We start from the raw sequence: 57,671 nt of genomic DNA, 5'->3' as shown, positions 1-57,671 counted from the left end.
AAAGAGCCCGACCGGTAAATAGAAGAAGTTGCTAATGCCCGAGCAAAAGGAAAAAGAGGCCGACCGGTAAATAGATTCAGATTCTAATGCCAATTGCAAGGTTGCCGTCTACTAAAGGATAAAGATTTTTGTACGCTTAGGTGAGACTAGATATTTAAGCGCCGCAAAATTAATCCTGACCAAGGAGCTGCTCTTTTCTTAGAAGAGAAAAGAAAAATGAGCTTGTTCACCAAGCTCATTTCAACTTATCTTGCTAATTCATATTGCTTAATTTTATCTTCATAAGTTAAGGTAACCCCAATTTCGTCCCATCCGTTCAGTAGCATTTGTTTAGGGTATGGAGCAATTTCGAAAGTAACCTCAAATCCATTGTTATCGTATACTCTTTGCTCCTCAAGATTGACAGTTAGGTTGTAACCCTCAGATTCTGCATTCTTTATAATGGTCTGTACTTGTGATTCACTCGCTTGAATAGCAAGAATACCATTTTTTACACAGTTATTCTTAAAAATATCCGCGTAGCTTGGTGCGATAATGACCTTGAAGCCAAAATCCTGAACCGCCCATGGTGCATGCTCACGAGAGGAGCCACATCCAAAGTTTTCACCAGCGACCAAAATGGAAGCGCCATGGTACTTTGGCAAATTCAAAGGGAAATCAGGTTTTAAGTTTCCCGCATCATCAAAGCGCCAGTGATAAAAGAGGAATTGCCCGAAACCGCTGCGTTCAATTCGCTTCAAAAATTGCTTCGGAATAATTTGATCGGTATCGATGTTGGGCCTGTTTAACGGACAAACAAGTCCTTGGTGAATGCGTAGTGGTTCCATCTGTTACATAACCTCCTGAGCAGTGAATTGACGAACATCAACAAAGTGACCTGCAACCGCAGCCGCAGCGGCCATCTCAGGACTGACAAGATGTGTACGTGCGCCATTTCCTTGTCTTCCTTCAAAGTTCCGGTTAGAAGTGGAGGCACAGCGTTCGCCAGCAGGGACAATATCATCATTCATGGCTAAACACATACTGCAGCCCGCCTCACGCCATTCAAAGCCCGATTCCTTAAAGATGACATCTAAGCCTTCTTTTTCCGCCGCAAGTTTTACACTAAACGAGCCTGGAACAACAATCGCCGTAACGGAAGGATTGACCTTTTTGCCACGAATCACTTCTGCCGCTTTCCGCAGGTCGCTTAACCGTGAATTGGTACAAGAACCAATGAACACATGATCAATTTTTACATTTGAAATTGGTTCACCAGCTATAAGTCCCATGTATTCAAGCGCGCGGTTAATTTCGTCCTTTTCGCTAGCTCTTTCAACATCATCCGGACTTGGGACATTGGCTGTGACAGGAATACACATACCAGGATTGGTTCCCCATGTAACCTGAGGTTCGACTTCTGCAGCCTCAATTTCAACCACTGCATCATAAGTAGCACCTTCGTCAGTAGCTAATAATTTCCAAGCTGCAACTGCTTCTTCAAAAGCTTCCCCTTGTGGTACGTGACGGCGGCCTCGTAAATATTCAAAGGTTGTTTCATCAGGAGTGATCAAGCCTGCTCTTGCACCAGCTTCGATCGACATGTTACAAACGGTCATCCGTTCTTCCATGGACAAGGCACGAATCGCTTCCCCAGTATATTCCATTACATAACCTGTTCCAAATTGGACGCCAAATTTGCCAATGATCGCTAGAATGAGGTCCTTGGCTGTTACGCCAACTCCAAGTTTTCCGTTTACTTTTACATTAAGAGTTTTTGGCGGAGCCTGCCAAAGCGTTTGGGTGGCAAGAACATGTTCTACTTCACTTGTACCAATACCAAAGGCTAAGGCCCCGAATGCACCATGGGTTGAGGTGTGACTATCCCCGCAGACAATAGTTTTTCCAGGTTGGGTGAGGCCAAGCTCAGGACCAATAACATGGACGATTCCATTGTCTGGATGATGAATGTCAGCCAATGTAATACCGAACTCCTGACAGTTTTCCTGTAAGGTATCAATTTGCTTTTTAGAAATGGGGTCATTAATAACAAGACGCTGCCGGGTAGGAACATTATGATCCATTGTTGCGTAAGTAAGATCCGGACGGCGGACTTTGCGTCCGTTCATTCGTAAGCCTTCAAATGCTTGAGGAGAGGTTACTTCATGTACGAGGTGTAAATCGATATAAAGTAAATCGGGCTTGCCTTCCTCTTGATGGACAACATGTTGTTCCCAGATTTTTTGGATGATATTTTTTGGTGTTTGCATAGCTTTCTTCCTCACGTTAATAGATTTAGATGTTTGCTTTTGAAAAATTTGCAAGGAATCCGCCAAGCTTTCTTTTTAAGGATGCTCTCTTAAACTTGCCTGTTGACTTCCGTTCCAGGCGCGAGCGGTTCGTGGGTGTTTCCGGCGAGCCTCCTCGGAGAAACGCGCCTGCGGGGTCTCCCCTGAACCATACTCCCACAGGAGTATTCGCGCCTTCCACTCCAATCAACAGAGTGTATAAATCAACACTGTTCTTTAACACAGCCTTTAAGAAAAAATGGCGGATTCAATCGTCTCTATTAAAAATAACAGCTGGCGATACACTTGGATGCATTTTGTGATTTAATGTAATCCACGATTAAATTAGTCATTTCTACAGTTCCAACAAGGCGTCCATCTGACACCTGAAGATCACCGGTATGGAAGCCGGCATCAAGCACAGACTGAACCGCGTCTTCAATTACCTTCGCTTCATCATCTAATTGGAAGGAATAACGTAACATGAGCGCAGCGGATAAAATCATCGCAACTGGATTAGCTACCCCTTTTCCTGCGATGTCAGGAGCAGAGCCATGAACTGGTTCATAAAGACCAACTCCATCTTCGCGTAGGCTGGCAGATGGAAGCATTCCAAGCGAACCTGTTAGTACGGATGCCTCGTCGCTTAAGATATCACCAAAAAGATTCTCAGTAACGATTACGTCAAAGTGAGTGGGATTCGTGATCAATTTCATTGCTGCTGCATCTACTAACACATGTTCAACAGCCACATCTGGATATTGAGCTTTTTTCTCTTCCACTACTTCGCGCCATAGTTTACTGGACTCAAGCACATTGGCTTTGTCAACAGAGGTTAAGTGCCCGCGTCGCTGCTGAGCCGCTTGGAAACCTTTATCTACAATTCTTTCGATCTCTTTACGTGTGTAAGCTAGTGTGTCTACCACAGCATTTCCATTATCACGTCGTTCACTTGGTGTTCCAAAGTAAAGGCCGCCCGTTAATTCACGTACAATAAGGAGGTCACTGCCAGATACTACTTCTTCCTTCAAAGGTGATGCATGGAGAAGATTTTTGAATCCTTTGATTGGCCTTAAGTTTGCATATAAATCAAGTGCCTTACGGATTCCAAGTAAGCCGCGTTCTGGACGTAAATGGGAAGGGTTCTGATCCCATTTTGGCCCACCGACTGCTCCAAGTAATACTGCATCTGCCTGCTTACAGGCATCAACCGTTGAGTCTGGAAGGGGAGTGCCGTATTGATCAATGGCTGCTCCTCCGATTTCATGGGTCTCAAAGCTGAATGAATGATTATATTCTTCCGCTACGGCGCTTAATACTTCTCTTGCTGAATGAATGACTTCCTTACCGATTCCATCACCAGGAAGTAAGACAATATGTTTTTTCATTAGAGCAACCTCCTCATTTTTTTTAAAATAAGGGCGTTTGCTTACGCCCATACTTTTAAGAAATAGCTGTTTCTGTTACTAATGCTTTTTGGTTATAAAATACGCGGTTTACTGCGTTTAGGAATGATTTGGCTGATGCTTCTAGTACGTCTTGCGCTGATCCGCGGCCGCTGACTTTGACTCCGTTTACGGTCATTTTTACGTGAACTTCAGCTAGGGCATCTCGGCCTTGGCCAACGGAACTTAATCGAAAATCTGTGAGATGAATTTCTTCTTTAATGAGTGCTTCTAATGTGTTCATTAGAGCCTCAACACTTCCTGATCCTGTACGCGCAGTTTCTACACGGATTCCTTCTGGAGTAGTTAATGCTACCGTCGCAGTTGGGAGATTGGCTGAACCGTATTGTACTTGGAAAGCAACAAGTTCGTATTTTTTCACATCGACTGATGTCGTTTGGATATCGGTTAAAATCGTAAACAAATCTTCGTCCGTTACTTCTTTTTTTCGGTCTGTTAATTGTTTAAAAGCAATGAAGGCCTTACCTAGTTTTTCAGGAGATAGGGTGTAGCCCATTTGCTCAATTTTGTCCTTAAATGCATGTCTGCCGGAGTGTTTCCCGAGGACTAAATCATTGGATTTAACCCCAACTAATTCAGGTGTAATAATTTCATAGGTTAAGGTATTTTTTAACACGCCGTCCTGATGAATACCTGACTCATGGGCAAAAGCATTTTTTCCAACAACCGCTTTGTTAGGAGGGACTAACATACCTGTAAAACGGCTGACAAGATCACTTGTACGTTTGATTTCTTTTAATACTAGATTTGTAGTGTAAGGATACTTATCTTTACGAATATTTAAGGCTACAGCAATTTCCTCTAAAGAGGCGTTACCGGCACGTTCACCAATTCCGTTGATTGTTCCCTCTACTTGTGTCACTCCATTTTCAATGGCAGCAAGGCTATTTGCGACTGCCATACCCAGGTCATCGTGGCAGTGGCAAGAAAGGGATACTTTATGAATATTAGGTACATGTTCTCGAATGTAGCGGAACATGCGGCCATATTCTTCCGGTGTTGTATAGCCTACCGTATCAGGTAGATTGATGACGGTTGCCCCAGCATCAATTACTTTTGTAATAATCTGAACCAGAAAGTCAAGGTCAGAGCGGGAAGCATCCTCTGCAGACCATTCCACCTGCGGGAATCTTTGGCGAGCATAAGCGACCATGTCCACTGCCGTTTGTGTGACTTGTTCGGGTGTTTTCATTAGCTTATATTTCATATGGATAGGGGAGGTAGCAAGAAACACATGCAATCTAGGCTCAGCCGCATCTTTTAAGGCATCCCACGCAATGTCAATGTCTGATTTTGTCGCGCGTGCCAAGCCTGTAACGGATGCATTTTTAATCGTTTGGGCAATCGCTCGTACTGCTTCAAAATCTCCTTGTGAGGAAGCCGGGAAGCCGGCCTCCATAATATCTACACCAAATCGTTCTAGCTGTCTTGCAATCTCTAACTTCTCGAGCTGGTTTAAATTCACACCAGGTGACTGCTCACCATCGCGTAAGGTTGTATCAAAGATGTTAACGTGAACCATTTACCACCACTTCCTTCTTCGCATTTACTGGCTTTTTAATGAATGGCATTAATGCACGAAGTTCTCGGCCAACAACCTCGATTTGGTGATTGTTCTCAGCGCGATTGATTGCGTTGAATTGTGGGCGATTTGCTTGGTTTTCAAGGATCCAGCCTTTTGCAAACACGCCAGTTTGGATATCTTTTAAAACTTCCTTCATTCTTGCTTTTGTATCCTCATTTACAACGCGTGGTCCAGATACGAAATCTCCCCATTGAGCTGTATCTGAAATAGAATAGCGCATGTTTTCTAAGCCACCCTCATATAAAAGGTCCACGATTAACTTCAATTCGTGTAAGCACTCAAAATAGGCAACCTCAGGCTGATAACCTGCTTCTACAAGTGTTTCGAAGCCTGCTTTGATAAGAGCCGTTGTACCTCCACATAGGACCGCTTGTTCTCCGAATAGATCTGTTTCTGTTTCCTCTTGGAATGTAGTTTCTAACACACCTGCACGAGCAGATCCAATTCCTTTTGCATATGCAAGAGCTACTTCACGCGCTTGACCAGTATAGTCTTGATAAACAGCGTAAAGGGCAGGAACGCCAGCGCCTTCAGTGTATGTGCGTCTTACTAAATGTCCAGGTCCTTTAGGTGCAACGAGGAAGACATCTACATCAGCTGGAGGGACAATTTGGCTAAAGTGAACATTAAAGCCGTGAGCAAAAACAAGAGCATTACCTGCTTCAAGATTTGGTTTAATACTTTCTTCATACACTTTAGGTTGCATTTCGTCTGGAAGAAGAACCATGACCACATCGGCAACAGCAGTTGCTTCTGCTACAGAACGAACATCAAGTCCATCTTCAACTGCCTTATCCCATGATTTGCCGCCTCTAAGACCAACCACTACATCAAATCCACTTTCTTTTAAGTTCAAAGCATGTGCATGACCTTGTGAACCATATCCGATTACCGCAACTTTTTTTCCTTGTAAAACTGCCTCTTGAATATCTCCGTTATAAAGTACCTTTACCATAATGAATCATCCTTTCAGGAATAGTTTTTATTTTAATAGTGAGTACGTAGCTAATTCATTTACTTGCGGTTGATGTCCTCTTTGAAGGGCCGTCAGTCCTGTTCTGGCAATTTCTTTAATACCGTAAGGGCGGAGCAGCTCAATCAGAGCATCGATTTTATCAGGGCGTCCTGTGATTTGGATGGCTAAGCTATCCTTGCTGACATCAATAATTAAGGCACGAAACGGATCAATGATTCCGTTGATTTCGCTTCGGAGCTGGCTGCTGCTGGCTACCTTGATTAGAGCGAGCTCTCTTGCAACAATGGCTTTGTCCGTAATATCGGATACTTTTAATACATCAATTTGCTTGTTTAATTGTTTTGTTACTTGTTCAAGGCGTTGGTCGTCTTCCACTTCGACTACTAACGTCATCTTAGAGATGCCTTCGGTTTCCGTCGGCCCAACAGAGATGCTTGAAATATTGAATTGCCGTCTTTGTAAGAGGCCTGTGACCCGGTTTAGGACGCCGCTTCGGTCTTGGACAGTGGCTGTTATGATCCGTTTCATGGTTTCACCCCAATCATTTCATGGATTCCTTTGCCTGGTGCAATCATTGGAAACACTTTTTCCTGTTGAAGAACGCGGCAATCAACAAGAACTGGGCCATTGTGTGCAAAAACTTCTGGTAAGACTGTAATGAGCTCTTCCTGTGTGTTCACTTTAACACCGCGAATCGAGTAACTTTCAGCCAGCTTGACGAAATCAGGCTGAGTATGAAGGATAGATTCAGAAATACGGTTTCCATGCAGTAGTTCCTGCCATTGGCGAACCATTCCGAGTGCCCCGTTATTAACGATGATGATTTTTACAGGAAGGTTTCTTTCATAAATGACCGATAATTCCTGAAGGGTCATTTGGAAACCTCCGTCTCCTACAATAGCAACAACTGTACTTTCTGGTGAGGCAATTTGTGCTCCGATGGCGGCAGGAAAGCCAAAGCCCATCGTGCCAAGTCCACCTGATGTGATCCAACGGTGTGGCTGCTTAAAAGTGTAATACTGAGCGGCCCACATTTGATGCTGACCTACGTCAGTTGCAACAATGGCATTTCCATTCGTTACTTTATGAACAGCCTCAATTACCCACTGTGGACATATTCCGTTTGAATCATGCTTATACCAAAGCGGATATTCCTGTTTGTACTGTTGGAGTGTTGCTAGCCAGGCTTGGTGCTCCGGCTGTTCCACCTCATGCTGCGCTAATTCCAATAATGCCTCACGTGTATCAGAAACAATTGGAATTTGTGTTGGTATGTTTTTTCCAATTTCGGCAGGGTCAATGTCGATATGGGCTACCTTTGCATTTGGTGCAAAGTGTTTCAAGTTCCCAGTTAAGCGATCATCGAACCGTGCGCCAAAATTGATAAGTAAATCACAATCGTATAAAGCCATATTTGCTGCATATGTTCCATGCATCCCGCCCATTCCTAAGGAGAGAGGGCTGTCAGCAGGGAAGGCACCTAATCCAAGTAGTGTAGTGACTACTGGAAGATCGTATTTTTCAGCAAAAGCAGTCAGTTCAACTGAAGCTTTGCCGTGAAGAACTCCAGCTCCGGCGAGGACAACCGGCTTTTTTGCTTTAGAAATAGAATCTGCCAGTTTCTTAATTTGTAATGGATTAGGTTTGGTTGTTGGCTGATAGCCTGGTAGATTGATAAAAGCTTCTTTTGGTTCTTCTGTTAATTCTCCTGCCGAAATATCTTTTGGAATGTCGACTAAGACTGGGCCAGGCCGGCCGGTAGAAGCAATATGGAAAGCTTCCTTCACAATTCTTGGTAAATCGGAAATAGATTGCACTTGATAATTATGTTTGGTAATTGGTGTTGTAATAGCCATCACGTCTGCTTCCTGGAAGGCGTCTGTGCCGATGACACTCCGTGCAACCTGCCCTGTAAATACTACGAGCGGAAGGGAATCCATCATGGCATCGGTAATTCCAGTTACCAGGTTCGTGGCACCTGGCCCTGAAGTGGCAATGACTACTCCAGGTTTTCCAGTAATCCGAGCATATCCTTCAGCAGCATGGATCATACCTTGCTCGTGGCGGAAAAGGATATGATTGATGGTTCCTTTTGCCCGATAGATGGCATCATAGATCGGAAGGACGGCACCTCCTGGATACCCAAATAATGTATCAACACCTTCTTGTTTCAATAAGTCGATCAGAAGGTCGGCACCTGTTTTGGGTTCAGTACTGGTTTGGAATTCCAGCTTTTTTGCTTCTACTTTCACGTCGTAATCCCTCCTTGCGGATAATTGAATATTAGAAAAACTCAGCGTATGGCTGTGGTCTTGTAAAATAAAGTAGGTTGAGTTTCTCAACTCTTTGGAAGATTTGTAGATATATTGCAAAAATGTGTAGATAAAGTTAGAAAATGTGTAGATATCCATTAAAATCGTGTAGATAAGTTCTAAATTTGTGTAGATATCTATCAAAAATGTGTAGATAAAGATTAAATGTCCTCAAAAATAGTAAAAAAGGCCCTATCCTCCCCGAATAAACTGCAGTGAAGTAGATCATTAGCAGAATAATCGGGGAGAAAAGGCCTTTCTTTTTCTCGGTACCACCCGGTTCTACAGCATTCTTACGAATACTGCCTTATGAAGCGACAACAAATTGAATAACGCTTCTTTTGATAACAGGTGTTAAGAAACAACACCTGATTGAGCCTACTAAGCAAGGACCGTTCAGCACAATACTCAGGGATGATGTCGGAATAAGGTGCATTACTGGGCTTCCAGCAACCCCAGCTCTCTGAAAATGCAAATTCTTATTCCTTTATTCCCGTCATCGATTTCGTTTATTTTGTTGTCAAGGATGGAACGAAAGTTAGTACCTTTACTTCTCAGTGGAAGGGGAGGGGTACTAGTAGATCCCATTATCAAGCGGTCGTACCCACTTTTCTTTATATTTTCATTACCCCTCCAGTATTGGCAGATGTAACAAGCTTTGCATATTTTGCTAGATAACCAGTTTTAATTTTTGGCTCTGGTTTTACCCATGCAGCAAGTCTAGTTGCTAACACTTCATCATCAACGACAAGCTCAATTGAACGTGCTTCGAGGTCAATTAGAATTTTGTCCCCATTTTCAACGAGGCCAATTGGTCCGCCTTCAGCTGCTTCAGGTGAGATATGACCGATGGAAATTCCGCGGCTAGCACCTGAGAAACGGCCATCTGTGATTAGAGCTACTTCTTTCCCTAAGCCTCGGCCCATAATAGCGGAGGTAGGGGCTAGCATTTCTGGCATTCCTGGACCGCCTTTTGGACCTTCGTAGCGGATGACCACTACATGGCCGGCTTTAACCGTTCCGTTATGAATGCTTTCTAATGCTTCATCCTGAGAATCAAAGACGATTGCTTCTCCAAGGAATGTTTGAATCGAAGGATCGACAGCACCAACCTTGATGACACCGCCATCTGGTGCAATGTTTCCATAAAGGATGGACAGGCCTCCAACAGGACTATATGGATTATCTTTTGTGCGGATGACTTCTTGATTGGTAATTGTGGCATCCTTCACATTTTCTCTAAGAGTTTTTCCTGTAATTGTTAGGCAGTTGTCATGCAATGCACCATCTACTTTATATAGTTCATTGATAATGGCACTTACCCCGCCGGCACGATGAACATCGTCCATTGAAAAATCAGATGCTGGCATAATCTTAGAAAGGTAAGGGACTCTTTCCGCAATTTTATTAATTTCGCGGAGATCGTAATCGATACCCGCTTCATGGGCAATAGCAAGAGTGTGTAACACAGTATTAGTAGATCCGCCCATTGCCATATCAAGTGCAAAGGCATTATCAATGGCTTCTCTCGTAATAATGTCTCGTGGACGAATATCCTTTTTCACCAAGTCAATCAAATGTCTGGCAGCCTGGCGAATCAGTTCATGTCTCTCATCAGAAGTAGCAACAATCGTTCCATTTCCAGGTACCGTCATTCCTAACACTTCCATGAGGCAGTTCATGGAGTTTGCTGTAAACATTCCAGAGCAAGAACCACAAGTTGGGCAGGCTTGAGTTTCAATTTCAAGGAGCTGCTGCTGACTAATGGTGCCGTTATGGTAAGCACCCACACCCTCAAATACAGAAGTGAGGGAAAGGTTTTTTCCTGTGGAAGGAGAGACGCCTGCTTCCATTGGACCACCTGAAATAAATACTGATGGTACATTGGTTCTTGCGGCAGCCATCAGCATTCCTGGTGTGATCTTGTCACAGTTTGGTATGTAAAACACACCATCGAACCAATGGGCATTAATAACAGTTTCGGCACTATCGGCAATAATTTCACGGCTAGGGAGGGAATAGCGCATACCAATATGGCCCATCGCTATTCCATCATCAACGCCAATTGTATTAAATTCAAAAGGAATTCCACCAGCTTCGCGGATTGCCTCTTTTACAATCTCACCGAAATGATTAAGGTGTTTATGTCCGGGAATAATTTCAATAAACGAGTTACAAACCCCGATAAATGGTTTTTCTAAATCACTCGTTTTTACCCCAGTTGCATATAGAAGGCTGCGGTGGGGGGCACGGTCAATTCCCTTTTTAATCATATCGCTTCGCATGTATCTATCTCCTAACTGACAATGGCATGGTTTGCACCTTCTGGATAACAAGCCACTCCGTCTGTTGTGACAATTCGTCTAAATTCTTTTAATAGTTCGTTCGTAACTTCACCAGGTTTTCCATTTTTGATCACCCGGCGATCAACTTCAATAACAGCAATGACTTCAACGGCTGTTCCCGTTAAGAACACTTCATCAGCAACATACACATCATGTCTGGTAAATGGTGATTCCCTAACCTCGTACCCTTTCGCTCTTGCAACATCGATGATGGCGTTGCGGGTAATTCCTTCTAATGCTCCTAAATAGACTGGAGGGGTGTAAATGACACCATTCTTTACAATGAAGATATTGTCAGCAGAACCTTCAGTTACATAACCTTGGTCATTCAGCATGAGGGCTTCTTGAACCCCTACCTGATTGGCTTCTAATTTAACAAGGATATTATTTAAGTAGTTAAGCGATTTAATTTGTGGACTTAGTACATCTGGGCGATTCCTTCTGCTAGCTACGGAAGCTATTTTAATCCCGTTTTCATAAAACTCCTGTGGATACATGGTAAGTTCCTCAGCGATAATGATTACATTTGGATTGGAGCAGGATGAAGGGTCCAGGCCTAAATTTCCTCTACCACGTGAAACAACGACACGAATATAGGCGCTGTCCAGTTGGTTTTTTCTAATTGTCTCAACAACTAATTGCGTCATTTCCTCCTGTGTATAAGGAATATCCAGCATAATGGATTGAGCTGATTCGTACAGTCTTTTAAGGTGAGCGTCTAGTCTAAAGACGTTTCCGCTGTATACGCGAATGCCTTCAAATACGCCATCCCCATATAAAAAACCGTGATCATATACTGAAATAACAGCATCCTCTTTCTTGACGAATTCGCCGCCAAGGAAAATCCATTGACTTCCCAACCTAACCACTCCTCTTTAGTAATAAACCGCTTTAAATAGCTAAATTTTTAGTTTAAAAGAATTGCCTTGCTGCATCTAAGAAAAGGTGATGTGCAAAGGCTGTAATATCTTATAGATGATTATTTTCGATAATCATACAACCAATCGATAACATGGTCAACATAAAAATCTGACAATTCAAAACAATCAAAATAATTGGTAGCGTTTTCATTATTGCTGTAATAGGAAAGAGAAGAAGAAAAAAATTTTAGAAATTTTTTTAAATGAGTGGCAATTAGAGAGAATCGGAGGAAATTTAGAAGAGGGAGGCAGGAGGTATACGATGAAATCGTAATAGGAATACCCGAAAGAAGAGAGGGATCTCTTAATCTATTTTAGCAAGGTATTCATACACCTCCTGCAAATTAGTAAATCCCTTTATATGCGCCAGTTGTAAAAAATGGCTCCAAATTTGTGCGGTCATCATCGCATCTCCAAGTGCATGGTGCCTATTTTTTATATCAATTCCACATTGAGTACATACATCTTCAAGTGGCCAAGATTTGATTGAGGGGTTAGAGAGTCGAATTAAGAAGGAGGTATCGATAATTCGATGATTAAATTTTGTTCGTAATAGATCCCAAGTCATTTTTTGCATAAAGGATTGTTCGTGTTTTGCATGGTGTGCGATTAAACTATCACTTTTAATGAATTGCATAAACTTGATCAATACCTCGGAGGCAGATGGTGCTGCCTTAAGCTCTGATTCTTGGATATTAGTAAGTGCAGCAATCTCTTCCGAAAGTGGAAGATTTGATTTGATTAATGAGTAGAAGGTCTCTGCCTCTCTAATTTGGCTACCGACCATCTTTACAGCTCCAATGGAAATCACTTGGTCACCCTTATCCGGATGAAATCCAGTCGTTTCTAAGTCAAAAACAACAACCTTTAATTCGTGCAGGGGAGATTCTAAGGCGTTATTTTGTTTCATTTCTCTTTGAACCTGTCTAAGAAAGGCGATTTGCTGTGGTGTAGATTGGCCTTGGATACCTGCGTAAATATTCGGACTAATTTTTCCAGATATTTGTTTGAAAAATTGGATCATCTCATTCATCCCCATACGTATCGTCCTTTTCTAGTAGCTTTCTAACGTTGTGATAGAGGGCGGATCCGCTTTTAATGATATCCTTTACCTCTCTGGTTTGATCTTTTGTTAAATGTCTAATTGGCAGATAGTGCCCTGAATCGTAATCCGTTGAATGACAATACCGGAGTCGGTAGTTCAGAAGCTGTGTAAATTGCTGGATATAAATATCTCTTTCTTTAGCTGACATCCATGTAAGGGAGAGTTTTTTTAAACGTGATAGGGTAGAGGTCTCCAACACATGCTCTTTAATAGCGGCTAGGCGAATTGCATTAATAAAGGGTAAAAAGCCAAGTTCTTTTATGTTTAGTGATCCTGTATGTGGACCGTGTGTCTCTACTAACAGTTGGCCTAACACGTTTATTCCCTTTTTAAGATGCAGTGTATTATTGAGTAATTTGCTATAAAGGTGTTGGTTATTAACCGTTTGATAGATTTGTTGTTTCAAAATTTTCACATACTCTGCCACACCGTAAACCGATCTGGCATCAAGAAAGATTAGCAGATACCTAATGGACTCCCAAGAGGCTTCCGTTGTCCATTTTGTTAATTGCTCCTGCCATTCAGATAATGATTTACACCAAAGAGGATTGCCTGCCATAATTCCTCCATCACAATAAGGATATCCAGCTTGATATAAACCCTTAGAAATTTCCTTTCCTAAAGCTAAAAAATAGGACTTCGCCACATCAGATGTATCCGTATAAATCAATCCATGGTCCTGGTCGCTCCAAATCGATTGCTCATTCCGACCGGCACTTCCCATGACAAAAAATGAAAAAGGAGTGGGTGAAGGGCCATAGCGAAGCGAAATGTGCTGGATCGCTGTCTCTAGTACTTTAGTTAAAATTTGATGGTGAAATTCATTTAACAACAAATGGTCTTGAGCAACTTGTTGTATATGAGATTGTCGAAACTTGCCAATTGCTTCATAAATGCCAGACTCCATCCTTAACACCTCCTCATAAAAAAATGTAAAAGGCAGAGGCTGACCCGCTTGATGTGGATCAGTCCCGCCAATTGTAGCAAGTTATTGTGCTTTAAGTTTTTGATCATTTGATAGTAACTCAGGATATCCATAGCTGCCATGTTCGCTCATATCGAGTCCGATGATTTCTTCCTCTTCGGTTACACGCAGTCCATTCATAAACTTTTTCATAAGTGCTAATAAAACAAACGATATAAGGAAGGCAAATGCCGCGCAAGTGAATACACCTAGTGCTTGAACGCCTAACTGGTGGAAGCCTCCTCCGTAAAATAAACCTGGCTTTCCAACCGTTGCTAATTCTTTTGTTGCGAAAAATCCAGTGGATAAGGTGCCCCAAACCCCTGCTGTTCCATGAACAGATAAAGCAGCAATTGGATCATCAATTCCCTTGCTTTCGAAGAAACGAATACTATAGAATACGAGAATACCGGAAATAAAACCGATCAGAACAGCTGCCCATGTATCAACAAATGCACAGGAAGCAGTTATAGCCACCAAACCTGCCAAAGCCCCGTTTAACATCATCGGTACATCCGCTTTTCCTAAGACCATCCAGGAAATAATCATAGCAGCTACTGTTCCAGCCGCCGCAGCTAGATTGGTATTAATGGCAACGAACCCGAAAAATCCTTTGTCGACGGATAGGGTACTACCTGCGTTAAAACCGAACCAACCTACCCATAAAAGTAATACGCTTAATGCAGTGAACACTTGATTATGACCCGAAAGGTTATTGGCAGAACCGTCTTTATTAAACTTCCCAATACGTGGTTTTAAAAGAATAGTAGCAGCAAGAGCTGCCATAGCACCGGTTAAATGAACAACAGTCGAACCAGCAAAATCCTGTTTTCCATGTTCAGCTAACCAACCGCCGCCCCAGATCCAATGAGCGATAGGAGGATAGACAATGACCGAGAAAAGGACAGAGAATACGAGGTAGGCACTCAACTTCGCACGTTCCGCAAATCCTCCGAAAGCGATCGTTAGTGAAATTCCTGCAAAAGCTAATTGAAATAAAAAGAATACAGCACCAGAGAGTGATAAACCTTTGATATCATAGCCCGAATATAAGAAGTCGGAAAAGCCGATGATAGGATTTCCTTTACCGAAAATCAATCCATAACCTACTGCCCAGAACACAATGGAGCTTATTCCAAAGGTAAGGATCGTTTTTCCAGCGATATGTCCTGCGTTCTTCATTCTAGTTGAGCCGGTCTCGAGAAGGATGAACCCCCCGATCATTAAAATAACGAGCACAGCACTAACCATTACCCATAAACTGTTCATTAAAAATAAAGTATCCATTTTTTCTCCCCCTTTAGAATGATGTTAATTTTTATAACATTTAGTGTAGTTGTATTTTTACATGAAAAAGGGGAGGATTCTATAAGTTTGTAAGAAAACCTAACATGGTTTTTGGAAAAGGGGAGATATTCAGTATAAAAAAACCCCGATTCTAGCAAAGAATCGGGATTAAATGGTAAATTTAATTTTTTCGAATCCCAAATTGAGCATTCAGTTGCCCTTGGATCATCTTTCGACGAATGGCATCCTGGTTGACTTTCTTTTGTTCGCGGAGCATTTCTTTTCTGATTTCGTGTGTTTGAATCCCATCTTCGATTTTATTGGCAATCTCCATCAGTAATTCCACGTCGGAAAAAGAAAATTTTCTACTGCCGCCTGCTGATCTTTCTGGAAAAATAAGTTTCCGCTCTTCGTAATATCTTATTTGTCTCTCTGAAAGACCGGTTAGATCTCTAACAATACCGATTGTGATTACCTTCTTATCTTTATAAGATAAATCTTTTCCCATTTTAGACTCTCACCACACCCTGTTCGTGTTATAGTCAGTAAATTCATAATATACACTACATTATATGTTAGATTTTCTCACATCCGACTGGATATTGGTACTATATTATATAAATATTTTTGAGAAGGTTCTTGTGCAGGAGATACGCTGCTTATTTAGAGGGGGATGTCTTTTTATATAGGTTAGCGAGCTCTCTAATCGTAAGGGAATGTAACTCGCTTTCGGATGATCCGCTATGTTCAGATTCCATTAATTTTTTTATATAGAATTGTTTTAATCGCTCAAGACCTTTACGTAAATGGGTGGCCATTTTCCTCCCCCTTTTTGGTTGGCTTTGTTAAACTTGTCTGTTGATTTCCGCTCCAATCAACAGGGAATAAAAATCAACAATCTTCTTTAACACAGCCTTTGAATTTAGTAATTTTGTAGTTTTCGTAAAAGGTCATTGGCTTGTGAGCCCATTACCTTCATTAGTTCTTCGTACAACTCATCTCGTAGCCGATCTAACTGTAGGATTTTTTTGGCTAACTGAATTTCTTGTCTTTGGTTCATAGGAATCTTCCTCTCCGTGTTTATATTCAAAAACTTATCTGAATTTGTATTCTTTGTCAGTAACTGTGTAAGAAAAGGTAACAGCTTATTTCCTGATGGTAAAAAAACAATGAGAGAAATGCTTATAACTATGTAAGATTTATTAAAAGTAGGAGTGACTAGTGCCCGTGTAGACGTAAAAAGAAGGTGAACGGTAAGTAGTTGCGGTGACTAGTGCCCGTGGAGGCGTAAAAAGCTGGTGAACGGTAAGTAGTGACAGTGACTAGTGCCCATGTAGACATAAAAGGAAGGTGAAACGGTAAGTAGTGGAGATGACTAGTGCCCGTGAAGGCGTAAAAGAAAGGGAAACGGTAACTAGTCGCGAGGATTAGTGCCCGTGAAGGAAGAAAAAAGGAAAGAACGGTAACTAGAGGGCAGCAAGTACACAATAAATAAAAGAACCAGGAAACTGACCTGGTTCTTGTAAGGACTATTAATACTCCCCGTCAAACGGTGTGAATGGGATGTTAAATCTTCTTTCAAGAACGCGAACACGTTGATTCACTCGTTGAAGGCGGCGTTGCAGTTGATTAACATCACGTTGAAGTTGATTGATCTCTCTTTCTTGACGCTCATTTTGTCGCTCTAATTGATTCACTCGGCGTTCTAACTGTTGTGGCTGTCTGTTAGGATCATACTGATCATATTGGTCATGAGTGACATATGGATACATTTGCTCAGCTGGAACATAGGTGTGATATTCAATCGGCATTTGTTGCGGGACTCCGTAATAATTATAAGGGTTCATTGGGCATCTCTCCTATCGGGATATTACCCTATAAATTATGCCAAGGTTTTTGGAGTGTAACGGCGAATGCCTATTTTTAAAATAGTACAAAGTGATACGTTAGTCTATTAACGTATTACTATAGTAAGAAAATTTTGCAATTGAATAAATAATTAATAAAAGTTATAATCAATTATATTCAAAATATTATTATTATTTGGTAAAATTACTTTTAAAATAAAAAAGTGGAGGTCTACAAATGAAGAAATTAAAGTTAGCTTCAACGGTTTTCATGGTGGCATTACTCTTGCTTCTATCAGCCTGTGGGACAAGTAAAACAGGCGGCGATGGAGGAAAAACATTAAGAGTCGTTACCGACGCTGCATACGCACCATTTGAATACCAGGATAAAGGAGAAGTAGTAGGGTTCGATATTGATTTCATTAACGCGGTAGCTAAAGAAGCAGGTCTTAAAATTAAGGTTGAACATGTAGGCTGGGATCCATTATTTGTGGAACTGGACAAGAAAACTGCTGACCTAGGTATCTCTGCTATTACGATTAATGATGAACGTAAGCAATCATATGACTTTACTGTGCCATATTTCTTATCTACTAATAAAATCCTCGTCCCTCAAGGCAGCGATATCAAGAGTGCTGAAGATTTAAAGAATGGTAAAACAGTTGCTGTTCAAAATGCAACAACAGGTCAAGAAGCTGTCGAAGGTCTTCTTGGTAAAAACAATGAGAAAATTAAAAAATTCGAAAACAACAATCTAGCAATCCTTGAATTAAAGAGCGGCGGAGCAGATGCAGTTGTTGCGGATAATACCGTTGTTGAACAATATGTGAAAAATAATCCAAAAGATAATTTCGTAGTTATTGAAGATTCAGGTGCATTTGCAAAAGAATTCTACGGACTTATGATGCCAAAAGGTAGCAAGTTGAAAGCAGACCTTGATAAAGCCATTAAAGAAGTAATTGATAACGGAACATACGCAAAGATTTACAAGAAGTGGTTTAAGGTAGAACCAGATACTAAAATTTTAAAAGATCAACAATAATCGGTACTCTAAAAAATTGCGTAACTCTTTCAAACTAGCAGTTACGCAATTTTTGGTTAATTATGAAATTAAAAAAAGGTACTAGTGTGGATAACTGGAATAGTTGTCTGAATCTAGCTTCAGCGCCTAGCCCCTCGGGTCAAATAACCTTCGGCAAGAAAAGTCAAAATGCGGACTTTTCTCACCGAAGAACATTTGCCTGTCGGGGCTGAACGAGGCGCTTCCGCCTTTTATTTTTAGCAACATAGTTTAGCATCCGCACTCGATGCATAAGGAGCATCACGTCTGTATAAGGGGGACACAAGATGGATTTTCGTTGGGATATTTTAGCGGAGTACGCTCCGTTCTTTTTAAAAGGAACGTTACTAACCATTGGACTTTCAATCGCCAGTATAATAATTGGAACGGTATTGGGGTTATTAATTGGTTTAGGAAAAATGATGAGGAACAAGCTCTTAGCTTTACCATTTAGTATTTATATTACCTTTTTTAGAGGTACACCCTTACTCGTGCAAATTCTACTAATTCATTTTGCGGTAGTACCTTTATTCACCGGGAGTACAAACGCTATCGCGGCTGCCATTCTAACACTATCGTTAAATGCTGCTGCCTATATAGCTGAGATTTTCCGAGCTGGAATTCAGTCCATTGATCGAGGACAAATGGAAGCAGCCCGTTCATTAGGGATGACTCATGTTCAATCTATGTGGAATATCATCTTACCGCAAGCATTTAAACGAATGATTCCTCCATTAGGAAATGAATTTATTGTTCTTATTAAAGAGTCGTCATTGGCTGCGCTAATTGCCGCTCCTGAATTAATGTATTGGGGACGAGCCATGCAGGGTCAGTATTTCCGGGTTTGGGAACCGTATATCACTGCCGCTGTAATTTATCTCGTATTAACTCTCTCCTTAAGCTTCCTGTTATCACGTCTTGAAAGGAGGTTGGCAACAGAATGATTGAAGTAAGAAATTTGAAAAAGTCATTTGGAAGTAATGAAGTTCTCAAGGATATTAATGTTACGGTTAAGCCGCAAGAGGTTGTAGTAGTCATTGGACCTTCAGGTTCTGGTAAATCTACTTTCCTGCGTTGCCTTAACATGCTTGAATCGATCACGGGCGGTCATGTATATATTGAAGGGGTGGATTTAACGGACAAGCAGACAGATATCAATAAGGTCCGAACAGAAGTAGGCATGGTTTTCCAACAGTTCAACCTATTTCCTCATAAAAAGGTGATTGAAAATATTATGCTTGCACCTATGAAGGTAAGGAATGTACCAGCGGAAATAGCACGAAAAAAAGGCTTAGAGCTGTTACGAAAAGTAGGGTTGGAGGACAAGGCTGAAGCCTACCCTGATTCTTTGTCAGGTGGGCAAAAGCAACGTGTTGCTATCGCGAGGGCGTTAGCCATGGAACCAAAGATCATGCTGTTTGATGAACCGACTTCTGCCCTTGATCCAGAAATGGTTGGTGAGGTGCTAGAGGTTATGAAACAACTTGCAAAAGAGGGTATGACCATGGTAGTGGTTACACATGAAATGGGCTTTGCCAAAGAAGTTGGGGATCGGGTTATTTTCATGGACGGCGGTCTCGTTGTCGAAGAAAATATTCCGGTTGATTTATTCGAAAATCCACAGGAAGAACGTACGAAGGCATTTTTAAGTAAGGTATTATAATATGTTATTTGTAAGGGAGGCTATTGTGCCTCCCTTTGTTATATGATAAGCATATAAAATTCGACTTCGAGAAATGTCCAGCTCCAGTGCCTAGCCAGTTTTCATCCTGAATAATCACCCTTGAGTATCTTGTAACAATCATGGTTTGATAAAGCGATGATTGTTACAGCTCGGGTCAAATAACCTTCGGCAAGTAAAGCCAAAGAGCGACTTTTCTTGCCGAAGAACATTTGCCTGTCGGGGTTGACCAAGGCGCTTGCGCTTTTCTTAATTATCAAAGTTAAATACGTCAACAATCTTGTCAGCTTTGATTCGGTTTTGACAAAGCTTGAACACTTGGTTGAAGAAGTCTCCCACTTCATTTGGTGATGAAGGTAGTTTGATTTGAACTGTTGTTGACCCAAACATTTGTTTAAAATAAGCTTTTCTTTGATCGTTTTTTCCGTCGCGCTTAAACGGCTTATACATCCAGACAAAATGGGGAATTCCTTCAATCTCTTGAACTTGCCGGATCTCCGCGCAAGTAGTTGATTTATCATGCGCATAAATCACTAAATAATAGTTTTCATTTCGATGCCAATCAATGAATAAAAAGTAATAACCTGAGTCACTATCCAGTTGGGTTACTTCATAGCCAGCTAAGGTATGTTTGCCATTCGTCCATTGATGAAATTTAGGTAATGTACCGCCAACAATTTCTAGTTTCTTTAATTCATATGAGACTGGATTAGCTTTTTCTATATGATGGGACAAAATTAAGGCTTGTTCCTTTTCCAAGTTCAATTCTCCTTTAGATCTTTGGTTTTATTATACTTTTGTTGTGGTATTTAAGGAAGAAGGTCCCGCACGTCAAAGTAAACATTTCTTCTCATCAATAGTTACATTTGACTCCAAATTGACATACAACTGTCATCTTTTTAAAAAATACCTCTGATAGAATCTTAATAATTGGGACTTATATTCGAAACAACCGTCGAATACTATATGGAATAATTGTGCCTCTTTTCCATATGAATGACATAGAGTGGCTGCAATTGGAGGGAAAGACTATGACGTTAGAAAAACAATTAAAGGAAAAAAACTACTATAAAATGTTCATTAATGAACATGAGGATATTCATCCGATTCAAGTACTTGGTGAAGCTTTTCATGAGGAAGCTGAAAAGGATGTACCTGATTTATCATCTATTCGTTTCGCCCAAGGGGAAGTGTACTTTCATTATAAAGATTACGAAGCAGCTATTTTTAAATGGGAAAACATCAGTAATGACTTGGCACCATGGGCAAAGAAAAATACTGCAGATGCCTATTACCATTTGGGTCTGCTTTCAACTGCAGAAGATCTATACACAGCAATAAAATCGGATAATCTCACTTTAAATACAGAAGTATCCTTACATTTATTTTCACTATATATTGAGCGAGAAAAATTAGATTCAGCTGTGTTTACCATTAAAAAAACGGTTGCTTCCAATCCGGATTATCCAGATGTAACGGAAATTGCCCGCGCATTTTTTGAGGAGCAGCAGGATTGGAATAATGCGCTTGAATTGGCAGTAAATGAGGCCATGCGTACGGAATCGATTCAATGGTTCGATGTCATCAATGCGTATGTGGAAAAAGGTGTAACAAAAAATCATCCGCCAAGGTATTTTTCACAGAGCTTAATTCTCTTGTATTCATTAGATAAAGAGAGATTTGAACAATTGATTACATCCCTATGGAGAAGCTACGAAAATGAAGAGTCCTATTTTACATGGATTAACGAAATTAATCACTTGTTATTAAATTTGGATATCAGCCGTGAAGAAAACTGGTCTGTCCTTTCTCAGCTACATAAGGATGCTTATCTGAGCTTAATTGAAGGAAGATATTTTATAAAGATGTTGCAAGGGTTTATCCCTGACCTGCTAACGAATTGGCTGCGCCTTGCAGACTCATCAACGGTGGTTATTTCCTCTGCTGCAGTCCTTTCGTGGAATGAGCTTTTTCCAACAAGCATTAGTTCAACGATTGTTAATGAAGCAGAAGAATTGATAAGCACGACAGAATTAAGTTTTGATGAAAGAGATGAGTGCTTAATCCTCTTTAATAGCATTCTGGATTGGGCGGTAGCGCATGACATGGGTGAAAATAATCGGGTAAAGTGGCGTGTTGATCAGCTATGTAACTTTGACACCCAGCACATCTTAATCGCTGGATTAGGTGGAAGCGGCAAATCGACATTTATCAATACTGTTTTAGGCGAAGAGCTACAGGATAGCCCAACATCTACTGTCGTCATGTTTACAGATGCGGAAGAAGAAGAAGTTGTTGAAATTACCGATAACTCCTTTACGATTTTGCCAGACCATTCAGATTTCCTAGAACGAATGGGCCGTCGCCGGAATGCTTTAGAAGCTATTATTGAATATAGACAGCCAAACCAATTTTTACAGGAAAATAGAGTAGCATTCATTGATACTCCTGGATTAAAAGGGAATCAGTATGAGCAGCCTGAGGTATTTAGAAACCTAAATGTTGCAGACAGAATTCTTTTTGTACTGGATGCCAATTCTGGATTCTCTGCGAAAGAAAGAACATTACTGAATCAAATTCAAGAAATAGCACCGGATATTCCGATCCATTTTCTCTTAAGTAAAATGGATACCATTGTGGATGAACAGGAAGCAATCAAAGTTTTTGATGAAACTAGGTCCGTCATTCAATCTGTTTTACCTGATGCAAACGTATTTGCTTTTTCATCTCAATATGATCGTAAACAGCAGCTACAGGATTTAACGAAATTTATTCATTCTATTAAAACTACAATCAGCCTAGAAGACAAGCGCTTGGCAAAACTATTGTATTATATTCGAACTACGATTTCGAGCCTATTACAAAAGCGGATTGATGTTGAAAATCAACTAGTAGAATCCATCCGGTGGAATGAAGACATGTTAATGAAGTTAAATGGAGCGGTAAACCAACTGAGGGATACGGAAGTGCAAAAAGCAAAAGCGATTGTTCGTTCGTACCGTGCAATCAAGGAAACCATTCAGAAGGATATTTCAGTAACAGTTCCGAAAATGCTCCAGGATTGCTCAACTCTCATTAAGGAAGATAGTAATTTTAGTAAAATTCACCTTGAGCTTAATGATGAAATGAATCGACGGATTCAAGAATATTTAGAACAAACGGTGATGCCGAATTTCTATCTGTCTTTCCAAAAATGGATTGAAAGCTGCCATGAGGAATTCAATCAAAGTCAGGAATATTTAAATGAGATGGGCGAAGGCTTTAACCAAATGTATGGCGACGAACGACTAAAGCTGGAATGTGATTTTAAAGTACTAGATGATTGGCGCCGGGATACGGACCGTATGACAAGTCGATTCGAACTGGAAACGGTCAATATTCTGCTTCGTCGAACTCCGCAACAATTCTTATTAAAGAGTGCAGGAAAGCTATTGGGTGCTATTACTCAAAATAAAGCGTTGCTGTTTAACAAATATAAATCATTTGTGGAAAATGAAGATTACACAGAAGCAATCGAAGCTATAAATAAACAGTTCTTCCAGTCTTTTGAGCTGTTTGAAAAATCCTTGGAGAGGGATGTTACGTTGTTCTTTAAAAATCCAGTTGCCATTATAAATCAATTGGTAGAAGAGACACGTACCGCAATCCAAACCAACCAAGAGATGCTTAACAAACTAAATACCAATCCTGAGATGTTCCGCGATCCATTGACGTTGTTTGAAGCAAGACTGCGTCAATTCGAGTGGATGACGGTGGCTGGAAGAGGTATACAAACAATCTATTAATAATAAAAGGGAGATGCTATATGCATCTCCCTTTTGCTTTATAAAGTTGATGATGCCCAGTAACTAATCATACTTTTTTCCATAATGGTTATATTATTCCTTAATGGCTATTAGTAGGAAGGTGTTCGAGATTATCCTCGTTTAAATGCGGAGATTCTAAACTATTCAGAGGATGAGGCAAATATTATGATTGCGAATGGGTGGTTAAAACAGCCGCCATTAGCTGCCAATCGAAGGGACTTGGCAAAGGAATAAAGGAATAGATAGAGATGTGTGGAATTATTAATAAGGGAATGAGGAGGAATTTTAGGAGGAATTCGAGTGGATTATATTTTTGAATCAGTTAGAGAAAACATTTATGTGCTGGCCGTTTGGGATGCAAGCTGGAATTCATATAATAACTGTTATTTTATTGTAGAAGGAAAATCCGTCACGGTCATCGATTCGGGGAAACAACAGCATACAGAATATATAGAACAGGCACTGCGCAGCATAGGTAAATCAGTTGAGGATGTGGTTCTTTGTTTGGCAACACATGGTCATGAGGATCATGTACAAGCAGCATCTGCTTTTAAATATGCAAAAAAATTGATTCACCCCAATGAGAGGGAAACCATTGAATGTTCCGAGCCGGAGCAATTTTTATATGAACTACCAAGCCAGGGGCACTATGGCGATTTTGAATGCCAGTTGGTTGGCTATCATACTCCAGGCTCAGTTGTTTTCTTTCACAAGCCAACAAAAACTTTATTTACAGGCGATTTTCTTTGCTTCTTTGGAGACCCGTTATCAGCAGATGGGTTAGTTTCCGTGGGAAGTGAGCTTCGAGAGGAATGGTTGAAGTATTTACGTGATGGTGGAGTGTCAGAAAAAGATATTCCCCCGTTTCTTAATGGATTAGAAATTTTATCGGCATTTGATGCTGATGCTATGTGTTCCGGTCATGGTGGGGTGCTAATTGGCAATATTAAGGAGTTTTTCATGGATTTAATTACTACGGGGAAAAAGGAGCTAACTTTGTGAAGCCATTTGAAATTAGCAATATGATTATTGATGATGATTTTTATAATGAAGAGTATATAACAGCTGATTTTTCCTATCAAAATCAGGATTACAGCATTACCTTTAAAAAAGCAGACCTTGAAGTCATTAATGCATGGGTATTTAAAGAGGGCACTTCCCTTCCAGCCAACCTTTCGGATGATATGGTTGAGCTAATTAGACAAGATGTTGAGAAGAGGATCTAGTCAAAATGACTAGGTCTTTTTTTGTCATATAAAACCCGTTGCTTAAATCCTCCATAAATGGTAGCCTTTTTGTAATCTGCTTTTGGAGGAGGGAAACGAGTGATTAAAATAACGGGGTCACAAACAGAAGCGAGAATATTTTCAAATTACCCACAGGAAACAGCACTGGAGCAAATCCACGAGCTGTGTAATCAAGCATTTTTAAAAGACACAAAGATTAGTATAATGCCAGACTATCATGCCGGAAAAGGTTGTGTGATTGGAACAACCATCCAGCTAAAAGATAAAGTTGTCCCAAATCTTGTAGGTGTAGATGTCGGCTGCGGCGTTCTTACAGTTAAACTTCAGGACAAAAAGGTCGATTTTAATAAGCTTGATCACGTCATTCGCACGTATGTACCAAGCGGACAGGATCTTCATTCTGATGAAACAGTCCAATTTATAAACACGAGTTTTCCTGCCATTCAAGAATTCAAAGCGGAGCAGATCTTAAGTGAAAAAAGAAGTCGCTATAGCTTAGGAACACTAGGTGGGGGAAACCATTTTATCGAAGTTTCAGTTGATTCCGAAGGCTACCATTATTTGACTATTCATACTGGTAGCCGTTATGTAGGAGCAAAAATTGCCACCTATTATCAAAAAGTGGCAATTTCCAAGTTGAAAAAACATGATTTATCGGAGATCATTGAACAATTAAAAGCTGATGGGAGACACCAAGAAATTCAGTTAGCAATACAAAACTATAATGAAAAGAATCCAGGGATTCCCAATGATTTAGCCTACTTAGAAGGCGAAGATTTTCATTTTTATATACATGACATGAAGCTGGCGCAATCATTTGCTAAGGCAAACCGTGAAGAAATCGCACGGACCATTATTGAAAACATGGGGTTTGAATTGCTTGACCAGTTCGATACTGTCCACAATTATATTGATACTGAAAAGATGATTTTACGAAAAGGGGCCGTTTCTGCCCAAAAAGGCGAACGTCTCATTATCCCAATTAATATGAGAGACGGTTCTATATTAGCAGTTGGAAAAGGGAATGAAGAGTGGAATTATTCAGCACCACACGGAGCAGGACGCGTCTTGAGTCGGACAAAAGCGATGAAAACATTAAATATGAAAGATTTTCATCAGACGATGACAGGGGTTTGGACGACCTCTGTATCCGAAGAAACCTTAGACGAAGCACCAATGGCCTATAAGCCTATGCAGGAAATATTAGAGAAGATTGAAGAAACGGTTGAGATTGCTGGATTTATTAAACCGGTATATAACTTCAAGGCTAGTGAGAAGTTCACACCTAATCGATATAAAAAATAATGTAGGTGGGAGAGAGACGGTTTTTGTCTCTTTTTTCTTTTTTCTTGTCGTTTGAAGGAATTTCGACACAAAATATGGAAATGTACGATATAGGAAAAAACAGGGTGGAGGACAAAATGAAATACAGAATATTGTTAGTTGAGGACGATACGGCCATTAGTGATATGGTGAAAGGCCAATTTATAAAAGAAGGCTTTGAAGTGGTACCAGCATATGACGGGGAAGAAGCTCTCGAGGTATTTGCGCGTGATACCTTTGATTTAATTCTACTGGACTTAATGCTCCCGAAGCTGGATGGCATGGAATTTTTGAAAATCATCAGGGAAAAGAGCATGATTCCCGTATTAATCATGTCTGCGAAGGACGGAGATTTAGACAAGGCTTTGGGATTGGGCTTTGGGGCAGATGATTATATTGCTAAGCCGTTTTCCATGATTGAACTGACGGCAAGAGTAAAGGCAGCCATCAGAAGAGCAACCCACTATTCGCGTACCGAGCAGAAGCAAGAGAAAAAGATACTGACGGCAGGAGACTTAACGCTGGATTTGGAGAATTTCTCTGTCCATAAAAACGGCAGTGAAATCAAGCTGACGGCGAAGGAGTTTCATATCCTGAAATTATTTGTATCGCATCCAAGCCGTGTATATACAAAGGCACAAATCTATAGCTTAGTGTGGGAAGATGAATACTATGGCGATGAAAATGTCATTAACGTTCATATGAGAAGGTTACGTGAAAAAATTGAGGATGATCCTTCTTCACCAAACTATATCAAAACTTTATGGGGAATTGGTTACAAGCTTGGGGAGTTGTAATAATGGTCATAGTTTTAGTCAGTATCATAATAGGATTAGCTTCACTAAATTATATACAATATCGCTCGAAAAAAAATAATCAGGAGAATTTAACCTATATACACAAGAAGCTGAAGGAAATCATTAACGCACAAACCGATGAAAAACTACTACTACACACCGATCGTGAAGATATGAAACAGCTATTAATCCAAATCAATCGTCTTTTAGAACACAACCAGAAAATCATGGCCAGCTATAATAAGACGGAAATATCGATGCGAAAAATGCTTTCGAATATCTCACATGATTTAAAAACACCACTGACCGTAGTTCTTGGCTACATTGAGATTATGTTAAATGACCAGAATAGAAGCCAGGAAGAAACGGATAATCTTTTGCAAAAGGTCCATGGGAAAACGGTGGAAGTTTTAGAACTTATTAAGAAGTTCTTTGATTTAGCAAAGCTTGAGTCCGGGGATAAAGATATCCCTCTTACAAGGGTGAACATGAATGAGATTTGCCGAAAAAATATATTAGGTTTTTATGCGGTTCTCTCCTCGAAGGGATTTGATGTAGTCATCGAACTCCCTGATGAAAATCTTTATGCTCTAGGAAACGAAGAGGAACTTGATCGAATCTTAAATAATTTAATTTCAAATGCGATTCAATATGGTTCGGAAGGGAAAGTGCTAGGGCTCACACTTAGACAAGATGATCAATCAGTTTTTGTTGATGTATGGGATAAAGGAAAGGGAATCAGTGAGCTCCACAAGGACCTGGTGTTTGAAAGGATGTACACCCTTGAAGATTCACGAAACAAATCGTATCAAGGTAGCGGCCTCGGTCTTACAATAACCAAAAGGCTGGTGGAAAAAATGGACGGGCAAATTTTTCTCGCGAGCAAACCGTACGAAAAGACCACCTTTACTGTCAAACTAAACCGAATAACATATTAAACATCAAAGGATGCCTCATTTAGGGGACATCCTTTTCTTAGGCAAAGAAAAAGCTGTTTTTATTTTTTTACATTCTGTTGATTGGAGTGGAAGGCGCGAAGATCCTCGAAAATGCTACCGCATTTCCTTCGTGCGGTGTTGAATCGATGAAGCTTATTCAATGTCCTGTGGGAGTACGGTTCAGGGGAGACTCCACAGGCGTAAGCGCCGAGGAGGCTCGCCGAAACGCCCACGAACCGCTCGCGCCTGGAACGGAAATCAACAGACATGTTGTTAGGGCTCTTTCTTAAGAATTTCGTAAGATTTGATTAATAAAAAAGAAAACTCTACTGACTAGAATAAAAGTAGTTAAAGACGAAGGGGAGCTGAAATAAATGAGCTACATCATCAAAACGAATCAACTAACAAAATCATATAAAGGTAAGGATGTTATAACAAACGTGAATATGAAGGTGAAAAAAGGAGAAATTTATGGGTTTCTCGGACCAAATGGTGCTGGTAAAACCACGATTATGAAAATGCTCACCAATCTAGTGAAACCGACAAGCGGTGAGATTGAAATTTTTGGTGAGAAACTTACCAATACGTCATATGAAGTACTGAAGCGGCTGGGCAGCATCATAGAATATCCTGTTTTCTATGACAGACTAACAGCAAGAGAAAACATGGAACTTCATTGCGAATATATGGGCTACTACGATAAAAAAGCAATTGATCAAGCATTAGATTTAGTCAAATTAACGAATATCGAGGATAAACCTGTAAAGGATTTCTCATTAGGTATGAAGCAGCGCCTCGGGATTGCTCGTGCCATCATTACCAAACCGGAAATGTTAATCTTAGATGAACCTATTAACGGGATGGATCCCGTTGGCATAAAAGAACTGCGTAATCTTTTTCAAATGCTCAGTCGTGAATATGGTATGACTCTATTGATATCTTCCCATATCCTTGGTGAAATTGAACAGATTGCCGATACCATTGGGGTGATCAGTGACGGGAAGTTAATAAAAGAGGTTCCGATGTCCGAGATTCAGGAGCAAAACACAGAATATCTCGAACTAACCGTTCAAGATATGAACAAGGCCCTTTATGTATTGGAGGAGGTCCTGAAGTTTACTAATTTTAAAATAGTAGAAGAGGGACGTTTCCGGATCTATGAAACAGGAATCTCTCAAGCGGAAATCTCTAAAACGCTTATTTTAAATGGAGTTATGATTGAAGAACTCAGTAAGAAGAACCATTCCATAGAAGATTATTTCTTAACAATTATTAATGGAGGCGGTATTAGTGCGTAAATTAATTGGTCTTGAAATAAGGAAGTTTAAACTATTTTCCTTTATAAAAAATGTTTTGATTGCCAATGTGATTGTAATGGGGGCGCTTTGTGTAACTTATTTTGCTGAAAAAAGTGACGGGATTATTGCATTTCCAAGCTTTGATATGGCTTTTGGGGCAATTGGTAGTATGATTAGAGCCATCTTTATTATTTTCGCAGCTGTGCTGATTTCTAAGCTAATTATAGATGAATATAAGAATAATTCTATTTCTTTGATGTTCATGTATCCGATTAATCGAAAGAAAATTATCATTGCCAAGTTAATAATTGTTGCATGCTTTACGTTCCTAACAATTTTCTTATCGAATCTCTTAGTTGGCAGCATGTTTTATTTAGCAGATTCGTATTTTCATTTTGTACCTAAGGCGTTAACATCCGATGTATTAGTTAATGGATTGCTAAGCATGACTCTTGGTGCGATAGCTTCAGCAGGAATGGCCTTAATTCCATTGTATTTTGGAATGAGGAAGAAGTCGGTTCCAACAACGATTGTATCTGCGATTGTTTTGGTATCGATCACTAGTTCCTCCGCTAATAATGTAAATATTTTTTCATTCATTTTCGTACCCATTGCGCTTGCTCTTGCAGGCTGCGTCATCGCATATTTTTCCTTTAGAAATATTGAAAAAGTAGATATCAATTAAAATAGGTAAAGAGGCTGGCCATATGAGCAGCCTCTTTACCTATTTTTCTGCTACTAGTTTTAATAGTAAATCTGGTCGATTGGTTAATATTCCATCTGCTCCTGCGTCTAGCAATTTCTTCATTTCTTTTGGATCGTCAATGGTCCAATAACTTATGTCTTGTCCCCGTCGATGTGCTCCGGTAATCAACTTTTGATCGGTTAAATCAAAGCCGCTATCCTCAATAGGAATTTGAAAAGAATCTGTATGTGATTGATATAGGTTCCGCAAAAAGAACTTATGGAAGACAACAAATTGTGTTACCTCTTGTTTTCCGCCACATGTGGCAACCCTGTCCTTTGCATATTTGTTAAAGGTATCGAGAATGTTCTGATCAAACGAAGCCACCAAAATTTTATCTTCCATATGATACTTTTTAATAAGAGCCCAAAGTTAGGAAGCCATCTCATCGATTCGTTCCGGAGGATTGTCGTCCTTAATCTCCATTTCAATTCTCATATGATCAAATGTCTGAAACATTTCTTCAGCCGCAGGAATGTAGACGCCTTTTCCACGGTAACTATAGTTTCCGTTAAGGTCTTTAAAATGGTACCCCGCATCAAGCTTCTGAATATCCTCCAGCGTCATGTCTGCAACCTTGCCATGTCCATTCGTTGTCCGATCAACGGTAGGATCGTGAATAGCAACCAAGTAGCCATCCTTTGTAATATGGAGGTCTGTCTCAATTACATCCACCCCCATATTTGCTGCGTTCGTAAATGCTGCTATCGTATTAGATGGGGCAAGTAACTCACCGCCTTGATGGGCAATCACTAACGGTCGGTTATTTTTGAAAAAGCTTTTTTGATTTATTTGCTTAACTGGAATGAAATTAACGGCCGACAAGAAAATAAGGATGGCTGGAACTATATAAAGTAAAGCTTTTACAAGGCGCTTTTTCTTTTTCGTTGTTTTTTCAATTACAACTTGCTGCATGCTGTTGCTCCTTTGTTTGTCTAGCTTCAGCGCCTAGCCCCTCGGGTCAAATAACCTTCTGCAATAAAAGTCAAAAGGCGGACTTTTCTTGCAGAAGAACATTTGCCTGTCGGGGCTGATCAAGGCGCTTACGCTTTTCTTAATATCCCTTTGTAAAATCAACCCGGTTAATCGACGGGATTTTTCCTGCTAGATATTCCTTTAAGTTAGGAATAAGGATATTTTCGATAACCCGCTTATTATAATGCTCTGTAGAACCAGAGGTGTGCGGCGTAATGATGACATTCTCCATTTCCCATAATGGGCTTTCCGCGTTGAGCGGTTCTTTTTCAAATACATCTAATCCAGCACCCGCAATAATGCCATCCTGTAATGCTTGAATGAGATCGGTTTCCACCACAATTTCACCACGTCCGATATTAATGAAAAAGGCAGAAGACTTCATCTGCTTAAATTGTTCTGCACCAAATAAACGGTGAGTTTCTTTCGTAAGAGGTAAAGTCACTACCACATAATCGCACTTTGGAAGCAGTACCTCTAACTGTTCAGGTGTGTACATCTCATTGACATAATCTGCTGGTTGGCCTGAGTGCCTGACACCAAGGACGGTCATCCCAAATGCCTTTGCAATTTTAGCTGTTTCTTTTCCGATCTCTCCAACTCCAATGATGCCGACTGTTTTTTCATGCATTTCTAGTCCCATATGGGCATGGTGCCAGGTCTTTGCTTGCTGGTTTTTGACATATGTATGCAGCTTTCGTGTTAAGCCTAGCATTAAGGCAAAAATCGTTTCAGAAATGGGGTAAGCGTGAACACCGTTGGCACTAGTTACCGTTATGTTTCTATGGTGTAGTTCATCCAGTGGCAAGTTATTTACCCCAGCACTCCATGTTTGTAGCCACTTAAGTTTTGATTCAGGGGCGAGGATTTCTTCCTCTAATCCCTTTTTCCAACCAGCAATAATCTCTGCATCCATAATATGATCTTGCCAAGACTCTTTGTCTTTACCGATGATTAATTCCCAATCCGGTAATGTATTTTCCAGTAGATTGATATAGTCTTGATCTAAAGTATGGGTGATCACTAGCTTTCTCTTTTGCATAAGAATCCTCCGTTCGTATGATGTTTATCTTATTTAATGATAACGTAAATAAGTAGAAATATTAACTTGTTTCGAAGAATCTTTCTGGTTTCCTTTTTCCAGCTTCTGTGCTATTATTTAGCGATACGAAATAAAATGAAGAAGTACGGATTCTCTTTTTGAGGATTCTTTTTTAATGGAATAAAGGGGTGTGAATGGTTTGAGAGAGCGTTTGTGGACGAAGTCATTTATTATGCTCATGGTCGGAAATTTATTTGTGTTTATGTCATTTCAAATGCTTATTCCAACTTTGCCGCCATATATAAAGTCCATTGGAGCATCTGGACTAGAGATTGGGCTAGTTACGGCGTTGTTTTCGATTGGAGCCGTTATAAGCCGCCCATTTATCGGCTTTATGCTTGAATATAAAGCGAGGAAAACACTTGTCATATCAGGAGCTGTTATGCTCTTACTGATTACCATACTTTATCCGATATCGCAGGTAGTGCTGATTTTTCTATTATTCCGCTTAGTCCATGGGTTAGCTTGGGGCTGGTCAACAACGGTTAATGGGACGGCAGCAGTAGATGTAATCCCTAATTCACGCCTTGGTGAAGGAATGGGATATTACGGCTTATCGATTACAATTGGGATGATTATTGCTCCAAGTCTAGGAATCTTTTTATATAAAATCACTTCATTTACCAATCTTATTTATATCTCAGCACTTTTAGGAGTTATTGCAATTGTTTTACTTATGATTGTTCGCTATCAAACGCCTGAAGCTGTCCTAAATACGAAAAAAGAAGATTTAAAGTTTTCCTATGTTGGTTCATTAGTGGAAAAATCAAGCTGGTTTCCTGCGTTTATTACGATTATTATCAATCTTGGCTACGGATCCATTGTCACGTTCATTGTTATCTTTGGACAGGAAAGAGGCATTGAACAAATCTTTTTATTTTATATATTCAATGCGGTGATGGCTACGGTAGCGAGACCGATTGCTGGGAAATGGTTTGATGAAAAGGGTCCATTTGGGCTGGTACTTTTCTGTACCGTGCTAACATTTATTGGCATGTGGGTACTCTCTTATGCTCATTCAAGCCTTCTCATTGCCATAGCAGGAGTGTTTTTTGGTTTAGGCTTTGGCTGCTTGATCCCAACGTTACAGTCTTGGGCATTATTACTGACACCAACCAATCGGCGCGGTGTAGCGAATGGAATGATATTTTCATCTATTGATTTAGGAATCGGACTTAGTGGTGTCATTTTTGGAGCTCTTGCTCAATTTGTGGATACGGCATCGATCTTCCGAATTGCTAGTGGATTTTTAGTCATTGCGATTGCTTTAGTCATTATGATGGAAAAAAAGAAGCGTGCTGCAGCTTCACAGGAAAATATACTATCGAAGAAAAGGGTCGGGACCTCATATTAAAATGGGGTCTATTTTTTATGCCATGTACAATATTTGGTCAGTTTTGTGTGAAAAGTGTCCAGACCCTATACATCAGGTGCCGACCCTTAATTGCAATTTCTTATCAAACGATTGGCATAAATCTTGCAGAATAACAAAATAGAATTCTTAAAAAGGGGGTTACTATTTTGGATATTCAAACTTGTCGTGCCATTGTTACAGGAGGAGCGTCAGGATTAGGGGAGGCCACGGTTCGGAACATTGTTGGTAGAGGTGGAAAGGCGGTTATTTTTGACCAGTCAGAAGAAAAGGGAAAACAACTCGAATCTGAGTTAGGCGAAGCAGTATTATTCTTAAAGGTGGATGTGACGAAGGAAGCAGACGTTCAAGAAGCAGTATCTAAAGCGGCTGAATTTATGGGGGAAGTTAATGCGGTTGTGAACTGTGCGGGAATCGGCATTGCCGAGAAAGTCATTGGCAGAAAGGGTGCCCATAACCTATCGCTTTTTTCAAAGGTCATTAATGTCAATTTAATCGGGACTTTTAACGTCATTCGGATTGCAGCTGAAAAAATGTCCAGCAACGAAGGTAACGATCAAAACGAAAGAGGGGTAATTATTAATACTGCCTCTGTGGCTGCCTTTGACGGCCAAATCGGCCAGGCTGCCTATAGTGCTTCAAAAGGGGGAATTGTTGGCATGACCTTGCCGATTGCAAGAGAACTTGCACGATATGGAATCCGTGTGATGACGATTGCACCGGGACTGTTCCACACACCAATGTTTGATACTCTCCCAGAGGAAGCGAGAGATTCACTTGGTAAAATGGTGCCTTTCCCACCAAGGCTTGGTTATCCAGCTGAATATGCCCAGCTCGTCCAAAGTATCATCGAAAATCCAATGCTAAACGGTGAAACCATCAGGCTAGATGGAGCGATTAGAATGCAACCGAAATAAGGAAGAAAAAAGAGAGGGGAGACCTTCTCTTTTTATTGTTTAAAAATTCAAAACTATCATTCTTTTTTGATACAATAGAGGTATGTAAAGATGGTGGTGACGAAATGTATGAATTTAAAGATATCATTACACCAGTGGATTGTATGATTACTGAAGAAACGACACTTAAAGAGGCCATTGATGTAATGCACGAAAAGAAATGGAACCTGCTTCCTGTAACAAACTCAAACAGAAAACTACTAGGTGTTTTTACCAGAAGCAGCTTATACCAAATGGTGATAGCTGAAAAGCATCTAACCACTCCCATTAAAAAATACATAAAAAAACAGGTAGAAACATTAAAAATCAACACTCCATATGAACAGATTGAAAGTATTGTAGAAAATAGCCAGGTTGGTACAGGTGTGATTATCGATGAACAGAACCTGGTTGTTGGTATTCTAACAAAAACGGATATGGTTTTGTCCCTATTACAAACCTCTCAGGAATTACAAACGATTCAAACGCTAAAAAGGACCTTAGAGACAGCGATTGATCATGCATTTGATGGGATTATCATGACGGATGAGAAGAGAAAAATTCAAATGGTCAGTCCGCCTCTACTTGAATTATTCAATCTTCAAATAGAAACGGTGTTACACCAATCAGCTGAAAAAGTTTTACCCCAGCTCCACTTAGAAAAGGTCTATGAATCCGAAACAGCTGAAGTCAGCGGTTTTTTAGAGATAAATGGCATAAAGTATATTGTTCATCGCATTCCCATTGTAGAGGATGGAAGGGTAATTGGTGCCATTGGCAAGGTGGTATTCCGGCAATTAAATGAAGTCAGCGAGTTATTCAAAAAGCTGCAAAAAGCAGAGAATAAGGCTAGCTTTTATCATCAGCAGTATCAAAAGTCGGAATCAGCCAGGTTCACATGGGACCATCTTTTATCCGTAGATCCCTATATGGATAAATTGAAGAAAAGTGCTGCCAAAGCCGCCAAGGGTCGGTCAACCATTCTAATCCGCGGAGAAAGTGGTACAGGAAAAGAATTGTTTGCTCATGCCATTCACAAAAGTAGTGCAAGAAGCACAGGAAAGTTCATTGTTGTCAATTGTGCGGCGATACCGGAGGACTTGCTTGAATCTGAGTTTTTTGGCTACGAAGAAGGGGCTTTTACAGGAGCGAGACAAAAAGGGAAGCTAGGTAAGTTCGACTTGGCCAATGGTGGCACTCTTTTTCTCGATGAGATTGGCGATATGTCATTAGCTCTCCAAGCAAAGCTATTACGGGTCCTCCAGGAGAGAGAGTTTTATAGAGTGGGCGGAACGGTTAGAATTCAAGTAGATGTTAGAATTATCGCAGCAACGAACAGAAATCTCGAGAAAATGGTCAAAGAAGGAACGTTTAGAGAGGATTTATATTACCGTCTGAATGTCATATCCTTGAATGTTCCGCCACTAAGGGAACGCCTTTACGATGTCGATCATTTGATTGGGCAGTTCATGATTGAATTCAATCAAATCTTAGGAACCAGTATAACAGGAATCGAGGGCCGGGCAAGAGAAACGCTACTAGGGTATGACTGGCCTGGAAATGTCCGCGAATTAAGGAATGTGATGGAGCGGGCCATGACGTTTGCAGAAAGCGGCAAAATTAAATATGAGGACTTGCCTGATTATGTGACAAAGCAGGTGACTCTATACGTACCGGTTCAAAATGTGTCCCTTGTTGAAAATGCCGAGCTCGAAGCGATTAAAAAAGCACTCGTCCAGGTTCAAGGAAATAAGGCAAAGGCTGCAAGGTTACTAGGTATCAGCCGATCTGGTTTATATGAAAAAATAAAAAAATATCAATTGTCAACGTAGGCACATCATCCTTATAAGCGTATAAATTCGACTTCGAGAATTGTCCAGCTCCAGCGCCTAGCCCCTCGGGTCAAATAACCTTCGGCAATAAAAGTCAAAAGGCGGACATTTCTTGCCGAAGAACATTTGCCTGTCGGGGCTGACCAAGGCGCTTGCGCTTTTCTTATTGTGTCTAGTTTTTGGACAGTAAATTGTCGCCTGTGTATGTTTGTAAAACATAGGGAGTTGAAGAAAGCTATCTAATAAGCTATTTTTATTTTTCTGAATATTGGCACAAAAATTGCATGAATTAAGGTGAGTCTTTTTTATAAGAGGAGGATCCCATTAATGAATATTGGCAGCCTATTAACACAAAATGCTTGCAAATATCCTGAATTATTAGCCATCGAATGTGAAGGCAGAAGCTATACGTACCGCCAATTTAACGAGGAAGTCAATCAACTGGCACACGGTTTAATGGGTCAGGGAGTTAAAAAGGGTGACAAGCTTGCATTAATGATGAAGAATTCAGATCACTTTGTGTTTACTTTTTTTGCGGCTGCTAAAATTGGTGCAGTTGCCGTTCCTGTTAACTTTCGACTGACGGCTACCGAGGTTCAATATATTTTGCACCAATCGGATGCTGAAGTTGTCGTTTGTGACAAGGAATTTGAGTCCATCATTTCGGAGGCTAAGCAGGGCTCAGGCATCGGATTAGTGGTGACCGTTGGTGAACCAGAAACAACAGGCTATTACTCGTATGAAAAAATTCGATCTACTAACAAAGAGGAACCTAATGTAGAGGTATCTCAGCAGGACGACCTAGAAATTCTCTATACCTCAGGGACAACCGGACGGCCCAAGGGAGCATTATTTACACATGACCAAATTTTTAAAGTTGGCATTGCTGTAGTCATCAATATGGGGATTAGGCCGCATGAGCATATTCTTCATTTAGCACCACTGTTTCACTCAGCGCAGCTGAACCTATTCCTTATTTCTGGTGTGGCACTTGGTGCGACCCATATTATCCATCGTGATTTCCATCCAGTCAAAACACTTCAAGCGATTCAAGAGCATAAAATTACCCATCTATTCGCCGTACCAGCGATGTATAATTTTCTTCTTCAAGTGCTGAACGTAGCTGATTATGATCTTTCTTCGATTAGGAGAGTCGGGTATGGCGCTGCACCGATGGCACCAGAGTTGGTGAAGAAAAGTATGCAACTATTTAAAACAGACCAGTTTTACAACCTGTGCGGTTTAACGGAAGCAGGACCTGGAGGCATTCTCCTCGATCCCGAGGGGCATAAGAATCATCTTGGAAAGGGCGGAAAGCCAATCTTCTTAACGGAAACGCGGGTGGTGAATGAAGAAGGAAACGATGTATTGCCTGGTGTGATTGGGGAATTTATAGTTAAGAGTCCGATGGTGATGAAGGAATATTATAAAAAGCCAGAGGAGACGAAGAGCACGTTGAAAAACGGCTGGCTTTACACAGGAGATTTAGCCACAATCGACGAGGAAGGCTATATTACGCTTGTCGACCGGAAGAAAGACATGATAATTTCCGGCGGGGAGAATGTTTATTCAGTGGAAGTTGAAAGCGTTCTCTTTGAGCATTCGGGTATTCTTGATGCCGCAATTATCGGGTTACCGGATGAAGTCTGGGGTGAAGCAGTCTGTGCGATTATTGTTCCAAAAGAGGGGGCTGTAATTGATGAGCAGGAATTACGAAGCTTCTGCCGGCAAAAACTTGCAGGCTATAAGGTGCCACGCCGGATATTTTTCGAGGAGCAGCTGCCAAGAAACGCCTCTGGAAAGGTATTGAAATATCAGCTTCGGCAGAAAATGCGGACGGAGAGTAATGTGAAGTAAGCAATGGCGGGCGGGCATTTGTAGATAAGTAGTGGATTTGTGTAGATAAATGATAAAAGTGTGTAGATATATCTCATAAACGTGTAGATAAATCTTAAAAACGTGTAGATAAATGAATAAAGTGTGTAGATAAGATCAAAAAACGTGTAGAAATAAATGAAAAGTGAAGAACACGTGTAAATGAACGTTAGCGTTCTTATAACGAAAGAGAGGTTTTTGTATGAAACACCCATATTTAACCGCTGACCATGAAATATTTCGTCAATCATTACGAAAGTTTTTAGAAAAAGAAGCATATCCCTTTTATGAGCAATGGGAAGAAAACCGAATGATTCCTCGTTCTTTTTGGAAAAAGATGGGGGAGCAAGGGTATCTCTGTCCAGATATTGATGAGCAATATGGTGGCAGCGAGGTAGACTGGGGCTTTGCGGTTGTCATTAATGAAGAGTTGGAACGGGTCGGCTCCGGTTTAATTGGAGTTGGACTTCACAATGATATCGTCGTTCCCTATATCACTGCTTACGGAACAGAGGAGCAAAAAAAGCGCTGGCTTCCGAAATGTGTCACTGGTGAATTCATTACCGCTATTGCGATGACCGAGCCAGGCACCGGCTCAGACCTAGCCAATATCAAAACAACTGCCAAACTGGATGGGGACCACTATATTGTCAATGGACAAAAGACGTTCATTACAAATGGGATTCAGTCTGATCTTGTCATTGTTGCTGTAAAGACGGACACCCAGGTCGTTCCTAAGCATAAAGGAGTAAGCCTCCTTGTAATCGAACGAGATACACCTGGATTTACAAGAGGAAGAAAATTAAACAAAGTTGGCCTCCATTGCCAGGATACAGCAGAATTAATCTTTGAGGATTGTCGAGTACTAAAGGAAAACCTTCTCGGTGAGGAAGGGAAGGGATTCCTTTATTTAATGGAAAAACTTCAGCAGGAACGGCTTCTTGTAGCGATTGGGGCGCAAACTGCATCCGAAGTGATGCTTAAGATGACCATGGACTATGTAAAAAGCCGCGAAGCGTTCGGAAGACCTGTCAGCCAGTTCCAAAATACTCAGTTTAAAATGGTTGAAATGGCCACAGAAGTTGAGATGGGCAGAGCTTTTCTTGACCAGTTAATTGCTGAGCATATCGAAGGGAAAAACGTGGTGACAAAGGTGTCGATGGCGAAATGGAAGCTTACCGATATCGCGAAACGGATAGCCTCAGAATGTATGCAGCTGCATGGCGGCTATGGATATATGGAAGAATACGAGATTGCGAGAAGATTCCGGGATATCCAAGTCTCCAGCATATATGCCGGCACGAATGAGATTATGAAGACTATCATTGCAAAAAATCTAGGATTATAGAAAGCGAGGCAGAGAGCTATGCGTGAAGTTGTAATTGTTGAGGGAGTACGAACTCCTGTAGGAAGAAGAAATGGATTATTGAAGGATATCCGCCCGGATGACTTAGCAGGTTTAACATTGAAGGAGCTAGTGAACCGTGCAGGCATTGACCCTGCGATTATCGATGATGTCATTTTAGGCTGTGTGACTCAAGCGGGGGAACAGGCAGGAGATATTGCAAGAGTTGCCGCATTGATCGCGGGATTCCCAATCGAGGTACCAGGGACCACAATTGATCGTCAATGTGGTTCGAGTCAGCAGGCTGTTCACTTTGCTGCACAAGCGATTCTCGCTGGTGATATGGATGTGGTGGTTGCTGGTGGTGTGGAAAGCATGTCCCGGGTACCGATGGGTTCCAACTATAAAGGGGCGGAGGAACCGTTTAGCCCTACGTTACGTTCTAAATATGAAATGATTCATCAAGGGTTGTCGGCAGAAAGGATTGCTGAAAAATATGGCTTTACTCGTGAGGAGCTCGACCGATTCTCGCTAGAGAGCCACCAAAAGGCTCTAAAAGCGCAAGAGGAAGGGTACTTTGCTAGAGAAATTTTTCCGCTTGAAGTGACCCTTCCAGATGGAACAACTACTTTGGTTAAAGATGATTCTGGCCCTCGAAAGGGGACATCAATGGAAGCTTTAGCAGGACTGCGGACTTCTTTTAAAGAAGATGGGGTTATTCATGCGGGTAATTCCAGCCAAATTAGTGATGGAGCAGCTGCTTTGTTGTTGATGTCTCGCGAAAAAGCAGAGGAATTAGGGTTAAAGCCACGCTTCCGTGTTCACACACGTGTGGTGGTAGGATCGGATCCAACATTAATGCTGACCGGGCCAATTCCGGCAACACAGAAGGCCTTAGAAAAATCGGGATTATCGATTGACGATATTGATGTGTTTGAAGTTAATGAGGCCTTCGCACCAGTACCTCTAGCATGGTTGAGAGATACGGGAGCGGATCCTGCTAAACTCAATCCTAATGGAGGTGCAATTGCTCTTGGCCATCCACTAGGCGGCAGCGGTGCCCGTTTAATGGTGACGATGATGCACGAATTGGAGCGCAGTGGGGGCCGCTATGGTTTGCAAACGATGTGCGAAGGCCATGGTATGGCTAACGCTACGATTATTGAGAGATTGGATTAGGGTTTAGGCTGGGAATCTTTGATTCGCCGATAGAATGCCAAAATTCGCCGATAGAATTCTGAATGTAATAGATTCGCGAATAAAGGGGCTAGATTCGCGAATAAAGTTCGAAAATTCGCGAATAAAATCTCAAGATTCGCAAATAAAACCCTAAAATTCGCAAATAAAAAGCAATCAAACATATAAATACCCGCAAAAAACATAAAAAAGGCAATCGGTCCCCACCGATTGCCTGCCAATCTATTAATGGAGGCGGTTAAATGAGTACGACAATCGGAAAAATCTTTGATTTGACGGTAAAAAAGTTCCCAAACAAGGAAGCAATCTATGATGTCAGGAAAAATACCCGGTTTACCTACAAAGAATGGAATGATCAAGTCAATCGACTTGCGAATGCCCTAGTAAACGAAGGCATACAAAAAGGAGATCGTGTCTCCACTTTCCTATTTAATACCGAAGAACTGGCGACCACGTTTATTGCCTGCGCAAAAATCGGTGCGGTCTTCAATCCGATTAATTTCCGGTTAATGCCTGAAGAAGTGGCATATATTTTATCAGATGCCGCCCCAAAGGTTGTTCTTTTTGAAAAAGCATTAGAGCCTGTTATTGCCGCTATCGAAAACCGCTTCCCACAAAGTGCCTTCTGGTTTATTGATGAAGACACACCTGCCTATGCAGCCAGCTACCAAGAAAAACTCAACACTAGCTCAACTCAAGTAATCCACACAGAAGTAAATGAAAACGACCTATACGCTATCATGTATACAAGTGGGACAACCGGTCGGCCAAAGGGAGTCCTCCACCGCCACCGGAACATGGTCGAACAAAGCTTATTAGTTATCGGTGCGACTAAATACGAAGCAACAGATGTAGGTCTTGTGACTGCACCCATGTTTCACTGCGCCGAGCTTCATTGTGCCATCCTGCCGAGAATTCATGTGGGAGCCCGAAATGTAGTCTTGCACCAATTCAATCCAAAGAAAGTACTAGAACTAATCCAACAAGAAAAGATTACGAAATTCTTCGCGGCACCAACCATGTGGAACATGCTTTTACAAGAAGACCTTACACAATATGATATTTCCAGCTTAAAACTAGGATTATATGGCGCAGCACCAATGGCTCCATCACTTGTTCATGCCTGCCATGACCAGTTGGGGATTGCTCTTGTCCAGGCCTATGGGATGACGGAAATGGGTCCAGCTATCACTTTCCTATCTGAAGCAGATCAGCTGACAAAAGCAGGTTCTGCCGGCCAGGCCTGTCTCAATCATGATATCCGCATTGTCCGAACACGAGAGGACGGTCCTTCCGATCCAGATGATATAGTCCCAACAGGGGAAACAGGAGAAATCATTGTCCAAGGGCCGTGTATGATGTCCGGTTATTTTAATCGGGAGGAAGCAACAGAAAAAGCCTTGTACAAAGGCTGGTACCATTCCGGAGATATTGGCTATTTAGATGAAGATGGCTACCTATGGGTGAATGACCGTGTCGACGATATGATTATCAGCGGTGGAGAGAATATTTATCCACGAGAAGTGGAGGACCTCCTGCACTCACATCCAGCAGTCCTTGATGTAGCGATTGTTGGGCAGCCTGATGACCGTTGGGGGGAAACCGTTACTGCTTTTGTTGTAAAAAAAGATCCATCTGTAACGGACCAAGAACTCGATGACTATTGTAAAAATAGTAATAAACTCGCGAATTATAAGCGACCGCGAAAATACGTATTTTGTGACGCACTCCCACGTAATGCCAGCGGAAAGATTCAAAAGTTTGTCCTTCGCAAGCAGCTGGAGGAACTATTTGCTCCTGGCTCTAAAAATGCATAAGAGAAAGGGTCCTAATCATGCTTGAAGGAATCAAAGTGATAGATTTTACTAACTACTTACCAGGACCATATGCCACATTACGGTTAGCCGAATTAGGTGCGGAAATCATTAAGGTGGAGCCACCTGAAGGAGATCCTGCGCGAAACACCGGATTATCCAAACAGGGAACAGGGCTTGTTTTTCTAGCGAACAACAGACAAAAGAAAAGCATTACACTAAATTTGAAGGAAAAGGACGGGCTAGAGACGGCACGAAAGTTAATTGCTCAAGCAGATGTCCTTATCGAAAGCTTTAGACCCGGTGTCATGGAGAAATTGGGGCTTGGTTATGAGGCAGTTGAAAAGGTAAAACCTGATATCGTGTATTGCTCTATTTCTGGGTATGGGCAAAATGGATTGCTGAGCAAGCTTGGGAATCATGACCTTAATTACATGGCGTTAAGCGGTGTACTGGCCCAGTTAAAGGATCAACAGGGCAAGCCAGTTCATCCCACTATTACAATTGCCGATTATTTAGGCGGGTTTGCAGCGAATGAACGAATTCTTGCGGGGCTAGTCTCACGTTCCCTAACAGGAAAGGGAAGCTATCATTCTATTTCAATCACCGATCAACTTGTATCGTTACTGGGTAATCACGTCATGGTTGAAAAAGAAACTGGTGAGGCGAACGGTATTAACGTGCTAAACGGTAGCACCATATCATATGCCTTATATGAAACACAGGACGGAAGGTATATGAGTATTGGTGCACTGGAGCCGAAGTTTTGGGAGAACTTTTGTCTGGCTCATGGGCGTGAGAAGTGGATTGCCGCACATTTTACAAAAACGGAGGAAGATAATCCATTTTTTCATGAAGTGACCACCCTTTTTAAAAGTAAAACCTTCTATGAGTGGATCGAGTTTGCCCAAAAAGTAGATTGCTGTATGGCGCCGGTGTTAGAAGTAGGGGAACTGAACGAGTATCCTTATTTTAAAGAAAAAGAATTAATCTTCATTTCATCATGGGGAGACTGTCAAGTGAAGATGCATAGTGATTTAAAGCAGAAGGTATTCTCACCGCCTCCTAAAAAAGGGGAGCACAGAGAGCAAATATTAAATAATCTTTTTGTATAGGCTCTGTTAAACTTGCCTGTTGATTTCCGCTCCAGGCACTTCGCGGCGATCCTCCTCGACGCAAGCGTCTGCGCGGTCTCTCCTGAACCATACTCCCACAGGAGTCTTTGTGCCTTCCGCTCCAATTAACAGGATGTATAAATCAACACTGTTCTTTAACACAGCCTTTGTATAAAAAGAAGAAGACTGTCGAGAGATAATCGGCAGTTTTTTTTTATTAAGAAAAAAATTCCAAATTAATATTGACTTAGAGCTAACTCTAAGTTGTAGCATGTGTATAGGAGGTGTTTGTGTCATGTACAGTATTTCGGAAGTTGCCCAGCAAACGGGGTTTACTGCACATACGTTACGATATTATGAAAAGATTGGACTGTTATCTTCGCCGACAAGGCTTAGTGGAAAAAGGCTGTATACCGATGGAGAAGTCCGATTGTTGCAATTTATGAAGGTTCTTAAAAATACAGGAATGTCTCTTGAAGATATCCAAGAGTTCTTAGTGGATGGTTGTCTTTTAGAAAACAAGGATTCTGAACAAGACAGAAGCACGAAAATACAAAAACGAAAGCATATTTTAGAAAAACATTTGCTGACATTGGAGCAACAAAAAAGAGAATTGGAAATGGTCATTCAGTTAACCGAAGAGAAGCTGACAACTTATCAAGACATGCTGGAGGAAGACTCCAATGAAAAACGCTAAAGTGACAGGAATGCTAATGGGGTTCGTGTTAGTAACAGGCGCCACCTTCAATCTTGCTAAATATGCAGTTCAATATTTTTCTGCGGCAAGTGCTGCAGGGTGGAGATTTGGGATTGCGGCAGTTGTCATGTTTGCCCTTTTAATCATCCAAAAGAAAGTAAAATGGGAAACGATTCTCCGGCATGGAATCACTTATACCATACTAGGGATAGTAGGGATATTTGGTTTTAACGCTTTCTTCTTTTTTGGGATGAATCATACTTCGCCGTTGAATGGTGCTTTAATTATGGGAACCAACCCGCTAGTTACGTTGATCATGGCTTTTTTTATCTTAAGAACACCAATCACCAAACAACAAACTATGGGAATCTTTTTTGCTCTTCTAGGTGTAACCCTTGTATTGACCAGAGGATCTTGGGAAGTCATACAAACTCTTTCTTTTTCAAAGGGTGACATTCTCATTTTGGCAGGGAATGTGTGTTGGGCACTATATGGGGTGCTGGGGAGGAAATATTTGAAAACTAGTTCTTCCTTAGAAACAACCACCTATACGATGATAACTGGCGCCTTATTTCTTGTCATACTAGCAATTTTTTCACCAAGTACAAATGTAGAAATTAAAACCCCTATTATTGCTTGGGGAGCCATTTTATTTATGGCCATTTTCACTAGTGTACTAGGCTATCTTTGGTGGAATAAGGCAATGGAAAGGATAGGTCCGGCTAATACTGCTGTATTCTTTAATCTAGTACCTGTTGTAACTATGCTTATATCAGTTGTCACAGGAACACCGGTTACCAATGTGCAAGTAATAGGCACCGTCATGGTCATTTCAGGGGTACTGATTTCATCTGGTTTTCTGAACATTGGGAAGGTGTATAAAGTGATTACGAGGTCTCTTTCATAAGAGATCTTTTTTTGCATGAACTTCCAGGAATTTTTGCGAAACCTTTACCAAAAAGCAGTATAATAGAGTCATGACATTAACAGCCAAGAGACACATTCAATTTGAGAGGAGGAACCCCCTTTGTTTGAAAAAGCATTGCCATTACTAGAAACACATTTTGGTTACAGCTCCTTCCGTACAGGGCAAGAACAGGCCATTCAATCTGTGTTAAATGGCCATAATACTATTTGTGTCATGCCCACAGGTGGAGGTAAATCGATTTGTTATCAAATCCCTGCGCTTGTCCTACCAGGAACCACGCTTGTCATCTCCCCATTAATCTCTTTAATGAAGGACCAGGTAGATGCCCTCTTACAGGTCGGTATTCCAGCTACATTTATTAACAGTTCCTTGAGTTTTAGTGAAGCGAATGAACGGATTCATGATGCAAAGCAAGGGAAATATAAACTTCTTTACATCGCGCCAGAAAGACTTGAGTCACCGGATTTTGTTGAAGATTTAAGAGAAATGGACATCCCGTTAGTAGCCGTTGATGAAGCGCACTGTATTTCTCAATGGGGACATGATTTTCGTCCAAGCTACCGCCATATCCATCAAATGCTTACTAATCTACCGCAAAGGCCAAATGTTCTTGCATTAACTGCGACAGCAACCCCAAGAGTACGTGAAGATATTTGTCGTCTCTTAAGTATTGATGAAAGACATACGGTTATGACCGGATTCGAGCGAACGAATCTTTCCTTTTCAGTAATTAAAGGCCAAGATCGACAAAAGTATCTCTTCGACTATTTGAGAAAAAATGAGAAAGAAGCTGGGATTATTTATGCTGCGACTAGGAAAAATGTAGACCTACTTTATGAAAGACTGCAAAAGGAGAAGATTAATGTTGCCCGCTATCACGCTGGGATGAGGGACGAAGACCGCATGTACGAGCAGGAACGATTCTTAGAGGATAAGGCAACGGTGATGGTCGCCACGTCTGCCTTTGGAATGGGGATTGATAAATCCAATATTCGATATGTCCTTCACTATCAAATGCCGAAGAATATGGAAAGCTATTATCAAGAAGCCGGTCGTGCAGGACGTGATGGTTTGGATAGTGAATGTATTCTTCTTTACTCTCCACAGGATGTGCAGGTTCAACGCTTCCTTATTGACCAATCCAGTGATCGCATACGAATTACTCAAGAGTTAGAAAAGCTTCAGCAAATGGTAGATTACTGTCATACGGAAGCCTGTCTGCAGGAATTTATTATAAAATATTTTGGTGAACAAGAGACAGAGCCATGTGGTAGATGTGGTAACTGCTTGGATACTAGAACTAGTATTGATGTAACCCGAGAAGCACAAATGGTCATGTCCTGTGTCATTCGGATGGGGCAACGCTTTGGTAAAACCATCACAGCACAGGTTTTGACAGGGTCGAAAAATCAAAAGGTAGTTGAAATGGGTTTTAACAGTCTTCCTACCTACGGAATTATGAAGGAGAAGAGTGCAAAAGATGTTAGTGACTTTATTGAATTCTTGATTTCGCAAGAGCTGATAGCCATTGAGCAAGGCCAATTTCCTACTCTATTTGTTTCTCCAAAGGGGAAGGATGTTTTATTAGGAAAACAACAGGTGTTCCGTCGAGAGACGGTTCAAGTCAAACAAGTTTCTAAGAACGATCCGTTATTCGAAGTGTTACGGGAAGTGCGTAAACAAATTGCTGATTCGGAAAAAGTCCCGCCGTTTGTAATATTTTCAGATGCAACATTAAAGGATATGTGTGTCAAACTGCCGATTACAAACGAGGAGTTTTTACAGGTAAGCGGTGTGGGTGAACTCAAACTCCAAAAATATGGACTTCAGTTTATCGAGGGAATACTCACATTCGTTGAAAATAATCCAGATTATCAAAGTGAGCAGAGTCCTGTGGAGAAGACAGCGAAAAAACCCGCAAAAAGGACGGTCACGGATTCGCATAAGGAGACATTGGAATTACATCATAGTGATTACTCTATTAAGGAAATTGCTGAAAAGCGGGATTTAGCAGTTAGTACGGTTGAAAATCATTTACTCCAATGTGCACAGCAGGGTTTAGAGGTCGATTTTTCAAAGCATATCCCAGAGGAATATATTCCGCTCTTAGAAAAAGCAGTAGAAAAGGCAGGACGTGATCGTCTAAAGCCAATAAAGGAACTCCTCCCAGAAGAGGTTAGCTACTTTATGATAAAGGCTTATGTCTATTTTTTAAGTAAAAAAAGTAAGTAAGTCATTTTGTTCCAGTTGTTTAGTTGTTAGAATATTTCAAAACATTGTCGATGCATCACCGAAATTTGTTGTTATTTCCCCGGGAATTTGTCGATATTCCCGAAAAATGGGAAAAGTGATAGCATTCGACATTAAAGAGGATGTCCCAAAACATTTGGGACATCCTCTATCTCTTATTCTTGATATTCATCTAAAAACGGTTTATTTACGTAATAATACATCATCGCCATAAATACAGCTCCACCTATCAGATTTCCGATTGTAACTGGAACGAGATTGTGGATTACGCCAGCCCAAGAAATGGTTCCTGGGTGATGTAATACCAAAGCAATCGCAAAAGTACACATGTTAGCGATACTATGTTCATATCCGGAAATAAAGAAGCAGAAAACAAATAGCATCATAGCAAACATTTTTGGTCCATCCCCTTTTAGCCCCATGGGGAGGAAAAAGGCCATACAAACTAGCCAATTACAAAGGATTGCCCTAAAGAATAATTCAGTTGTCGGAACTTGCATTTTCACCTCTACCACATGAAGAAGAAAACCATTTACTGACGAACTGGCGTAAAGTCCTGTTGTAAAAATAATAAAGGCAAAGACGGCTGCACCTAAAATATTTCCTGCATAGCTAGAGACCCAGAGTTTTAGTACTTCCATCCAAGTCATTTTCTTGCGGAGTGCAGCATAGGTGTAATAAAACGTATTTCCAGTAAATAAATCACCGCCACCATAAGCGATCAGTATAATCGCTGCTCCAAAGGTAAGTGCTGCCATAGGGTAGGCAAACGGTGAATCTACTACATAAAAGAAATTTCCAGTTTTAAACGCAACAATGACACCAAAACCAATAAACATACTTGCAAGCATTGAACGTAAAATATAGCGGAGGATGCTTTGCCGAAAGATTTTCAGTTTTTTTAAGGCTAGCTTTTCGGCTTCATTCAAAGGCTGCATTTCCATATCTACTACCACCATCCACAATTCATTTACTATCCTATTATTTTTCACTAATACCTGAACAAATATGTATTATACGGGAATCCATGCATATGCCAATGGAAATAGAGAAATCGCCATAGAATATACTAATTTTACGTTCAAATGATTTTAACAAATTATTGTTGGCATCTACGTTACGAAATACGCTATAATAATAAAGTTTTTCCTACTACAAAAATGAAGGAGTTCGTATGAAGACACTAAAAAAAATTACCCCTCATTTCGATCCTTGGGAAGCATATTTAGATATTGAGCAATATGGAAAACCCCTGCTTACCAATATAGAATTTACTACTACAACACTTTGCAACATGCGCTGCGAGCATTGTGCTGTAGGCTATACCCTTCAGACAAAGGATCCAACAGCCCTTCCAATTGAGCTTATTTTACAAAGATTAGAGGAAATTCCGCACTTGCGTTCGTTAAGTATTACAGGTGGCGAACCGATGCTTTCTCATTCCTCTGTCAGAGATTATGTCCTACCTATCTTAAAATATGCCCATGAGCGTGGGGTTCGAACGCAGATGAATTCGAACCTAACTTTAGAACTAAATCGATATGAACCAATTATTCCATATTTGGATGTTTTACATATTTCACATAATTGGGGCACTGTAGACGATTTCGTTGAAGGCGGTTTTGCTCGAATGGAGCGTAAACCTGATTATGTGCAGCGAGAAAAATATTTTAAGAGGATCATAGAAAATAGTAGAGAACTCGTAAAAGCAGGAGTCATGGTTTCGGCAGAAACGATGTTGAATAAGAGGACACTTCCACATTTGGAACGTATTCACCGTCAAATTGTAGAAGAAATGCTTTGTCAGAGGCATGAGGTGCACCCAATGTATCCAAGTGACTTTGCTAGCAATCTTGAAACTTTATCTTTGGATGAAATTAGATCAGCCATCCATCACTTGCTGGACATTAGAGATGAGAAGATTTGGATGCTGTTTGGCACATTGCCATTCTATGCATGCAGCAGTAACAAGGAGGATCTGGACCTTTTAAACAGGCTTTATCAGAGTAAAAATGTAACCGTCAGAAATGATCCAGATGGTCGTTCTCGGTTGAATGTGAACATATTTAGCGGTGATATTATTGTAACGGACTTCGGAGATACACCTCCTTTAGGAAATATCCAAACAACCCCACTTGAAGAGGCCTATCAAGCCTGGCAAAACACAGGTATAGCGAAGGAATTAAGCTGTCATTGTCCGGCTGTTTCGTGCTTAGGTCCAAATATCTTGGTTAAGAATAGCTATTATCAGGACCTTGATTTTACCAAGTTGCAAGCCAATATTTCAAAAGATTAAGCTCTGTTTAAAGGACGCTCTTTATTGTCTTCTTGCAAATACGATTGTAAAATGTTATACTAAGTAAGAATTATTTTTGTTCGGTGTAAAGGATAGTATAAGATAAACTTTTCGTCTTGATGATCACTGAGTGCAAGGATAGTACCACAATGTGTGCAAAAGCACACAGCAGGAGGAAACACACATGGAACAAGGTAAAGTAAAATGGTTTAACGCAGAAAAAGGTTTTGGATTCATCGAACGCGAAGGTGGAGACGATGTATTCGTACACTTCTCAGCTATCCAAGGCGAAGGCTTCAAATCTCTTGACGAAGGTCAATCAGTAACATTTGACGTTGAGCAAGGTCAACGTGGACCACAAGCTTCTAACGTTCGTAAAGCTTAATAACAACGTTGAAAAAAACAGGCTCTAATTTAGAGTCTGTTTTTTTTATTTCAAAGGCTGTGTTAAAGAACCGTGTTGATTTATACATCCTGTTGATTGGAGCGGAAGGCACGAAGACTCCTGTGGGGGTATGGTTCAGGGGAGACCCCGCAGACGCTTGCGTCGAGGAGGCTCGCCGAAACACCCACGAACCGCTCGTGCCTAGAGCGGCCATTTTAAAAAAAGGACATAACAAAAACCCCACTCATGAAATGAGTAGGGCACACAAATGAAACAGTAATTCAAATGGTAGAATTATTGTATCATATATTTTGGGAATAACCTAATTTATTTCGATAAAGATTTTGGTAACTTTTGTATATTGAATAAGTAATTAAGCTGTATGTTTAACAAGCTTAGGATGACGCAGCACTGATACGAGCAAAATTAGACCACTAACTATTAATAAGGCACTCGTGCTGATAAAGACAGCAGAAAATCCGAAGTAGCCTGAGAGGAAGCCACCTAGCATCGGTCCAATGATATTGCCGAGGAATCGTAAACTATTATTATAGCCAAGGACTTCCCCTTGCATAGTAATTGGGGCTTCTTGACGGATATAGGCGATACGGACAGGAATGATGCCGCCAATGGTCACACCTAAGGCAATCCTGATAATGACCAGCTGCCAAAGGCTTGTCACAATCGCTCCTGGTAAGTAGACAATTCCTGCCAAAAATAAAAGGATGACTAATATTTTGATATACCCATATTTATCGGCAATTTTTCCCCAGTTTCGCGACATCAATAAATTACCAAGACCCGCAGCTGAAAAAGCAATTCCGGAATAAAAGGCGACATTATCTGGTCCATGCAAGTCACTCACAAACAATGACAAGATAGGTTGAATGCTGAAATGGGCGATTTGAACAAGTGCAGAGATAAGGAGTACCGTTAATAAAACCGGATTTCGTAGGATATGTTTAATGACCTCTTTACTGGAATAATGAGATTTGGCCCCCTTTGGTGGTTCTACCAGAAATTCTTTTGTTGCGATTACAAGCATTGCAGATACAAATATGGAAATAGATGTCCATTTAAAAGTGGTCGCATAGCCGAGTGTATCGGCTAAAATTCCTCCGAGCATAGGTCCTAACAACGAACCTGTAATACTTCCCGTTTGTAGTGTACCTAGGACGCGGCCGGCACTCTCTTTTGGTGTTTGAGTAGAGATGAATGCCTGTGACATCGGAATAAACCCTGAGAAAAAGCCCATGAAAAACCGAAGCACAAGCAACTGCCAGACAGAATGAACAAACCCTATTAAGAAGATGGAAAAGGCCATCCCTAATCCAGATATGATTAGAATTTTTTTTCGTCCATACCGATCACCAATCTTTCCCCAAACAGGTGAAAAGAGAAAGGCTGAAACGAATGTTATTCCAAAAGTAATGCCTGACCAGTGCTGGACATATTTTTCTGAAAAGTCCCCAAATGTCTCTATGTAAAGCGAAATAAACGGCATGACCATCGTCATACTTCCTGCTACAAAGAAGTTGGCAAACCACATAATCAGTAAATTACGCTTTGCACTTTCCTGCTTATTCATGGATGGTAACACTTCTTTCTTTAGTTTATTTCGTTTCCCTAAATATAATCATACCGAAATTTCTTAGGAGAATAAAGGAATAACTTTTAGTAGTATCTCCTTAATAAAATAAGAAGAAAGTTATTACTTTATTAAAAATATTAAAAATACTATTGACAACTTGTTAATGTGAGTTTAAATTTAGTTTAATACTTTAAATCAACAATACGTTCTCTTATCAAGAGTGGCAGAGGGACTGGCCCGATGACGCCCAGCAACCGTTCCGACATGGAATTGGTGCTAAATCCTGCAAAACATTTATTGTTTTGAGAGATAAGAGAGGAGTAGTCCTTAATTTGCGATGAAACCTCTCTTTTCTGGAGAGGTTTTTTATTTTACCTAAAAGAAAACTTCTCCGATGGGAATAATTTAGTTTGGTAAGGAAAACAAAAAGGGGGAGCTTTTATCATGAAAAAAAATCTATTTAAAAGTGTGCTTGTATCTACATTAGCTGCAAGCCTATTGCTCACAGGCTGTGCATCTGGGGGAGAAGCGAAGAAAGCAAGTGGAAATAAAAATGTTTCCCTTGAAGGAGTACCAGAGGTCTTTACTAAAGGTGATCAATTAAAGATTAAAGTCATCCGTAAAATTGGCGGTGACGATCATACAGCTCAATTCTTAGCAGGAGCTAAAGAAGAGGGAGAAGCATTAGGTTTAAAAGTAGATGTATTTACAGCTAACGGTGATACAGCAAAATTCCATGATGCCATTAATCAAGCTTTAGATCAGGATTATGATGGTTTCGTGATTTCTCATGGTGACGATGATGCGACAGTGAACGACGTGAAGAAAATTGTTGAAAAAGGAAAAAGCGTAGTTGCGTTTGACTCCAATCCAAAGTTGGCTGAAGTTGAAGGTGTAACACTTACATCTCAAGATGATGAAGCATTAGCAACATTAGCATTAGATCAGCTTGTGAAGGAAACAAAGGGGAAAGCCAATATTGCATACCTTTGGGTAGACGGTTTCCCGCCAATGGTAAGACGTAATAAAGTGTACCAAGATGTCTTGTCTAAAAACCCAGGTATTAAAGAAGTTGAACGCTTTGGAGTTGCCGCTGCAGATACAAGTGTGCAAACACAAAACGCAGTTGCCGCTATGTTAAATAAATATCCAAAAGGAAAACTGGATGCCATTTTTGCTACTTGGGATGCTTTTGCTATCGGAGCTGCACGTGCACTAAAAGAAGCGGGTCGGGAAGAAGTAAAAATTTATGGTATCGATGTTTCGAATGCGGACCTACAAGAGATTCAAAGAAAAGGTAGTGCATGGAAATATACAGCTGCAGTTGATCCGAAGCTTATTGGTGCAGTTGATATGAGATTGCTTGCTAAAAAGCTAGCAGGTGAAGAAACACCGAAAACATATGATTTAGAAGCATCACTAGTTTCACAAGAAAATCTTCAAAAGTCTAAGGATCCTGTGAACATGGTCAATCTATCAAACATCATTTCTGGTTGGGGTAAGTCAGATGCATTTGAAGAAGATTGGATGAAGACGTTAAAGAAGCATTATAAATAATAACTTTTTTATTATAAGCACTCTCTTTATCAATTGATTAAGAGAGTGTTTGCTTGATAGAGGGGATGATACTCATGCGTTCGACATTGGAAATGAAAAATATAACGATAGAATTTCCAGGCGTGAAGGCTTTAAATCAGGTTCATTTTACAACAGAAACAGGAAAGATTCAGGCATTGATTGGAGCTAATGGTGCAGGAAAATCGACTCTTATGAAGGTTCTCTCTGGAGCTTATGATCACTATAGTGGTGAGATTATTCTAAATGGAGAAACCTTGAACATTCGATCTCCAAAGGATGCACAGGACGCAGGCATTCAAATTGTATATCAAGAAGTCGATACAGCACTGATTCCGAATTTAACCGTTGCCGAGAATATTATGTTGATGGACACGGTTCACCGAATGGGGAAAAAACAGTGGATGAACTGGAGCGCTCTGCATGAGAAAGCAGCTCAAGTCTTAGCTGATATGAATATCACTCTATCTACAAAGAAGCTAGTGAGTGAACTTTCTCTTGCAGAAAAACAAATGATTCTAATTGCCCGATCCGTCTCGAATGACTGTAAGTACCTGATCCTTGATGAACCGACTGCACCACTTAGTCATACGGAAACGAAGGAGCTTTTTCGAATTGTCCGCGATTTAAAAAAGCAAAATGTCGGGATTATCTTTATCTCCCATCGTCTACCAGAGATATTTGAAATCTGTGATGACATTACTGTGATGCGAAACGGGGAATTTGTTGTAAAAGAGAAGATTTCGGATACCACCCAAAGTCAAGTGGTGGAGTATATGCTTGGCCAAAAGCTTGAGGAACAGTTTCCAAAAAAGAATACTAGAATCGAAAACACGGTTCTTGAGGTAAAAGGATTATCAGATCGGAATAAAATTAAAGATTTACATTTACATGTTAAGTCTGGAGAAATCGTCGGTGTGGCAGGACTGGTCGGGGCTGGTAAGACAGAACTTTGCAAGGCGTTGTTTGGTTCTGAAAAAATTACAGGGGGAGAAGTCCTTTTAAATGGAAGCAAAATATCTTTGAAATGCCCCTATGATGCCGTAAAGAACGGAGTTGCATTGGTACCCGAAGAACGTAGAAAAGAAGGGATTCTTGTCCTTGAATCAGTGGAATCCAATCTGACTGCAGCCAACTTAGGAAGCTTTACAAATATTTTTAGCTTTATTAATAGAAAGAAAGAAAAAGAAATTGCCAAGGGGTTAATTAACCGACTTGCAATCAAAACTCCATCTGAAGAAACAAAGGTTCAAAATCTATCAGGGGGAAATCAGCAGAAGGTTGCGATCGGAAAGTGGCTGGTTGCTGAAGCCGATGTCTATATTTTTGATGAACCCACGAAAGGCGTGGATATAGGAGCGAAGAAGGATATCTTTGAACTGATCACAGAGCTAGCGAGCAGGGGGAAATCCATTATTTATGCCTCATCAGAGTTATCGGAGATCATGGGGATAACTGACCGGGTTTATGTTTTATATGATGGTCAGTCAGTAAAGGAACTTGAGACGCATCTAACAAACGAGGAAGAACTATTATATTATTCCACAGGGGGCAGGTAAAATGGAGACAAATATTTCAACAAAGAATCAGACCCCAACCAAAAAGGCATTTGAACTATTTCATTTCTTATATAAATACGGGACGATTATTACGATTCTTGCACTTATTCTAATTTTTTCAGCAGCCAATCCTTCATTTATTCAGGGAGGTAATATTGTCAATATTCTTCGATCAATATCGATAGTGACGATTATAGCTATAGGGATTACCATATCATTATCTGTCGATGGCTTCGACTTATCCGTTGGTTCAGTAGCTTCGTTATCGAATGCTATTGTTATTTCAATGTTTGTTTGGTTTTCGCAAAATACAGTTGTCGCGGTTCTATCTGCGATTGCGGCTTCCTTATTTGTAGGGGCTTTAAACTCTTTCATGATTGTAAAGTTGCGGATTCCGGACATGCTGATGACCTTGGCGACTATGTTTATCATCCAAGGCACGGCTCTAACTTATACAAAAGGGGCAACAGTTTCTCAAAACATGGTATTGCCCGATGGCTCTATGGCAACAGGCTTAATTAGTCCATTCTTTGCAAAAATTGGAGCAGTGCCATGGATTATTATCATCATGGCGATCACAGTCATTTTAGTGCATATTTTTCTGACCTATACCAAACATGGGCGTTACATGTATGTAATTGGCGGTAATAAAGAGGCAGCTAGACTTTCAGGGATTCCAGTTAATAAATATAAAATAGCAGCATATTTACTTTCAGCATTATTCGCTTCCATTGGTGGGATTGTTCTTGCCTCAAGGGTTATGACCTCTGAAATCAATTCCGGTGCGCCGTACCTTATGGACTCTGTTGCTGCAGCTTTTATTGGATTTTCAGTCCTGGGTGCAGGTAAGCCGAATGCATTTGGGACATTTACTGGTGCCGTATTAATCGGTATCCTTCAGAATGGTCTCGTTATGATGTCGGTGCCGTACTATGCAATGGATATTGTAAAAGGTACCGTACTGGCATTTGCCTTAGCAATTACCTATTACAAGCAAAAATAATTGTTGGTAACCTATTCACGCCTGTGGATAGGTTATATTTTTTGATTAAGGATATCAACAAATGTTGCGCTTTTTATTAACAATATCCACTAGAAAATATGTTATTCACAGGGAGGTAATTATTATATGGAAGCGAATACATTCTTAAGTGAGGAAAAATAATGTGATGGAGGGAAGAATATGACCAGCAATTATCCAATATTAGAAGGTGCAGAACCCTTTTACTTCGAAGGAAATAAAGTTGGAATATTAGTATCACACGGATTTACAGGTACAACTCAAAGTATGCGGCCATTAGGAGAGGCTTACGCGAATGCTGGATATACGGTGTGCGGACCGAGGCTCAAAGGTCATGGAACCCACTATGAAGAAATGGAGCAAACTACCTATCAGGATTGGATTTCTTCCATTGAAGAAGGATTTCAATGGTTAAAAGAACGCTGCGATACAATCTTTGTCACTGGCCTTTCGATGGGGGGCACATTGACTTTATACATGGCCGAAAAATATCCAGAGATTCGAGCGATTATTCCAATTAACGCAGCTGTGGACATTCCGGAAATGGCCCCTGTTCGTTCGTTAGAAGGTGTAAGGTTTTTAGATGCGATTGGGTCTGATATTAAAAAAGCGGATGTGAAGGAATTAGCTTATGAAAAGACACCTGTTCAATCCATCAAGGAAATCTTAATGTTAATGGATCAGATAAAAGAAGACCTTCACAAAATTACCTGTCCGGCACTAATTTTTGTTTCGGTAGAGGATCATGTGGTGCCGCCGAATAATTCACAAATGATTTATGAAGGTATTCGCTCTTCTGTAAAAGAAATTCATCAGATGAAGGACAGCTATCATGTTGCAACACTGGATAATGATCAAGCATTCATAATAGAAGAAACATTACAGTTCATCAAAAAAAATCTTTAGGAGACATTTATTTGTCTTCTTTTTTTATTATAAGGAACAATAAAGGGTAAGGAGGGAAGCGTATGGAACATTGTGAAGCATTTTTGCGCAGCAAAAATTGGCTGGATCAGGATTTAGATTCGAGGTACATAAATGTGAATCATCCTTATGCCATCCTAATTTCTGAGGATGAGGGGGAGATTACACTAAGAGGGAATGCTGGATTTGATAATGGTCAGAATGGGGAGGAGATATTTAGTTTTACCTCTTTAAGGGAATTGCAGGAATGGTTTGAAAATAATATTGGAGAGTAATCTCAGGTTAAAGTCGATGGTGAGAAGCCGTCGACTTTATTATTTTTCTAATGGACCGACTAGTACCCGTGAAGGCGAAAAAAGGAGAGGGAAGGTAACTAGTAGTTGTGACTAGTGCCCCTTGAAGAGAAAAAAAGAGCTGGAAGGTAACTAGTCGGCGTGACTAGTGCCCGTTGAAGAGAAAAAAAGAGCTGGAAGGTAACTAGTCGGCGTGACTAAAGCCCGTAGTAGAGAAAAAAAGAGACGGACGGTAACTAGTCGTTTGACAAGAGCCTATTGAAGAGAATAAAAGCGACAATTGGTAATTAATCAAAGTGACAAATAACCATTCCAAAGGGGCATTTTTTAAAAACTGATAAAATTATCCATTTTACTATTGACAATATTTATATTAACAATGATAATATAAACATAATTAATATGAGGTGATTCAAAATGAACATTCAAGACGTAATCCTAGGATTTTTATATGACGAGCCAATGAGCGGCTATGATATCAAACAAATGATGGAAAACTCTGTTTCTTACTTTTTTGATGCTTCCTTCGGGGCAATCTATCCAGCGCTGAGAAAGATGGAAAAAGAAGGTCTGGTGGAAAAACAAATCATCCAGCAAGACGGTAAGCCGAACAAAAATCTA

General features: G+C 40.6%; 49 protein-coding genes, 2 pseudogenes and 1 riboswitch (1 of these 52 only partly in view). Of the genes and pseudogenes, 31 read left to right on the top strand and 20 right to left on the bottom strand.

Features of this window, described 5'->3' with window-relative positions; all coding sequences use genetic code 11:
- Positions 1 to 245: 245 nt before the first annotated feature.
- From leuD to QE429_RS22015, 15 genes are all read right to left on the bottom strand, one after another.
- Positions 246 to 827, bottom strand: coding sequence for a 3-isopropylmalate dehydratase small subunit (gene leuD, locus QE429_RS22085; RefSeq protein ID WP_307290070.1), 582 nt, complete (start codon positions 825 to 827; stop codon positions 246 to 248).
- A gap of 3 nt (positions 828 to 830) precedes the next feature.
- On the bottom strand, positions 831 to 2,249 hold the full coding sequence (leuC, locus tag QE429_RS22080; RefSeq protein ID WP_307290069.1) for a 3-isopropylmalate dehydratase large subunit: 1,419 nt from the start codon (positions 2,247 to 2,249) through the stop codon (positions 831 to 833).
- 299 nt (positions 2,250 to 2,548) lie between these two features.
- Positions 2,549 to 3,655: a 3-isopropylmalate dehydrogenase gene (gene leuB, locus QE429_RS22075; protein ID WP_307290068.1), complete on the bottom strand. Its 1,107-nt coding sequence runs from the start codon at positions 3,653 to 3,655 to the stop codon at positions 2,549 to 2,551.
- A 55-nt stretch (positions 3,656 to 3,710) separates the two neighbouring features.
- Positions 3,711 to 5,255, bottom strand: a complete 1,545-nt coding sequence (locus QE429_RS22070) for a 2-isopropylmalate synthase (protein ID WP_307290067.1) — start codon at positions 5,253 to 5,255, stop codon at positions 3,711 to 3,713.
- Positions 5,242 to 6,273 (bottom strand): ketol-acid reductoisomerase, encoded by a 1,032-nt coding sequence (ilvC, locus tag QE429_RS22065; protein WP_307290066.1) that lies wholly within the window; start codon positions 6,271 to 6,273, stop codon positions 5,242 to 5,244. Before ilvC ends, QE429_RS22070 begins: the two co-directional genes overlap by 14 nt.
- Before the next feature lie 27 nt (positions 6,274 to 6,300).
- Positions 6,301 to 6,822 (bottom strand): acetolactate synthase small subunit, encoded by a 522-nt coding sequence (gene ilvN, locus QE429_RS22060; RefSeq protein WP_307290065.1) that lies wholly within the window; start codon positions 6,820 to 6,822, stop codon positions 6,301 to 6,303.
- Positions 6,819 to 8,546, bottom strand: coding sequence for an acetolactate synthase large subunit (gene ilvB, locus QE429_RS22055; RefSeq protein ID WP_307290064.1), 1,728 nt, complete (start codon positions 8,544 to 8,546; stop codon positions 6,819 to 6,821). The genes ilvN and ilvB overlap by 4 nt, the downstream gene beginning before the upstream one ends.
- A gap of 674 nt (positions 8,547 to 9,220) precedes the next feature.
- The gene (ilvD, locus tag QE429_RS22050) at positions 9,221 to 10,891 is read right to left on the bottom strand and encodes a dihydroxy-acid dehydratase (RefSeq protein ID WP_307290063.1); all 1,671 of its coding nucleotides are present in this window, start codon (positions 10,889 to 10,891) and stop codon (positions 9,221 to 9,223) included.
- A gap of 11 nt (positions 10,892 to 10,902) precedes the next feature.
- Complete coding sequence (gene ilvE / locus QE429_RS22045; protein WP_307290062.1) at positions 10,903 to 11,811, bottom strand: branched-chain-amino-acid transaminase; 909 nt, start codon at positions 11,809 to 11,811, stop codon at positions 10,903 to 10,905.
- Between the two features lie 364 nt (positions 11,812 to 12,175).
- Positions 12,176 to 12,910 carry an exonuclease domain-containing protein gene (locus tag QE429_RS22040; RefSeq protein ID WP_307290061.1) on the bottom strand — a complete coding sequence of 245 codons (735 nt, stop codon included), beginning with the start codon at positions 12,908 to 12,910 and terminating at the stop codon, positions 12,176 to 12,178.
- Complete coding sequence (locus QE429_RS22035; RefSeq protein WP_307290060.1) at positions 12,897 to 13,883, bottom strand: DUF294 nucleotidyltransferase-like domain-containing protein; 987 nt, start codon at positions 13,881 to 13,883, stop codon at positions 12,897 to 12,899. The genes QE429_RS22040 and QE429_RS22035 overlap by 14 nt, the downstream gene beginning before the upstream one ends.
- A gap of 81 nt (positions 13,884 to 13,964) precedes the next feature.
- Complete coding sequence (locus tag QE429_RS22030; protein ID WP_307290059.1) at positions 13,965 to 15,227, bottom strand: ammonium transporter; 1,263 nt, start codon at positions 15,225 to 15,227, stop codon at positions 13,965 to 13,967.
- Positions 15,228 to 15,408: 181 nt separating this feature from the next.
- Positions 15,409 to 15,735 carry a MerR family transcriptional regulator gene (locus tag QE429_RS22025; protein ID WP_307290058.1) on the bottom strand — a complete coding sequence of 109 codons (327 nt, stop codon included), beginning with the start codon at positions 15,733 to 15,735 and terminating at the stop codon, positions 15,409 to 15,411.
- Positions 15,736 to 16,149: 414 nt separating this feature from the next.
- Entirely contained in the window at positions 16,150 to 16,287 is a 138-nt protein-coding gene (locus QE429_RS22020; protein ID WP_307290057.1) for a hypothetical protein, read from the bottom strand.
- 472 nt (positions 16,288 to 16,759) lie between these two features.
- Positions 16,760 to 17,074, bottom strand: coding sequence for a hypothetical protein (locus QE429_RS22015; RefSeq protein ID WP_307290056.1), 315 nt, complete (start codon positions 17,072 to 17,074; stop codon positions 16,760 to 16,762).
- A 238-nt stretch (positions 17,075 to 17,312) separates the two neighbouring features.
- On the opposite strand from QE429_RS22015, the gene QE429_RS22010 reads away from it, so the two are divergent.
- From QE429_RS22010 to QE429_RS22000, 3 genes are all read left to right on the top strand, one after another.
- Positions 17,313 to 18,116, top strand: a complete 804-nt coding sequence (locus tag QE429_RS22010) for a basic amino acid ABC transporter substrate-binding protein (RefSeq protein WP_307290055.1) — start codon at positions 17,313 to 17,315, stop codon at positions 18,114 to 18,116.
- Positions 18,117 to 18,421: 305 nt separating this feature from the next.
- On the top strand, positions 18,422 to 19,078 hold the full coding sequence (locus QE429_RS22005; protein ID WP_307290054.1) for an amino acid ABC transporter permease: 657 nt from the start codon (positions 18,422 to 18,424) through the stop codon (positions 19,076 to 19,078).
- A complete protein-coding gene (locus QE429_RS22000) occupies positions 19,075 to 19,797 on the top strand; it encodes an amino acid ABC transporter ATP-binding protein (protein WP_307290053.1) in 723 nt (240 codons plus the stop codon). The genes QE429_RS22005 and QE429_RS22000 overlap by 4 nt, the downstream gene beginning before the upstream one ends.
- A 267-nt stretch (positions 19,798 to 20,064) precedes the next feature.
- On the opposite strand, the gene QE429_RS21995 is transcribed toward QE429_RS22000, so the two are convergent.
- A complete protein-coding gene (locus QE429_RS21995) occupies positions 20,065 to 20,574 on the bottom strand; it encodes a hypothetical protein (RefSeq protein WP_307290052.1) in 510 nt (169 codons plus the stop codon).
- Positions 20,575 to 20,846: 272 nt separating this feature from the next.
- On the opposite strand from QE429_RS21995, the gene QE429_RS21990 reads away from it, so the two are divergent.
- The 9 genes and pseudogenes from QE429_RS21990 (at position 20,847) to QE429_RS21950 (ending at position 29,909) form a co-directional block, all read left to right on the top strand.
- A complete protein-coding gene (locus QE429_RS21990) occupies positions 20,847 to 23,600 on the top strand; it encodes a GTPase domain-containing protein (RefSeq protein ID WP_307290051.1) in 2,754 nt (917 codons plus the stop codon).
- A 141-nt stretch (positions 23,601 to 23,741) separates the two neighbouring features.
- Positions 23,742 to 23,855: pseudogene (locus QE429_RS21985) on the top strand (DUF3231 family protein); the annotation flags it as partial.
- 66 nt (positions 23,856 to 23,921) lie between these two features.
- A complete protein-coding gene (locus tag QE429_RS21980; RefSeq protein WP_307290050.1) occupies positions 23,922 to 24,623 on the top strand; it encodes an MBL fold metallo-hydrolase in 702 nt (233 codons plus the stop codon).
- Positions 24,620 to 24,847, top strand: coding sequence for a hypothetical protein (locus tag QE429_RS21975; protein WP_307290049.1), 228 nt, complete (start codon positions 24,620 to 24,622; stop codon positions 24,845 to 24,847). The genes QE429_RS21980 and QE429_RS21975 overlap by 4 nt, the downstream gene beginning before the upstream one ends.
- A 99-nt stretch (positions 24,848 to 24,946) precedes the next feature.
- Positions 24,947 to 26,173, top strand: coding sequence for an RtcB family protein (locus tag QE429_RS21970; RefSeq protein WP_307290048.1), 1,227 nt, complete (start codon positions 24,947 to 24,949; stop codon positions 26,171 to 26,173).
- Between the two features lie 116 nt (positions 26,174 to 26,289).
- Positions 26,290 to 26,988, top strand: coding sequence for a response regulator transcription factor (locus tag QE429_RS21965; RefSeq protein WP_307290047.1), 699 nt, complete (start codon positions 26,290 to 26,292; stop codon positions 26,986 to 26,988).
- 2 nt (positions 26,989 to 26,990) lie between these two features.
- A complete protein-coding gene (locus tag QE429_RS21960) occupies positions 26,991 to 27,926 on the top strand; it encodes a sensor histidine kinase (RefSeq protein ID WP_307290046.1) in 936 nt (311 codons plus the stop codon).
- A 374-nt stretch (positions 27,927 to 28,300) separates the two neighbouring features.
- On the top strand, positions 28,301 to 29,224 hold the full coding sequence (locus tag QE429_RS21955) for an ABC transporter ATP-binding protein (RefSeq protein ID WP_307290045.1): 924 nt from the start codon (positions 28,301 to 28,303) through the stop codon (positions 29,222 to 29,224).
- Positions 29,217 to 29,909: an ABC transporter permease gene (locus QE429_RS21950; protein ID WP_307290044.1), complete on the top strand. Its 693-nt coding sequence runs from the start codon at positions 29,217 to 29,219 to the stop codon at positions 29,907 to 29,909. The genes QE429_RS21955 and QE429_RS21950 overlap by 8 nt, the downstream gene beginning before the upstream one ends.
- 39 nt (positions 29,910 to 29,948) lie before the next feature.
- On the opposite strand, the pseudogene QE429_RS21945 reads toward QE429_RS21950, so the two are convergent.
- Both QE429_RS21945 and QE429_RS21940 read right to left on the bottom strand, forming a co-directional pair.
- A pseudogene (locus tag QE429_RS21945) lies at positions 29,949 to 30,884 on the bottom strand (glycerophosphodiester phosphodiesterase family protein).
- Positions 30,885 to 31,023: 139 nt separating this feature from the next.
- On the bottom strand, positions 31,024 to 31,986 hold the full coding sequence (locus tag QE429_RS21940) for a D-2-hydroxyacid dehydrogenase (protein ID WP_307290043.1): 963 nt from the start codon (positions 31,984 to 31,986) through the stop codon (positions 31,024 to 31,026).
- Positions 31,987 to 32,185: 199 nt separating this feature from the next.
- On the opposite strand from QE429_RS21940, the gene QE429_RS21935 reads away from it, so the two are divergent.
- The 11 genes from QE429_RS21935 (at position 32,186) to recQ (ending at position 47,388) form a co-directional block, all read left to right on the top strand.
- Positions 32,186 to 33,400: an MFS transporter gene (locus tag QE429_RS21935; protein ID WP_307290042.1), complete on the top strand. Its 1,215-nt coding sequence runs from the start codon at positions 32,186 to 32,188 to the stop codon at positions 33,398 to 33,400.
- 167 nt (positions 33,401 to 33,567) lie between these two features.
- Positions 33,568 to 34,335, top strand: coding sequence for a 3-hydroxyacyl-CoA dehydrogenase (locus QE429_RS21930; RefSeq protein ID WP_307290041.1), 768 nt, complete (start codon positions 33,568 to 33,570; stop codon positions 34,333 to 34,335).
- A gap of 104 nt (positions 34,336 to 34,439) precedes the next feature.
- The gene (locus tag QE429_RS21925) at positions 34,440 to 36,185 is read left to right on the top strand and encodes a sigma-54-dependent Fis family transcriptional regulator (protein WP_307290040.1); all 1,746 of its coding nucleotides are present in this window, start codon (positions 34,440 to 34,442) and stop codon (positions 36,183 to 36,185) included.
- A 327-nt stretch (positions 36,186 to 36,512) separates the two neighbouring features.
- On the top strand, positions 36,513 to 38,042 hold the full coding sequence (locus QE429_RS21920; RefSeq protein ID WP_307290039.1) for an acyl-CoA synthetase: 1,530 nt from the start codon (positions 36,513 to 36,515) through the stop codon (positions 38,040 to 38,042).
- Positions 38,043 to 38,262: 220 nt separating this feature from the next.
- Positions 38,263 to 39,408 carry an acyl-CoA dehydrogenase family protein gene (locus QE429_RS21915; RefSeq protein WP_307290038.1) on the top strand — a complete coding sequence of 382 codons (1,146 nt, stop codon included), beginning with the start codon at positions 38,263 to 38,265 and terminating at the stop codon, positions 39,406 to 39,408.
- Positions 39,409 to 39,426: 18 nt separating this feature from the next.
- A complete protein-coding gene (locus QE429_RS21910; RefSeq protein WP_307290037.1) occupies positions 39,427 to 40,584 on the top strand; it encodes a thiolase family protein in 1,158 nt (385 codons plus the stop codon).
- A gap of 260 nt (positions 40,585 to 40,844) precedes the next feature.
- The gene (locus tag QE429_RS21905) at positions 40,845 to 42,419 is read left to right on the top strand and encodes a fatty acid--CoA ligase (protein WP_307290036.1); all 1,575 of its coding nucleotides are present in this window, start codon (positions 40,845 to 40,847) and stop codon (positions 42,417 to 42,419) included.
- Positions 42,420 to 42,436: 17 nt separating this feature from the next.
- Complete coding sequence (locus QE429_RS21900) at positions 42,437 to 43,531, top strand: CaiB/BaiF CoA transferase family protein (RefSeq protein WP_307290035.1); 1,095 nt, start codon at positions 42,437 to 42,439, stop codon at positions 43,529 to 43,531.
- 295 nt (positions 43,532 to 43,826) lie between these two features.
- A complete protein-coding gene (locus QE429_RS21895; RefSeq protein ID WP_307290034.1) occupies positions 43,827 to 44,228 on the top strand; it encodes a MerR family transcriptional regulator in 402 nt (133 codons plus the stop codon).
- Complete coding sequence (locus tag QE429_RS21890) at positions 44,215 to 45,135, top strand: DMT family transporter (RefSeq protein ID WP_307290033.1); 921 nt, start codon at positions 44,215 to 44,217, stop codon at positions 45,133 to 45,135. Before QE429_RS21895 ends, QE429_RS21890 begins: the two co-directional genes overlap by 14 nt.
- A gap of 120 nt (positions 45,136 to 45,255) precedes the next feature.
- Positions 45,256 to 47,388 (top strand): DNA helicase RecQ, encoded by a 2,133-nt coding sequence (recQ, locus tag QE429_RS21885; protein ID WP_307290031.1) that lies wholly within the window; start codon positions 45,256 to 45,258, stop codon positions 47,386 to 47,388.
- A 173-nt stretch (positions 47,389 to 47,561) separates the two neighbouring features.
- Here the strand turns inward: recQ and QE429_RS21880 are convergent, their stop codons facing one another.
- Positions 47,562 to 48,350, bottom strand: a complete 789-nt coding sequence (locus QE429_RS21880; protein ID WP_307290030.1) for a formate/nitrite transporter family protein — start codon at positions 48,348 to 48,350, stop codon at positions 47,562 to 47,564.
- 230 nt (positions 48,351 to 48,580) lie between these two features.
- Between QE429_RS21880 and yfkAB the strand changes: the two genes are divergently transcribed.
- Positions 48,581 to 49,702 carry a radical SAM/CxCxxxxC motif protein YfkAB gene (gene yfkAB, locus QE429_RS21875; protein WP_307290029.1) on the top strand — a complete coding sequence of 374 codons (1,122 nt, stop codon included), beginning with the start codon at positions 48,581 to 48,583 and terminating at the stop codon, positions 49,700 to 49,702.
- A gap of 184 nt (positions 49,703 to 49,886) precedes the next feature.
- On the top strand, positions 49,887 to 50,087 hold the full coding sequence (locus QE429_RS21870) for a cold-shock protein (RefSeq protein ID WP_077617474.1): 201 nt from the start codon (positions 49,887 to 49,889) through the stop codon (positions 50,085 to 50,087).
- Positions 50,088 to 50,460: 373 nt separating this feature from the next.
- On the opposite strand, the gene QE429_RS21865 is transcribed toward QE429_RS21870, so the two are convergent.
- Complete coding sequence (locus QE429_RS21865; RefSeq protein ID WP_307290028.1) at positions 50,461 to 51,675, bottom strand: MFS transporter; 1,215 nt, start codon at positions 51,673 to 51,675, stop codon at positions 50,461 to 50,463.
- 211 nt (positions 51,676 to 51,886) lie between these two features.
- Positions 51,887 to 51,994: riboswitch (SAM riboswitch) on the top strand.
- Between the two features lie 128 nt (positions 51,995 to 52,122).
- On the opposite strand from QE429_RS21865, the gene QE429_RS21860 reads away from it, so the two are divergent.
- From QE429_RS21860 to QE429_RS21835, 6 genes are all read left to right on the top strand, one after another.
- Positions 52,123 to 53,235 carry a sugar ABC transporter substrate-binding protein gene (locus tag QE429_RS21860; protein ID WP_307290026.1) on the top strand — a complete coding sequence of 371 codons (1,113 nt, stop codon included), beginning with the start codon at positions 52,123 to 52,125 and terminating at the stop codon, positions 53,233 to 53,235.
- A 74-nt stretch (positions 53,236 to 53,309) separates the two neighbouring features.
- Entirely contained in the window at positions 53,310 to 54,812 is a 1,503-nt protein-coding gene (locus tag QE429_RS21855; protein WP_373463220.1) for a sugar ABC transporter ATP-binding protein, read from the top strand.
- Position 54,813: 1 nt separating this feature from the next.
- Positions 54,814 to 55,815, top strand: coding sequence for an ABC transporter permease (locus QE429_RS21850; RefSeq protein WP_307290024.1), 1,002 nt, complete (start codon positions 54,814 to 54,816; stop codon positions 55,813 to 55,815).
- 180 nt (positions 55,816 to 55,995) lie between these two features.
- Complete coding sequence (locus tag QE429_RS21845; RefSeq protein WP_307290022.1) at positions 55,996 to 56,739, top strand: alpha/beta hydrolase; 744 nt, start codon at positions 55,996 to 55,998, stop codon at positions 56,737 to 56,739.
- A 62-nt stretch (positions 56,740 to 56,801) separates the two neighbouring features.
- Complete coding sequence (locus QE429_RS21840; RefSeq protein ID WP_307290020.1) at positions 56,802 to 57,032, top strand: hypothetical protein; 231 nt, start codon at positions 56,802 to 56,804, stop codon at positions 57,030 to 57,032.
- 435 nt (positions 57,033 to 57,467) lie between these two features.
- On the top strand, positions 57,468 to 57,671 hold the 5' portion of the coding sequence (locus tag QE429_RS21835; RefSeq protein WP_307290019.1) for a PadR family transcriptional regulator. It continues 321 nt past the right edge of the window; 204 of the gene's 525 nt are visible here — the first part of the coding sequence; it begins with the start codon at positions 57,468 to 57,470; its stop codon lies off the right edge, out of view.

Origin of the sequence: Bacillus sp. SORGH_AS_0510 (genome assembly GCF_030818775.1) — a bacterium.
Lineage (GTDB): Bacteria > Bacillota > Bacilli > Bacillales > Cytobacillaceae > Neobacillus.
Note: the sequence above shows the minus strand (reverse complement) of the source record. Positions and strands in the feature narration are given on the sequence as shown.

Bases quoted from the DNA above. Each gene is read 5' to 3' on its own strand.
- leuB (WP_307290068.1), bottom strand. From the start codon at position 3,655: ATGAAAAAACATATTGTCTTACTTCCTGGTGATGGAATCGGTAAGGAA.
- QE429_RS22030 (WP_307290059.1), bottom strand. From the start codon at position 15,227: ATGGATACTTTATTTTTAATGAACAGTTTATGGGTAATGGTTAGTGCT.
- QE429_RS21855 (WP_373463220.1), top strand. From the start codon at position 53,310: ATGCGTTCGACATTGGAAATGAAAAATATAACGATAGAATTTCCAGGC.
- QE429_RS21865 (WP_307290028.1), bottom strand. From the start codon at position 51,675: ATGAATAAGCAGGAAAGTGCAAAGCGTAATTTACTGATTATGTGGTTT.
- QE429_RS22035 (WP_307290060.1), bottom strand. From the start codon at position 13,883: ATGGAGTCTGGCATTTATGAAGCAATTGGCAAGTTTCGACAATCTCAT.
- ilvN (WP_307290065.1), bottom strand. From the start codon at position 6,822: ATGAAACGGATCATAACAGCCACTGTCCAAGACCGAAGCGGCGTCCTA.
- QE429_RS21960 (WP_307290046.1), top strand. From the start codon at position 26,991: ATGGTCATAGTTTTAGTCAGTATCATAATAGGATTAGCTTCACTAAAT.
- QE429_RS21860 (WP_307290026.1), top strand. From the start codon at position 52,123: ATGAAAAAAAATCTATTTAAAAGTGTGCTTGTATCTACATTAGCTGCA.
- ilvD (WP_307290063.1), bottom strand. From the start codon at position 10,891: ATGCGAAGCGATATGATTAAAAAGGGAATTGACCGTGCCCCCCACCGC.
- QE429_RS21880 (WP_307290030.1), bottom strand. From the start codon at position 48,350: ATGGAAATGCAGCCTTTGAATGAAGCCGAAAAGCTAGCCTTAAAAAAA.
- QE429_RS22015 (WP_307290056.1), bottom strand. From the start codon at position 17,074: ATGAACCCTTATAATTATTACGGAGTCCCGCAACAAATGCCGATTGAA.
- leuD (WP_307290070.1), bottom strand. From the start codon at position 827: ATGGAACCACTACGCATTCACCAAGGACTTGTTTGTCCGTTAAACAGG.
- QE429_RS22040 (WP_307290061.1), bottom strand. From the start codon at position 12,910: ATGGGGATGAATGAGATGATCCAATTTTTCAAACAAATATCTGGAAAA.
- yfkAB (WP_307290029.1), top strand. From the start codon at position 48,581: ATGAAGACACTAAAAAAAATTACCCCTCATTTCGATCCTTGGGAAGCA.
- QE429_RS21920 (WP_307290039.1), top strand. From the start codon at position 36,513: ATGAATATTGGCAGCCTATTAACACAAAATGCTTGCAAATATCCTGAA.
- QE429_RS22020 (WP_307290057.1), bottom strand. From the start codon at position 16,287: ATGAACCAAAGACAAGAAATTCAGTTAGCCAAAAAAATCCTACAGTTA.
- QE429_RS21890 (WP_307290033.1), top strand. From the start codon at position 44,215: ATGAAAAACGCTAAAGTGACAGGAATGCTAATGGGGTTCGTGTTAGTA.
- QE429_RS21870 (WP_077617474.1), top strand. From the start codon at position 49,887: ATGGAACAAGGTAAAGTAAAATGGTTTAACGCAGAAAAAGGTTTTGGA.
- QE429_RS21840 (WP_307290020.1), top strand. From the start codon at position 56,802: ATGGAACATTGTGAAGCATTTTTGCGCAGCAAAAATTGGCTGGATCAG.
- QE429_RS21990 (WP_307290051.1), top strand. From the start codon at position 20,847: ATGACGTTAGAAAAACAATTAAAGGAAAAAAACTACTATAAAATGTTC.
- QE429_RS22010 (WP_307290055.1), top strand. From the start codon at position 17,313: ATGAAGAAATTAAAGTTAGCTTCAACGGTTTTCATGGTGGCATTACTC.
- QE429_RS21900 (WP_307290035.1), top strand. From the start codon at position 42,437: ATGCTTGAAGGAATCAAAGTGATAGATTTTACTAACTACTTACCAGGA.
- QE429_RS21925 (WP_307290040.1), top strand. From the start codon at position 34,440: ATGTATGAATTTAAAGATATCATTACACCAGTGGATTGTATGATTACT.
- QE429_RS22000 (WP_307290053.1), top strand. From the start codon at position 19,075: ATGATTGAAGTAAGAAATTTGAAAAAGTCATTTGGAAGTAATGAAGTT.
- QE429_RS21905 (WP_307290036.1), top strand. From the start codon at position 40,845: ATGAGTACGACAATCGGAAAAATCTTTGATTTGACGGTAAAAAAGTTC.
- QE429_RS21895 (WP_307290034.1), top strand. From the start codon at position 43,827: ATGTACAGTATTTCGGAAGTTGCCCAGCAAACGGGGTTTACTGCACAT.
- ilvC (WP_307290066.1), bottom strand. From the start codon at position 6,273: ATGGTAAAGGTACTTTATAACGGAGATATTCAAGAGGCAGTTTTACAA.
- QE429_RS22025 (WP_307290058.1), bottom strand. From the start codon at position 15,735: ATGGGAAAAGATTTATCTTATAAAGATAAGAAGGTAATCACAATCGGT.
- QE429_RS21965 (WP_307290047.1), top strand. From the start codon at position 26,290: ATGAAATACAGAATATTGTTAGTTGAGGACGATACGGCCATTAGTGAT.
- QE429_RS22005 (WP_307290054.1), top strand. From the start codon at position 18,422: ATGGATTTTCGTTGGGATATTTTAGCGGAGTACGCTCCGTTCTTTTTA.
- QE429_RS21850 (WP_307290024.1), top strand. From the start codon at position 54,814: ATGGAGACAAATATTTCAACAAAGAATCAGACCCCAACCAAAAAGGCA.
- leuC (WP_307290069.1), bottom strand. From the start codon at position 2,249: ATGCAAACACCAAAAAATATCATCCAAAAAATCTGGGAACAACATGTT.
- QE429_RS22070 (WP_307290067.1), bottom strand. From the start codon at position 5,255: ATGGTTCACGTTAACATCTTTGATACAACCTTACGCGATGGTGAGCAG.
- QE429_RS21955 (WP_307290045.1), top strand. From the start codon at position 28,301: ATGAGCTACATCATCAAAACGAATCAACTAACAAAATCATATAAAGGT.
- QE429_RS21845 (WP_307290022.1), top strand. From the start codon at position 55,996: ATGACCAGCAATTATCCAATATTAGAAGGTGCAGAACCCTTTTACTTC.
- QE429_RS21915 (WP_307290038.1), top strand. From the start codon at position 38,263: ATGAAACACCCATATTTAACCGCTGACCATGAAATATTTCGTCAATCA.
- QE429_RS21910 (WP_307290037.1), top strand. From the start codon at position 39,427: ATGCGTGAAGTTGTAATTGTTGAGGGAGTACGAACTCCTGTAGGAAGA.
- QE429_RS21940 (WP_307290043.1), bottom strand. From the start codon at position 31,986: ATGCAAAAGAGAAAGCTAGTGATCACCCATACTTTAGATCAAGACTAT.